Below are 56,112 nucleotides of genomic sequence, written 5' to 3'. Positions count from 1 at the left end.
GAAATATCGCTGTTTCTCGCATTCGCGTCGCCGCGAACCGTGATGCCGCCGATCCCTTCATTGCTGTTCGACGCATCGCCGTTGCCGTTAAGCGCGTTCCGCTCGATCGAACAGTCGAAGACGTTCGCCCCGATATAGATGCCTCCATTCGCTTCTTCGCCCGGATACGTCATTTCGATCATATTATCGGCAATGCGTATTTCCGAGATCGAAAAGCCCAGGTCTGCTCTGCCTGTGACGAAGATGCCGCATAACGTATTCGTCTTCACCATATTGCCCGATACGAGAATGTCGCGGCCGCTTTTCGTAAGCGGTTCGATTGCGATTCCTTTGCGGGCTTGCACGTAGTTCCCCGTAATGACGACTCGATCCGAGCCGGTCGCGCCGATCCCCCCTTCTTCGTAAATCGGTTCCAAACCGAAGTAGGATGCGCCGAGAAATATATTGTTTTCGATTACAATGTTTTGTCCTTCGATGCCGTCGCAGCCGCTGTCTCCCCATCGGCGGAACGTATTGCCTTTTACGACCAAGTTTTTGCAAAAATCGTAGCTGATCGCGTTTCCGCTATTGCTGTTCGCCCCGCCGCTTCCGCCGATATTGACCCCGCAATTTTGGAATATGCAATTCGTAACGACGATACCGTCGCAGTAGCGCATGTCCAACGCGCGAAATCCCGTATTATATAATTGCACGCCGTCAAAGACAACATTCCTGGAGCGGTCTAATCTTACGCCGACCTGGTAATGCGGGCTTTGCAGCGATTGGTTCGCTTCGTTGCCGTCCAATCCGATTCCGCTGACGATCAGTCCGGTTGCCCCGCCGTTAGAGTCTACCAATAGGCCGGTTCCCCCGAAATTTCCCGTTTTTTTCAGCGTTCCAACGCCTTGAATGATCGTTTTGCCTTGCGGCAAGATGATAGATTTGGATAAAAGATAAGTGCCGGGCGGGATGAAAACCGGAATTCCCTTCGCGCTGTCGACCGCTTGCTGAATGGCCGCCGCGTCGTCCGCGACCCCGTCCCCTTTCGCACCGAAATCTTTAATATCCACTATATTCGCCATGTTTGATTCACCACACTTTCCGTATGCTTATGCAGCAGATTTGATATAACATATGAAACTCGCAAATAAAAAGTGATAGGGAAAAGAATCAACTTTGTTTGGCATATCATAGAATAGAGAAGAATAAGATGTGAGGAGGCGCATAATTTTTGTGGACAAAGGAGGGCGCGGTTTGTGAGATGCGCTGTGCTCGGAGCCGGGGATGACGGATTGCGTTGCGCGATTCGCTTGGCGGCCCTCGGACACCGTGTCGTCGTCGCCGACCGCGATGCCGGGCGGATCGGCCGGCTGCGGGGAGACGCGCCGGACCGGACGGCGTTTGCGGCCGAACGGATGAAGGCGTGGAAACGATATGCCGACAATGATCTGCTCCTCTTTACCGTCAATGTTTCGTATGCCGTCCGGCATGCGGAAGCGGTCGTATACGCATTGCCTCTATCAAACGACGCTTCGGGTTCGGGAGAGGGAGCGGGGCTATCGTCCGCGGAGGGGCAGGCAGGGAGGATACTGGAAGAGCTTGGCCCGAATCTCGGCAAGGCGCGAATCGTTGCGGTTCATACGGCGGTGCGGGCGGGAACTTGCGGCAGATTGGCGCAAAGCTTGCAGGAACGATACGGCCCATCGGTCCAGCTATGGATGATCCCTTCGCTATCCGATCCGCTGCATCCCTACGATCCTTCTTCCCGCTTGACGCGGCGGATTGTCATCGGCGTTCCGGAAGCGGTGCGGGCGGAGGAACAATTATCCGCTTTATTTCCGCTCGGGAGACGGCGTCTGCGGATAACCGACGTACGAACGGCGGAATTGCTGCAGATCGCATTCGACCGGTGGATCCAAGCGCGCGGCGAATGGGCGGAAGCGATGTCCGAGCAGTGCCGGAACGAGGGAGTGGCGCTGTCGGATTTGCTGGGGGAACTGCGGTTTGTCGCGGAGCGGTTCAGAACTTGAACTTGACAACGTTAGTTTGTTGAGGTAAATTGTAAAAATGATACATATTGTAGCAAATTGTTGAAGACGTTTCTAGAAGGGAACGATAATATGAAACAAACGGACAATATTTACTGTTTGGCATGCGGTCAAATTGTGCCGTCGTTACGGGCTGTTTCCGTATTTCGCACCGGCTATTTCCGCATTGAAACGCCGCTAGGCTGTTGCGAAGCCTGTTACGTCCGTCCGGTCTCGGATATGTTCTCTTCCGTCTCCGGGTCCGATTTGTCCGATTATTCGAAATAAGCCTAGGAGGAATCAGGTTGGCAGACAAGACGGTTGTGCAGTTCAGGGACGTTACGAAAAGAATCGGTTCCCGCACGATTATCGATAACATGACATTGGATATTCCCGCCGGACAAGTTTACGGTTTTTTGGGACCGAACGGGGCCGGCAAAACGACGACCATTCGCATGATGGTCGGGTTAAGCTCCATTTCCGCGGGCGATATTTGGATTGAGGGCAAAAGCATCTCGAAATCGTTCGAGCAGGCGGTCCGCCATATCGGAGCGATTGTGGAAAATCCGGAAATGTACAAATTTATGACAGGATATCAAAATTTGACGTATTTTGCACGGATGATGCCGAATATTACGCGGGAGCGAATCGACGAAGTCGTCCGCTTGGTAGGGCTGGAACGTCGGATTGACGATAAGGTGAAGACGTATTCGCTTGGAATGCGGCAACGGTTAGGCGTGGCGCAAGCGATCATGCACCGTCCTTCCTTGCTCGTGCTGGACGAGCCCACGAACGGGCTTGATCCGGCCGGCATTCGCGAATTGCGCGATTACTTGCGCGCATTGGCCCGGGAGGAAGGGACCACCGTGTTCGTGTCGAGCCATATGCTATCGGAAATGGAGCTGATGTGCGATCGGGTCGCCATTATTCAGAACGGGCGTTTGATCGACGAACGCTCCGTTCACGATGCGGGCCGTTATTCCGGCATCGTTCAGGCGGAGTTTGAGGTGGATCGTCCCGATGCGGCGCTGGACGCATTATCAGGCAGCGGGACGGAAGCGTCCGTCTCGGCGGACGGGCAGAGGCTGATCGTCGAAGCGGACCGCGAACGAATTGCCGAAGCGAACGCGCAATTGGTGCAAGCCGGCATTAAAGTGTACGGCATTCGTACGCTGACGAAATCGCTCGAAGATCAATTTCTGGAAATGACGGGAAGTGAGCAGATTGTTTAGCTTTTGGAAATTAGTTCATAATGAAAACTTGAAAATATACCTTCGCTTGGGAACATGGGTCATGATCGGGATATTGGCGGGCTTGTCCTTGTTGATTCCGCTTTTGTCGTATACGGTCGACCGATCTGCGGCGATTACGCTTCAAGATATGGTGTTCAGCTTGCTGCCGATGCTGAACGTTTGCATTACCATTGTGACGATTGTGGTCGCCGCGGGCATCGTCTCCAGCGAATTTGCCTGGGGAACGATCAAGCTGCTGCTGATCCGCCCTTGGACCCGGGGCAAAATATTGCTCTCCAAATATATAGCGCTCGTTCTGTTCGCGTTGTTCATGAGCGTGCTTGTGTTTGCGCTCGTATTCGGCATATCGGCGCTTCTGTTCCCGAATATGCCCGGGCCCGGATTATGGTCGGATTTCCTCATGACGTCCGTTTATAAATTTATCGATTTGCTCGTGATTGCCACATTTACGTTCATGTTGTCCGCCGTTTTTCGCAGCAATGGGCTTTCGATCGGAATGGCGATGTTTGTATTCATGTTCGGCGATATGGTGCCGATGCTGCTCCATCCGGCCAAGTACGGCTGGGCCAAATATTTGCTTTTCCACAACATGCATTTGTACAACTATATGCACGGCAGCACGCCATATCCGGGAATGAGCTTCGGCTTCTCCTCAGCGGTGCTGGCCGTCTATTTTGCGGCGTTTCTCGCTATCTCCTGGATCGTGTTCGCGAGAAGAGATATTGCATGACTTTCCGCGAGCGGAACGGTTTTATCCCGCTTGCTTTTTATTTTTGGCCGATTTTTCGTTCGTCGTCTCCGGTTCTTTATGAAGCGGCGCCGCAGCCGGGCCTTTTTCCATCTGGCTCGATCCGTTGAAGTCGGCGCCTTCGTGAATGATCAGCGACGGCCCGGAATAATTGCCGCAGAGCTGGCCGGTTGTTAGCAAAATGAGCTTCCCTTTGGTCGCAACGTCGCCGATCACTTTCCCGGCGATAATGACGTTCTGGGCGGAAATGTTCGAATGGGCGACTCCTTTCTCGCCGATAATGACATCGCCCGCGGCCACGATTTCCCCCTTGAATTGCCCTTCGATCCGCAGGTTGGCCTGGCCTTCCATCCGCCCTTCGAATTCGGCTCCTTGTCCGATCAGCGTGTCGGTAGGGCGCTGGGACTTTTTCGATTCTTTCAACATGAAAGGTTCCTCCTAACCCTTTGAGTATAGTATTTGAGTATTTGAGTATTTCGGTATTTCGCAACAAAGCCGCTGTCGGTTGTTTATTTTTTCGAATTTTTCACATACGGGAGCGGATCGATCGGCTTGTCGCTTTGCACGATCTGGAAATGCAAGTGGGGCCCCGTGCTGCGTCCGGTATTGCCTAGCTGCGCGATTCGGTCTCCCTTGGACACGGTATCGTTCACTTCGACTTCGATTTTATGCAGATGCATATACCATGTTTTCAATCCGTTCGGGTGCTCGATGACGATGTATTTGCCGTGGGAGCCGTCTTTGTCCGCCGTAATGACTTTGCCGTCCGCGGCCGCAAACACCGGATCGCCGACTTTGCCGCCGATATCGATGCCGGCGTGAAAAGCCGCTCTGCCCGTCAAAGGATCTTTGCGGTAACCGAAGCTTGACGTCAGACGGGTGGAAACCGTCGGCCATTCGGTCGGCGTACCCGCGACGACCTGGGCTTTGTGCAGCGTCTGGGATACGTTATGCCGCATCGTGCCGAGCATTTCCTTGATTTGATTCAGATCGGATCGCGTATCCTGCGCCAGCTGCAAAATTTGTTCCTGGCTTGCTTCAATCAAATCTCCGCCGACGTTGTCCACCGCGTCCCAGGATAATGCCGATATTTCGCTCGTCTTCGTCGGTTCCGTCACGCCGTATGTATCGATGAGCTGCTGCAATTGCTGCTCCAGTTCCGTAATGTTCTGCATTTCGTTTTTCATGTCCTGCGTTTGCGAGGAGAGGCGAATGATTTCGTTTTGCAACGTTTGGATCGCAAGTTCCTTGTTTTTCACCGTGATTTCCATCTGCATCGTGCGTTCGGCCATCATGCTTTCCAAACTGCGAATATGGGCGGAAGATTTCATCTCGAGACCGACGATAAAACCGGATATGGACAGCACGGCGGCGAGCGGAACCGCGACAACGAGCATCTTCGACATATCGAGTTGTTTGACCGATTGATCGGCCTCGCGGATGACGAGCAATGTCATCTTCTGTTTGACCCATCGCTTCTTCATGGCTACTCTCCTAAAAAAGGGTTTATACTTGCTATTTATTCGACTGTCCCGCAAAACATGCTAAAAAATTGTAACCATTTGGATAAGGAGGGTGGATGGAGGGGATGGCTGGCCGCCTTTTTGCTCGTATTTATTTTTTCAAATTGCGACGATTCTCTTGCCGGAAATCCGGCATTCTTCGAAATCCTTGGCTTGACTGTTCGAATCTCACTTTAAATGTTCGAGAATGACGCTTAGCCGCTGCGGCCGCGTTTGGGCGATCAAGTCCCCCGTCCGGCGCAGCCGTTCGCCGATATTGAGCAAATGGAAGTCGGTGGGATGAACGTCCCGGCGCACCTCGTCCCATGTTAACGGCGTGGATACGGACGCGATTTTGCGGGCGCGCGGGGTGTAAGGGGCGGACAACGTTTTGCCGGCGTAATGCTGCAAATAATCGAAATAGATTTTGGTGCCGCGGTCTTTTTTGAGCCGTTCGATCGTGAACAAATCGGGCCTTTTCTCGACGACGTATGTCCCGATAAATTTGCCGATTTTGCGCAGCTGGTCGAAGGTGAGGCCGCGTTCGATCGGCACGAAAATTTGCACGCCCGTCGCGCCGGACGTTTTGGGAACCGATTCGATGCCAAGCGAATGCAGCACGTCGCCAACGAGCGCCGCAGCTTCCATGATGCGGGGCTCTTCCTCCCGGCTCGGGTCGAGATCGATCAGCCATTCGGCGGGGAGCGGGTCGCCAATATAATGGAATGAAGGATGGAATTCCAGGCATGCCAAATTGCCGAGCCAGAGCAGCGTCGGCAAGGAGTCGAGATGGACGTAATTGATTTGTTCGTGTTTGGCGGTTTTGACGAAATCCGGTTTCGGTTCCGGGCAGTTTTTTTGGTAAAAAAACGGTTTGTCGACACCGTCCGGATATCGGATGGTCGTTAAATACCGGTTGCGGCAATACGTCAGGAGAAAGGGAGCGAGTTCGGCCAGTTTTTGCAAGAAAATACCTTTCGTAATTCCTTGTTCCGGCCATAACATTTTATCGGGATTGGTGACCGTCAATTGTTCGCCGTCTATCGCGAGCGTTCCCTTCGCGCTTTTGCTCATGTGAGGCACTCCTTAAAAGTTTTGTGAGCGTATCTTCCGGGAGAAGCTTCGAACAAAACTCGCTTCGGAAGCGCACGCTAAGTTTTTTGTGAGCGGGCTCGTTGATCATTTCATGTGCAGTTTGACGATTTTCGGATGCCGCAAGAGCCCGTCCCCCGTAAACTCCAGCCCGGTTACCTCGCATTTCAATATATGATCCTCGTCGATCCACCTGATCTCTTCTTTCGCCAAATCCGCTGGCAAAGGGTGAAAAGCCGGGCGCCCGCGCGGATGCGATTCGGCGTAATCCTCCAGCCATTGGCGCGTTGCCGTAGTGAGTCCCAGCGAAACTTTGCCGATGTATCCCCCGTTCTCCGAACGCATGACAAGACTTGCCACCCGCCCTTCGTTTCGTTTGACGCCGACGATGTCGGGAACGAGCAGCAGCTTTGTTTTTTTCTTGAACCAATCCTGATGGTTCTTCCCTTCATGGTACGTCGACGAAAGCCGCTTGCTGACGATTCCTTCCCATTGGCGGGACTCGATCCATGCCCACAATGCATGCCCGTCTTGAAATTGGTCGGTGACGAACAACTGCGGCTTCGCCTCGGGAAACAGGCTTGCGAGCCTCCGGTGCCGCTCGGAATAAGGCAAGCCGCGCAAATCCTCGTTCCGGATCATCAGAATATCGAACAGAACATAGGCGATCGGCGTCGCCGCAGCGGGGTTCAAAGACACGCCTCGCATACGCTCGCGCTGCAGCACCTTCTGGAAATTGGGCCGTCCCAATTCCGGATCGAAATAAACGACCTCTCCGTCCAGCCAATAATGTCCTTGCAAAGGAGCAAGCTGTTGCACCACTTCCGGATATACCGCCGTTTTATTCAGCCGTTTGCGCGAGTACAGTTCGACCCGGCCATGGTCGACATGCGCCAACATGCGGACTCCGTCCCATTTCAACTGATACACCCAATCGTCCCCTTCGGGAATGCGATCCGATGAAATCGGCGCCATCGGTTCCGGCGGCCAGTTCATAAGCTACACCGATTCCTTCGTTTTCTTGCCGCGCGTTCGTTTCGGCGCTGTCACGGCCGGCGCTTCGGCTTCCGCTGTTTCCGCGGCTTTCTTCGCTGCCGGCGTTTTGCGGGCGCGTTTACGCGGCGTCGCCTCGCCAGGGTCCGGCGCGATCGGCTTGACGGCTTCGATGCTCGCTTGCAAAGCCGCCATCAAATCGACCACATTCGCTTGCTGCTTCTGCTCCGGCGCGATCTTCACTTCCTCGCCCGCCACTTTCTGCTGAATTGCCGCGAGTACCCGTTCGCGGTAATCGTCCGTATATTTCTGCGGCTCGAACGGCGTCGATAATTGCTCAATCAGCAGCTTAGCCATGCCGAGTTCCTTATCGTTGACGTTGATTTGTTCGGGAAGGTTGGGGACTTTCTCGATCGACCGGATTTCATCCGGATAAAATATCGTCTCGATCGCCAGACAACGGTCGATCACCCGGATCGCCGCCAGACTGCTCTTGGAACGGATCGAAATTTTGGCCACGCCGATTTTGCCCGTTTGGCGCATCGCTTCAAGCAGCAAGTTATAGGCGTTCGCTCCGGCGTGATCGGGCGATAAATAATATGTTTTCTGGAAATAAATCGGATCGATTTCCTTCAAGTCGACGAAATCCATAATCGTAATCGCTTTGTTGGCCTCGTCGTTCAATTGTTCGAGCTCTTCTTTTTCAAACAGGACAAACTTGCCCTTTTCGTATTCGTATCCTTTCGAAATGTCGTCCCATCCGACTTCCTGCTCGCAAACCGGACACGTTCGCACATACGACAACGGGCTGCCGCAAACTTTATGAATGTAGCGCATCGAAATATCTTTATCTTCCGTCGCTGCGAACATTTTGACAGGCACATGAACCAGCCCGAAGCTGATGGCTCCTTTCCAGACGGTAAGCATACATTAGAATCTCCTTTGCGTAAGTGGTGGATGTCTCAATTTGAACAACCGCTGTTAGTATATGTGTATCCGGGGCAAACTATTTAGCGGAGGTGCGATGAGATGGCAAGGCAGGACGAGGAAAAAGAACGGGATGAGATAAGCGAAGGCCGAAAATCGTATTTTATGGATATCGACCGTATGGTAAACGAAGGGCTCGGCGGCGGACAAGTGACGGGACAAAACGGATTTATCGGGGCGTCGACGACCGATACGATGGACGAGACGGACGAATCGGCGGATAAGTAACCGGCGACGATATAGTATGGCGAAACAATGTTTTATGCTCGAATATTGAGTTTATTGGAGGTGTAGCATGGACGTTAACCGCGCAAAGGAAATTTTGCATTCCAAAGATATGTTTCCCGTGCATCTTGACGGCAACTCGGTGTGGATCGAAAGCGTGGACGAAGCGAACCGGATGGCGACGGTGCAGGTCGGCACCAACCCCGGCAACACGCAAACCGTTTCCGTCGATCGTTTGCAGGAAGCACAATAAGCTGTTGCAACCGGCGTCTCGGCTATGAGCGCCGGTTTTTGCTGTTGTCGCTCGGATGAGAGGCGGGAGTGGCGGCTGGCGGACCGGCGGAGGATGGGCTGGCGGACTAGGGGACTAGCGGGATAGTGGACGGTGGATGATGGACTGGCGGAATAGCGGACGGTGGATGGTGGATGGTGGATGGTGGGCTGGCGGACTAGCGGGCGACGGACGATGGTGGAAATTTCGTACACAAATTGCGATTTGTGCCCTGATCCTGCAAATGTATGTGAAAAATCGTACACAATGAGCGGCGCACATATCGAAATGGCCGATTTTGTTCGAAATTTCGTACATAAACAGCGATTTGTGCCCTGATCCTGTATATGTATGTGAAAAATCATACACAAATTGCGTGCTAGTCCGCCAAAGTGCCGGAATGCGGCGTTTGAGCACAAACAGTCCGCATCTCGATCGGGCCCGGCCGCCCCGCCGGCAAGGTCGAGGATCGCATTCCCGCCGGCGGCTTGAAAGAACGATGCGCGAATCGTTGCTTGCGGCGCAGAAACGAGACCGATATAATAAGGTCAATATCACGTGGAAGGTGAACGGATGTCACAACTGGACGAGTTCGGGCTCATCAGGATGTTGACCGGCGGGCGCGCGAATGCGGAGCAAGCCCGCGAGCGCGGCGTTGTCGTCGGCATTGGGGACGATGCCGCGGTGGTGGAGGCGGCCCCCGGGACGGAATGGGTCGTTACGGCCGACATGATGGTGGAGGAAATCCACTTCAATTCGCGAACGATGAGCGCGGAAGATGTCGGCTATAAGGCGATCGCTTCCAATATAAGCGATCTGGCGGCGATGGGAGCCGTCCCATGCTACGCGCTCGTCTCGATCGCTGCGCCGCCCGCATACGATCCCGGTCGTTTAAGCAGCCTATACGACGGAATCTATCAATGCGCCGACGCTTACGGCTTTGAAATCATCGGAGGCGATACAACGGCGTCGCCGGCGCATATGATCGTAAGCGTGACGGCCATCGGACGAATCGAACGGGGCCGATCGCTGCTTCGCTCCGCCGCCCGGCCCGGCGACATCGTGTTCGTGGCCGGCGGACGATTCGGCTGCTCCGCCGCAGGGCTGCATTGGCTGCAGCGATCAGGCGGCACGGAAGCCATACCTGCTTCCGAGGCGCCGCCGGCCGTGCGGCCTTTGGTGCTTGCTCATCGCCGTCCCGAACCGCAGGTGCGGGCAGGGCGTCTGTTGGCGGAATGCGGATTCGGACATGCCTTGAACGATATTAGCGACGGGCTGGCGAGCGATGCCGCCGAAATCGCCGAAGCGTCGAACGTCGGCATCATACTCGACGCCGCCCGCATTCCGCTCGATCCGGCTTTGAACGAATATGCCCGGACACAAGGAGCGGATCCGCTGGATTGGGTATTGTTCGGCGGGGAGGATTATCAGTTGGTGGGCACATTGCCGGCCGATCGGGCCGATGAGGCCAGGGAACGATTTGCCCGCGAAGGAATCGGCTTTGCCGTCATCGGCGAGGCAAGCGGCGATTTTTCCGGGATGATGCTGCAGGACAGAAACGGAAAGCGCCATGTGCTTGAAAAGCGCGGTTATAATCATTTTGCATAATAATGTTCACTGATGAAGATGGGAGTTGAGCGGTATTGACGCAAACCGCAACATTTGCATACGAATCGCATAGCGAAGAAGAAACGGAGCGTTTTGCGGCAGCGTTGGCGGGCTGGATCGAACCGGGCGCCGTCATTGCTCTTGACGGGGATCTCGGCGCCGGGAAAACGAGATTTTCACAAGCGCTCGCGAAGGCGATCGGGGTGAAAGATATCGTGAGCAGTCCGACGTTTACGATTATTAAAGAATACGAAGGGGAGATCCCTTTATATCATATGGACGTCTACCGGATTTCGCTCGAGGAAGCGGACGAGCTTGGTTTGGATGAATACTTTTACGGGGAAGGCCTGACTTTGGTGGAATGGGCGAGCATCATCGCCGACCTGCTGCCCCCGCGGCATCTGCATATTTACATCGAAACGATCGGCGCTACCGAGCGCATTTTCCGCTGCGAGGCTTATGGAGAACCGTATGCTTCATGGTGCGACAACTTGAAACGGAATGGAGTATAGATTATGGGCTTAAACGACGATAAGGCGAATAAGCGGTTATTGGCGCTTGACACTTCTACCGCTGCGCTGACCGTTGCCGTGACGGACGAAGCGGGAACGAGAGCGTTCGGTGAAATATCCTCGCATTCGGAACGAAATCATTCGATGCATCTGGTGCCGACGGTAAAGCGGTTGTTGCCCGAGCTCGACATGACGCCGGGCGATATTGGCGGGATTATAGTCGGGCGGGGACCGGGATCGTACACGGGCGTGCGCATCGGCATTACGGTGGCCAAAACGTTGGCATGGGCCTGGAGCAAGCCGATTGTCGGCGTATCGAGCCTGGAGGCATTGGCGATCGGCGGTTTGCGGCAGGGCGATGCAGAACAGGGTCATGCAGAACATGGCGATGCGGACCAGAGCGCAAGCGAAGCGGCAGAAAGCAATATGCTCCGAAACGTACCGATGTTAGCGCCGGAGCAGCCTTTCTCATCTTGGAGCGGAGAAGGCAACGGGGTAGATTGGGTGATCCCGCTGATGGACGCTCGGCGCGGACAAGTGTATACGGCGTTGTTCGCCGGCGCCGGCGCGGGATTGCGTTGGCAGCGCTGCGCGCCGGACGGAATCCGCTTAATGCGGGACTGGGCGGATGCGGTGGCCGCACGATTGGAAGCATATATCGGGACCGACCGCTCGCTTAAGCTTGGCGGGAAAGCCGATTCGAACGGAGCGGACGGGAACAATCCGCGGCAGGATGGCGCCGGTTTCGGGTTGCCGCCCTTTCCCGGAAGCGTGCCGGATGTGAAGCCGGCGCGTGTTTGGTTTGTGGGCGATATCGAACTCCATCGCACGGAAGCGAATCGGCTGCAGGAGCGGTTCGGCGAGCTAATCCGAATCATGCCCGCTCATATGCAAGCGCGTTGGATCGGCAGAATCGGGGCGGGACCGTACGCTGCAGGCGATTTTGCCGATGTACACCGCTTGGAGCCGAATTATACGCAGCTTGCGGAAGCCGAGGCGAAGTTGCTGGCGAAGTCATGAGGAGGAGGCGGTACCATGGTCGGACATAGCGAATCGGGCGATCTTTGCTTTCGTATGATGCAATTGGAGGATATTCCGGCTATCGCTGCGCTGGAGCGGGAATCATTCGCCTTGCCGTGGACGGAGGAGGCATTCCGGAACGAATTGCTGCAAAATCATTTTGCGCGCTACATGGTGATGGAATGCGACGGCGTCATTATCGGATATGGAGGCATGTGGACGATCGTGGACGAAGCGCATATTACGAATATTGCCGTTCGGCCTGCGTACCGCGGCCGCAAGCTGGGAGAAAGGCTGCTGCGGGAGATGATGAAGACGGCGGCATTTCTCGGGATGCGGAGAATGACGCTCGAAGTCCGCGTTTCCAATACGATTGCGCAAAATCTATATGCCAAATTAGGCTTCGCCCCTTCCGGCGTTCGGAAACGCTATTATTCCGACAACAACGAAGATGCGTTAATTATGTGGGCGGATTTGCCGGGACAAAAAGTATAACGAAAGAGATGAACAACAGTTGAAATGGAATTATTGCAAGATAAGCATAGCGGGGTGGCGACGGTGACAGCAACGGCAGATACGAAGAAGTCATGCTACATTCTGGCGATCGAAACGAGCTGCGACGAGACGTCGGTCGCGATCGTCAAGGATGGGCGCGATATCGTCGCCAACATCGTTTCCAGCCAGATCGATACGCATCAAAAATTCGGCGGCGTCGTACCGGAGGTAGCGTCGCGGAAACATGTAGAAACGATTACGTTCATTATCGACGAAGCGGTGCGGAAGTCGGGGCTATCCCTTGCGGACTTGTCCGCGATTGCGGTCACGCAAGGGCCAGGGCTGGTCGGCTCGCTGCTGGTCGGCATCGTTGCGGCGAAAAGCTTGGCGCTGGCTCTAGATTTGCCGCTGATCGGCACGCATCATATCGCGGGACATATTTACGCGAACGCATTAGTCCATGAGATGGAATATCCCTGCATAGCGCTCGTCGCTTCCGGCGGACATACGGAACTGGTATATATCGAGCGCGAAGGCGTATTTCGCCTGATCGGGCGCACGCGCGACGACGCGGTAGGCGAAGCGTACGATAAAGTGGCCCGCGCGCTGCAGTTCCCGTATCCGGGCGGGCCGCATGTCGATCGGCTGGCGGGCGAAGCGGACGAAACGATCGAATTGCCGCGCGCTTGGTTGGAACCGGAATCGTACGATTTCAGCTTCAGCGGGCTGAAATCGGCGGTGCTGAACGTGATCAACCAAGCGAAAATGCGCGGCGAGCCGCCGATGCGGGCGGCGCTGGCCCGCGGCTTTCAAGAGTCGGTCATCGACGTTCTCGTCGAGAAGTCGATGCGGGCGGTGAAAGCCTACGAGGCCAAGCAGTTGTTGCTATGCGGCGGCGTAGCCGCCAACAAAGGCTTGCGCGCGGCGCTCTCGGCCCGTTGCGAGGCGGAGCGGGTGCCGCTGCTTGTGCCGCCGCACGAGCTATGCGGAGACAATGCGGCGATGATCGCCGCCGCCGCTTACCTCAAATGGCAGCGCGGCCAGTTTACGCCGCTGGACATGAAAGCCGAGCCCCTGTTTTCGCTAGAGGGCTGGTCGGTAGAATGATAACGGATGTAAGGATCGGGTAGAGTATGCCTTATTCGCGGGTTTCCTCTTCGCGAATAAGGCATATTTGCTATCGCGCATTTTTTACCCGCTTGCAATTACTACGAAAACGTAGTAAAATGAGCGCAAATCAAAAAACTTCACTTTCGTAGTAATGGAGGAACATCGTTTCGATGGAGCGGATACTCGAATTTTATGTGAAAACCGGCCTTCGCCCTTTGAGCTTGTTGCCTGAAACGGCTGAATGGGAGCAGAAGGTGAATCGTTCCGAACTGACCGCACTGATTTTGCTGCATTTATACGGCGAACAGACGATGTCCCAGTTGGCGGCCGACTTGGGAGCGCCGCTCAGCACGGTAACGAGCCTGACGAAACGGATGGCGCGCAAAGGGTTGATCGAACGCGTCCAATCGGATAAGGATCAAAGAATGATTTTTGCGCGGATTACCGGGCAGGGCGAGCAGGTTGCGCAGCAAGCGCGTTCGTTCATGGAAAGCGTCATCGCCAGGGTCGAATCGGCGTTAACCAAAGAGGAACTGCAGCAGTTCATGAGCATCGCCGTCAAAATAGGCAAAGCGCTGCAAGGCGACGGTCCGTGCAATCGAACGGCGGGGCGTTCGTCCGGCAACATTCGCAACATTCGGATCGACGATTAACCTTGGTCGGACGACTCGCGCGTCTCGTTCGCCGGATCGGCATCGAAATTTTTTTACTCAATTACTACGAAATCGTACTATTTTGCAGGGGGGATGCCTTTGATTTGAATGGGAGAGATGCGCCTTTGAATTGAATGGGATGATGTTATCGTTTGCAGGTCATACGTTAGCTAAAAAATAGATCCGATAGGAGGAGATGGAATGAGAATTATCGTGTATACGGGAAAGGGCGGAGTCGGCAAAACGAGCGTCGCCGCGGCGACGGCGGCAAGACTTGCGAAGGAAGGACGGCGTACGCTCATCATGAGTACGGATGCGGCCCACAGTTTGTCGGATTCGGTCGGCGCGCAGCTCGGCGGCGATCCCGTGTCGATCGCTCCGCGGTTATGGGGCCAGGAGATCGATAGCCTGAAAGAAACGGAAAAGCACTGGGGAGAAGTGCGGCAATGGCTCACGAGCTTGATGAATTGGGCGGAGTTGAACGATGTGACGAACGAGGAAATGCTCGTATTTCCGGGGCTGGAGGAATTATTCAGTCTCATGCAATTGAAGCGACATGCGATGAGCGGGGATTACGATTGCATTGTCGTCGACTGCGCCCCGACCGGCGAAACGTTGCGGCTGCTCAGTTATCCGAACGTGCTGCATTGGTGGATCGAGAAAATATTCCCGTATCAGCGCCGCCTCGCCAAAGTGGCGCGCCCTGTCGCCAAAATGGTGAGCGGTTTGGAACTTCCGAACGATAACGTCATGAACAAAATCGAAACATTCGTGCGCGAGTTGGAAGATATGCAGAAGCTTATGCTTGACCCGGATATGACTTCGATCCGTCTGGTCGTCAATGCGGAAAAGATGGTGATCGCGGAGGCGCGTAGAGCGTTCACTTATTTATGTTTATTCGGCTTCAATACGGATGCCGTCGTTATCAACCGCATTCTTCCGAAAGAGGCCGCCACCGGATACTGGACGGAATGGCATAGCATCCAGGAGAAATATGAGCGGGAGATCGAAGCGTCCTTCCTGCCGCTGCCGATTCTGCGCATACCGATGATGCAGACGGAAGTCGCCGGCCTCACGATGCTCGAACGAATGGGCGAGGCCGCTTTCGCGGAGCGAATAGCGTCAGACGTCCTGCATCGAGGGAAAATACAAGATATTCGCAAAGAGGAAGACGGGTATGTACTTGACTTGAGCATTCCGTTCGTGAACAAAGACGATCTGCAATTAAGCCAAAAAGGAGACGAGTTAACCGTGCAAGCGGGGCCGTATAAAAGGAAGGTTCTGCTGCCGCGCGTATTAATGGGCCGCGATATCGAAGGCGCCCGCTTTACCGAGCGCAAACTATCGATTCGATTTGGAGGGAAATCCGATGAATAACCGCTCCGTTCGAGAATTGCTGGCAGGCAGATTAATGGACTGTTTCATAGAGGCGGCGGCCGAATGCAGGACGGAACTTCTTCCTGCGGAAGCGCGGAAACATTTTCGGGCGTCGCGCAAAGAAATGCTGCTCGGCGTACGCGCTATATTGGACGAGGCGATCGAGAAATGCGATACATCCGGCCAAGCGGGTCAGTCGGGGCCGGGACGGTCTTCCGTACGCGCAATTCCGATTACGGATGAATCCTGAACGGAGACAAATGGCTATTGTTTCCGGTCTTGGAACGATAGCGGATCATGCCACGTTGGATTTTTTCCAATGTTTTGCCTACCAGGTCCCTTATTGATCTCTCCCATTGGAAAAAGTACATTGGAATCTGCAAAAACAACGATAAAAAGCAAAAAACGAGCGAATCTACTGGATCGATTCCAATAGAACCCCGTTCCGTCCAACATATTTGCAAATTTTTATTGGGTGTTTTCCAATGGGCAATCATTTGAATACGATGTGGACAAAGTTATCCACATATCCTGTGTCTTTTGTGTATAAGTACTAGAAAACGGCGAAAATTAAAGTGTGCGCAATTTTTGAAAAATGAGGACAGTATTTTCACTATTATGCTGTGGATATTGTGGATAATGTGGATGAATTAGTGGATAATGTTGGGTTGTCTCCAAATTCACCTGAAAACCGGGCGAAAATGTGTGCGTTTCACCCTGGATTCATCAACAATATTCACGGTTTTTGTGGATAAATCTGTGGATATGCCCAAACGCAAAAAAGCCTCGACCCGGCTGCCGCATCATTCGCGGCAATATCGCCTCCGGATCGAGGTTCTTCTATCGTTATCCCATGAGTTCGCCCCATGCGTCGTATGCTTCTTCCAATTGCTGCTTTTTCTCGTGAATCTCCTCTTGTTTTTCCTGAACAAGCACATAATCGTTATAGACTTCGGGAAGCGTCAATTGCTCTTCCAGCTCAGCCACTTCCGCCTCCAGGCGGGCGATGTCCTGCTCAAGCTGCTCGAGTTTGCGTTGACGGCTTCGTTCCTCGCGCTTCAATTGTTTATCCGCTTCGTACGAGGCGGCGCCGGACTTCTCCGTCTGATTCGCTGCCGAAGCGCCGCTTGTTTTGCCGGAAGATTCCGCCGGTTTGCCGCGTTCCGCCGACTCCCGCGCGATTTCTTCCAATTCTTGTTTTTTGGCCACATAGTCGTCGTAATTCCCTAAATATTGCTCCGTGCCGTTAGGGGTTAGCTCAATCATGCGTTCCGCCATTTTGTTCAAGAAATAACGGTCATGCGAGATGAATAAGAGCGTTCCTTCATATTCCATTAACGCCGATTCCAACACTTCTTTGCTGAAAATATCCAAATGGTTCGTCGGCTCGTCCAAAATTAATACGTTCGCATGCTGCAGCATCAATTTGGCCAACGACACGCGCGCCTTTTCGCCGCCGCTTAATGCGGCCACTTTCTTCAAAACGTCTTCGCCGCTGAAGAGAAAGTTGCCCAGCACGGTACGGATCCGCGCTTCGTCGATATGGGGGTACGCGCTCCACACTTCTTCCAGCACCGTATTGTTCGCGTTCAGGCCGGTCTGCTCTTGATCGTAGTATCCGAGCTTTACGTTCGTTCCCCAACGAATCGAACCGCCATCCGTCGTTTGCCGGCCGATCAACGCTTTCAGCAACGTCGATTTGCCGATTCCGTTCGGTCCGATCAGCGCAACCGTTTCTCCCCGGCGCAGCTCGAAGGAAACCCGTTCGAACAACCGCTTGCCGGAGAACGAGACGGACAGATCGGCGGCATGAAGAACTTCCTTACCCGATTGCCTGTCGATTTCAAACGAGAAATAGGCCTTTTTCAAGTCGCCCAGCGGTTTGTCCAGCTTCTCCATCCGCTCGAGCGCTTTGCGGCGGCTTTGCGCCCGTTTGGTCGTTGTCGCGCGGACGATATTGCGCTGGATGAAATCTTCCATTCTCGCGATTTCCTCTTGCTGTTTCTCGTAATGCTTCATTTGAATTTCATACTCGGCGGCTTTCAATTCGATATATCGACTGTAGTTGCCGGTATAGCGCTTCGATTGATGCCGTTCGATTTCGACGATGGCCGTAACGAGCCGGTCCAAAAAATAGCGGTCATGCGATACGACGAGAATCGCGCCCGGATAAGTGCGCAAATAATCTTCCAGCCAGGTGAGCGTGGCGATGTCCAAATAATTCGTCGGTTCGTCCAACATTAACAAGTCGGGGGCTTGCAGCAAAATGCGCGCGAGCGCAAGACGCGTTTTCTGCCCGCCGCTAAGCGTACGGATCGGGGTATCCGGCGGAAAATGACCGAATCCCATTCCGTGCAGCACGCTGCGGATACGGGTTTCCATTTCGTAGCCGCCTTGCTCGCGAAACCAATCCGAGCGGAGCGCATAACGGTTTAACGTGTCCTCGTACCGTTTGGCATCCTCCATAATCGCCGGATCGGCGATTTGTTGTTCCAGCAATCGCAATTCCCGTTCCGCTTCTATTAAATGAGAGAACACATGAAGCATTTCGTCCCATATCGTGCGTTCCGAGTTCAGCCCGCTATTTTGGGCCAGATAGCCGAGGCGCGTTTCCTTCGCTTTATAGATTTGCCCGCCGTCCGCGCTCATTTCACCGGCGATGATTTTCAATAACGTCGATTTTCCGGCTCCATTGACCCCTACGAGCCCGATTCGTTCCCGTTCGAGAATTTGCAAATGAATATTGGAAAGGACGCTGGTCGTCCCATAACTTTTGGATATGCCCGATGCTTGCAGCAACATTGCCGATGTAACCTCCTAAAAGTTTTGTAAAGCAATTCTTCTCAGTTATAACGCCGCAACAAAACTTGCTTCGAAAGCATGTGCTCTGTTTTGTGAAGTTTGCAGATGATAATAATTGTACATGAATTTGCGGGATTGTGCGACGATAGGGCAGGAAAAGCCCGAATATTGGCGAAAGTAACATAACAATGATAAACTGGGGATAGGCTTGATCGCTGAAACCGTGTAAGGATGTGGTCTACGACATGAGCCGGCAACAGCGCAAACGACAGATCCGTTTGCAAATCGGCAGCGAGCGCTCGTCCTTGCCGCCAACGGAGCATGCGCGTAAGTCGCAACTGATTTGCGCGAAAGCTATACAATCTTGTGTAAGGCCGATGCTGGAGCAGCGAAACGGGCTTGCCGTCTTTACATATATACCGTTTCGCGGGGAATTGGATACGATGCCTCTCGTCCGCTATTGCTGGGAACATGGCATCGCCGTGTACGCCCCCCGTACCGACCGGGATAATCTATCGTTCGATCTGTATCGAATCGAGTCCGAGAACGATTTGGAGGCGGGCGCATGGGGAATACGCGAGCCAAGAACAACGTTGCCCTGCTTGCCGGAAGAGGAATGGCCGGGGATCGATATCGTCGTCGTTCCGGGAATCGCTTTCGCCCCCGGATGCGGCAGAGTCGGATACGGCGGAGGATATTACGACCGTTTTATTTCGACGCTTCGGCGGCTGCAAGGGAACGCAGAACGAAACGACAAATCAACGTCTCTATTGCTTGCGCTCGCTTTCGATTTGCAGGTAATTGACGAAGTGCCGATGGAGGAACATGATTTTTATATAGATAGGTTGATAACGGAAACAAAGATGTACGATCGAAATTTTCATGGGAGGGAGAGTCCGAAATGATCTGGAAAGTGGCTGTTCTAACTGCGAGCGATAAAGGTTCGAGAGGTGAGCGGGAGGATACCAGCGCTCAAGTCATTCGCGAATTGGTCGAGGAGGAGTTGGGCGGGGAAATTGTAGATTACCGGATCGTTCCCGACGAGCAAGACGAGATTATGGCGGCGTTAATCGAAATGGCCGATTATTATGAAGCGGATCTGTTGCTTACGACAGGGGGAACGGGCTTGGCCGAGCGCGACGTAACGCCGGAGGCTACGATGGGGGTCATCGATCGGCTCGTTCCGGGAATGGCGGAGGCGATGAGGCTTCACCAATTTCAGAAAAATAAAAGAGCCGCTATGACTTCGCGCGGCATATGCGGCATTCGCGGCAAAACGCTGATCGTCAATTTGCCCGGCAGTCCGAAAGGCGTGCATGAAAACTTGGCGGCGATTATGGATGACCTTCCCTATGCGCTGCGGATGATTACGGGACTCGAACGGGAGCAGAGCGTGTGAACATGCGAATTTCAAACTTCAAACAATTGTCAATGTATTTATCTATTTTATGGAATCAAGTTGTGCTATGATAAAGGTCACAGTGGACAAAAGCGTAAATCGCTTCCCGGGAAGCGATGGCATGAAATTAAGGAACGAATAGGAGGAAAATGGAATGGGTGGTAGCGGTATCGGTGTAACCGGGTTCATTTTATTGATTGTAGTAGCTCTGTTGTTATTCGGACCGAATAAGCTGCCGGAGCTGGGCCGTGCATTCGGCCGTACGTTGCGGGAATTTAAAGCGGGCGCGCGCGACATCATCTCGGACGATGACGATTTGGACCGCAGAGACAGACGCAGAGAGGTGCGCACGATTGACGAAACACCGCCGCAATCGTCCTCTACGGAAGACAAACGGGAGAATGACAGACGGTTGCCGGATTAAATCGAACAGCATTTGATTTCATAGAACAATCCCTTCTTCACGGGAGGGGTTCTTTTATGCCCGTCTCAGGGCAAAAGTTAACGGATTAGGTTGGTGGTTGCATGTCCAAAAAGCGCGAAGACGCAATGTCTTTGTTCGAACATCTGGGCGAATTGCGGCGGCGGATTATATATATCTTAGTTGTGCTCGTTGTGATGATGGTTGGCGGCTTGCTCGTCGCCGAACCGATCTTCTCATACATTATTTCAACGAAGGAAGCGAGTCAAATTACGCTGCACGCGTTTTCACTGTGGGACGCAATCGGTTATTACATGAAAATCGCATTCGTCGTAGCGCTGGTCGTCACGCTGCCATTCACCCTATATCAGCTTTGGGCTTTCGTCAGCCCCGGCTTGCGGGAAGTGGAGCGGAAGGCGACGCTTCGTTATATTCCGTTCGTGTTTGTCATGTTTGTTATCGGACTGGCATTCGCTTATTTCGTGGTGTTTCCGCTTGCTTTTAATTTCACCACTAATATGACGAGGCATCTCGGATTGCAGGAAACGTACGGAATTTCGCAATATTTTTCGTTTCTGTTAAATATATTGATCCCGATCTCGCTATTATTCGAATTGCCGATCGTGATTATGTTTTTGACGCGGATTCGCATTTTAAATCCGAAGCGCTTGCGCAAAATGCGCCGTGTCGCTTATTTTGTCTTGATTTTCATCGGCGTAACAATCACGCCCCCGGATTTGGTCTCCGACTCGCTCGTGGCGATTCCGCTCATTTTGCTGTACGAATTCAGCGTATTTTTATCCACAGCGGTGTACCGCAAGCAGTTGGAGGAAGATAGAGCCTGGGAAGAGGAATTCGATAAAGGCGCTTTGGAACGATAAACGCTTGTCTTGTAGCACAGGACAGGCGTTTTGTGTCATAAGCCTTCATAGTTGGCATATTTTTCTTGCATATGGATACAATGAGGAAGGCGCGCGATTGTTCGGGAGCATCGTCGCTCCTGTAAAATGTTTATAAAAATAATTCAAAACCACTTGAAAAATGAATTCAAAATGAGTATCATAAAAATTGTTATTAGCACTAAACGACAACGAGTGCTAATACATATGAAACATATTGAATAACGATCCGATTTATTGGTCCGATCGATAAATGGGATCGTTCCATCAAACATAATTTAAAGGAGGCTATTTTTCATGATCAAACCTTTAGGTGAACGCGTATTGGTTGAACCAATCGAGAAAGAAGAAACAACGGCATTCGGTATCGTATTGCCGGATACGGCGAAAGAGAAGCCGCAAGAGGGGAAAATCATCGCCGTAGGCAGCGGCACGTTGAAAGACGGCGTTCGCATTCCGCTTGAGGTGAAAGAAGGAGACCGCGTTATTTTCTCCAAATACGCAGGCACGGAAATCAAGTACGAAGGCAAAGAATATTTGATTATGAAAGAAAGCGACATTCACGCGATTATCGGCTAATTGGCCGACGATCATGAATCAAACTATTAGGGAGGGCTTTATACAATGGCAAAAGAAATTATTTTTAGCGAAGACGCGCGCCGCGCAATGCTTCGTGGGGTAGATGCTTTAGCGAATGCTGTAAAAGTAACGCTCGGACCGAAAGGCCGCAACGTCGTGCTTGAGAAAAAATTCGGCAGCCCGTTGATTACGAACGACGGTGTGACGATTGCGAAAGAAATCGAATTGGAAGACGCATTTGAAAATATGGGTGCGCAATTGGTGAAAGAAGTAGCTACGAAAACGAACGACGTTGCCGGCGACGGAACGACGACAGCTACGGTTCTCGCGCAAGCGATGATCCGCGAAGGTTTGAAAAACGTAACGGCCGGCGCTAACCCGATGGTAGTCCGCAAAGGGATCGAAAAAGCGGTTCGTGCGGCTGTTGAAGAATTGAAAAAAATTGCAAAACCGATCGAAGGCAAACAATCGATCGCACAAGTGGCTTCCATCTCCGCCGCCGACGAAGAAGTTGGCGCCCTGATCGCGGAAGCGATGGAGAAAGTCGGCAAAGACGGCGTTATTACGGTGGAAGAATCCAAAGGCTTCAACACGGAGCTTGATGTAGTTGAAGGTATGCAATTCGACCGCGGATACGTTTCCCCTTACATGATCACAGATACGGATAAAATGGAAGCCGTTCTGGATAATCCGTACATCTTGATTACAGACAAGAAAATCTCCAACATTCAAGAGGTTCTTCCTGTACTCGAGAAAGTGGTGCAACAAGGCAAGCAATTGCTGATCATTGCCGAAGACGTGGAAGGCGAAGCGCAAGCGACATTGATCGTGAACAAACTTCGCGGAACGTTCACTTGCGTAGCGGTTAAAGCTCCGGGCTTCGGCGATCGCCGCGAAGCGATGCTGCAAGATATCGCCGCATTGACAGGCGGTCAAGTGATTACGGAAAAATTAGGTTTGGAATTGAAATCGACTTCGATCGAGCAATTGGGTAGCGCGCGTCAAATCCGCGTCACGAAAGAAAATACGATCATCGTTGACGGCAACGGCGCGAAAGAAGATATCCAAGCGCGCATCAACCAAATTCGCGCCGCTTTGGAAGAAACAACTTCCGAATTCGACAAAGAGAAACTGCAAGAGCGTTTGGCGAAATTGGCCGGCGGCGTAGCGGTAATCAAAGTCGGCGCAGCTACGGAAACGGAATTGAAAGAGCGCAAACTTCGCATCGAAGACGCTTTGAACGCGACTCGCGCCGGGGTTGAAGAAGGCATCGTTGCCGGCGGCGGTACGGCGCTTGTGAATGTATATTCCGCGGTGCAAGCCGTTCAAGCGAGCGGAGACGAGCAAACGGGCGTTAACATCGTGCTTCGCGCTCTGGAAGAACCGGTTCGCACGATCGCATCGAACGCGGGCCAAGAAGGTTCCGTCATCGTTGAGCGTCTGAAAAAAGAAGCGGTAGGCATCGGCTACAACGCAGCTACCGGCGAATGGGTCAACATGATGGATGCAGGTATTCTGGATCCGGTGAAAGTAACGCGTTCCGCATTGCAAAACGCGGCATCCGTTGCGGCAATGTTCCTGACAACCGAAGCGGTTGTTGCCGACAAACCGGAAAAAGACAAACCGGCTATGCCGGATATGGGCGGAATGGGCGGAATGGGCGGCATGATGTAAGCCACCCACAAGCTTATCATATATCAGGCTCCCGAGAGGGAGCCTTTTTACACATAAATCACATTTTCTGCGAATGACTAACCTGGGCGGGTATCATACACATTATCATCTCACTCATATATTTTCGTCCATCGTTTATTGCTCGCATAGCGTAGTCATGATATCATAATAATAAAGAAGGAGCCGGTTGCCGCCGACTCCCTATACAACAGCCGCTTCAAGAGCGGTCGGCTTTGGGTTAAACGATCAAGAAATAGACCGGTTACCTTTGCAGAGGGCGGTCTATTTCTTTGTGTTATGGATAAGTGCGATGACGATGGTTATGACCAGCGTCAGCACTGCAATAAGCAAAGAACCGAAATCGATCATAAGCGTCAAGGCATCCTTAACCTCCACGGCATCACCTCCCTTCCGGGAGATTAGCCGACCGCCCTTGTAAGCCGTTCAGTTGTACAAGCCGATTATAGCATAGGAGTCTGCATATTTGCAGGCTCTTTTCTTTTTCTCTGAGAGGGGTGAGATTTTACGAATGAATGATGAGAAGGTATGAGAAGCTTTGGCGGAGTTGGAATAATGCGGAATATGGATGGTCGCTGTAGCTTCTTGGATTATCGGATTCATATTAAACAAAGGTCTTTCATCAATTCATTGAAATGTTGAGAGTTCTTTTTTCTAATTCCGAGTAAGGTGCATTTTCTACGCCGATAAATTACGGGCGAATCGTTACGCGTGTTCCAACGGGTATCATTTTCGCCAGTTCGAGGACATCTTGATTGTACATGCGAATGCAGCCATGCGAGACCTCTTTACCAATCGACGACGGGTTATTCGTGCCGTGAATCCCGTAATGCGGTTTGGATAATCCCATCCAATAAGCACCGAATGGCCCGCCTGGATTAGGACTTTTATTTACAATTGTAAATTCGCCAGACGGAGTTTGTGTAAGCATCTTGCCAATGCCCACAGGATAGCCTCTGACAACAATATCGTCGTTAAGCAAATATAACATTCGATCAGATAAATCAACAATGATTCTATACACCATGATCATCCCCTTGCGCTATTGTATGCCAGAGCGGTTATTGGTGACCATCGACATCTTCGGCCTGTTGAGAACGGGACCGGCTATTCCAGTTGTACATTTTGTTACCGGCCAAACGACATTAAACGATCGATTGAATAATTCAGACACGATTCACTATAATAAATATGTAAGCGAAAACGCATTCATTTTGATAGGGGGATTGCCATGAGACTTCAAAACAAGGTTGCGGTCATAACGGGGGCGGCTTCTGGCATGGGGAAAGCGATAGCGATTTTGTATGCCAAAGAAGGAGCGAAAGTCGTTGTATCGGATTTGAATGCAGACGCGGCCAATGCAACGGTCGAAGAAATTAAAGCAAACGGCGGGGAAGCGATCGGTATCGCAGCGAATGTAGCCAAAGAAGAAGATATTCAAAATCTTATCGACACAGCGGTTGGTACATACGGTACGTTAGACATCCTCGTGAATAATGCCGGCATTATGGATAATTTCGTTCCTGCAGCCGATGTAACGGATGAGTTATGGGACAGAGTGTTCGCCGTCAATGCGACCGGACCGATGCGGGCCATCAGAAAAGCGCTGCCGATTTTCCTGGAGAAAGGCAACGGGGTCATCGTCAATATCGCTTCCATTGGCGGCTTAAAAGGTTCGAGAGCGGGTGCCGCATATACGGCCGCGAAACACGCGCTTATCGGGCTGACGAAGAATGTCGGGTTTCAATATGCGACATCGGGAATTCGTTGCAATGCCATCGCTCCGGGCGGCGTGAACACAAATATCGGCACAACCATGAACAACCCGAATGCGTTCGGCATGGAAAAAGCAATGTCCGGGTCGGGCAATAACCCGAGATCCGGCGAACCGGAAGAGATTGCGAAAGTCGCCTTATTCCTCGCTTCCGACGACTCCGGATTTGTGAACGGCACCGTCGTTACCGCGGATGCAGGCTGGACCGCTTATTAAGAAGCAGGATAGCTCATCAATGCCGGTGTCGTGCTGCAATGCCTGCGGGAATGCAGTTTTTTCCATGCGAGGCGATTGATTTGACGAGAAAACCTGCCAAGGGAGTCCATTTCATAAAACCACAACGGCTGACGACCCGTCGGGCGGGACGAAACGTAAACACGCTAATCGCCTTGTAAATTACCTTGTTGCTGGTGTAACGAAACGAAAAATAGAACGGCGATCGAATTGCAATTCTTGTTTGACATTTAGTAAACTGGTCTAAAAGCTAGGGCAGGTGCAGCAGATGAAGATTGAAATTCGGACAGGACGCATAGAGGAACTTCAAGAAATCATGGAAATGATCGCCCGTTGCGTAGCGGCGATGCAGGCCGGGGGCAGCGATCAGTGGGATGAGCATTACCCTAACCGGGACGTGATCGGGGAGGACTTGCAGCGTGGGACGCTCTTCGTCGCGCAAGGCGATGGCCGGATACTTGGCATAATCGTGCTCGATGAGAATCAGGCCGAGCAGTACCGGACTATTGATTGGAAGCAGGCGGAGGGAGCGCCTTTGATGATGCATCGGATTGCCGTTGATCCTGAAGCGCAGGGCCAAGGGATTGCCCGCAAATTGATCGCCTTTTCCGAAGAATATGCGGTGCGCGAAGGATACAGCAGCATCCGGTTGGATACTTACGCCAAGAATACGGCAGCATTGAAGCTGTATCGCGGATTGGGCTACGATCAACGTGGCGAAGTGAATTTCCCGGGCAGAACGGCTAACTCTCCTGTATTTGAGAAGGTGCTGTCATAACGAGTTTAAAAGCGAAGGCTCCCGCAAGGGGGCCGATTTTCGTTGCCGGTTAACCAAAGATTCACATGACAAATGAACTTTTATACGTTATGATGAGCATGGAAAATCGAATAATCGAAACAGGTGCCGATTATGTTTGGCCAAACTAGGCATGAATCGGTTAAAAGGGAAGCGGGTGTAAATCCCGCGCGGTCCCGCCGCTGTGAAAGAAGAGTCCTTGCAAGATGCCACTGGGAAACCGGGAAGGTTGCAAGGGCGATGACGCTTGAGCCAGAAGACCTGCCTGTTTTGTTGCACCAATCAACTCTACGAGCGATAGGGGGTGTTTATTAGTGAATGCTATAGCTGCTATGGCCGTTATGGCTGTTATTTCTATTAAACCTCTTAACGATTCTAGTTAAGAGGTTTTATTATTGTACAAGAAAACCCCCAGTTCGACTGGGGGTTCAGGAAAGCTTATAGCTATGAGTAAAAATCCCTTGACCTTCATGATAAAATGGTAGCCGGTCTGCCAACCGCTACAAAGAGATCAAGGAGGACAAGGGAATGGATAAGAGCAGTCTAGCACATACACGATGGAACTGCAAATACCATATTGTATTTGCACCGAAATATCGTAGGCAAGTCATTTATGGAAAACTAAAAAGAGAAGTTGGAAAAATCATACGGGAGTTGTGTGAACGAAAAGGTGTAGAGATTCTGGAAGCAGAGGCATGTACGGATCATATCCATATGCTGGTGAGTATTCCCCCAAAGCTGAGCGTGTCGGAGTTTATGGGATATCTAAAAGGAAAAAGCTCATTGATGATATTCGATAAATTTGCAAATTTGAAGTATCGATATGGGAATCGACAGTTTTGGTGCAGAGGATACTACGTGGACACGGTAGGGCGAAACAAGAAAGTGATCGCCGAATACATTCGCAATCAGCTGGCAGAGGATAAGAATTACGAACAACTCACAATGAAAGAACTGTTCGACCCGTTTACGGGTGAGTCGGTAGGAAAGGGCAAATAAAAAAGCCCCTTTGAGGGGCAAGCCCGAGACCGCTCGCGGTTGGCAGACTTTCAGTGCGCCTTCTTAGGCGCTTGCTAGTACCATGCCCTTATAGGGCTGATGGAAGCCACCGGCTAAGCCGGTGGTTATGACTGTTCGCGGGAACATCATTGCAATTTCCATAGGAAAGGAAGAAACGATTCGATGAAAAAGAATAGATTTATGGCTTGGCTTCTTATTCTGAGCCTTATTTTATCCGTGAATTCACCCGGCCTATCCATCATATCCTATGCCGAAGAAACGGAAGCGTCGGTCGACGGAGGCGATGCGGAAGCGGTTAAGGAATTGCCGAAAGAGATACCGGATGTACATTCTATTACCGATCACGTCTATGAGGAAACCCCTCAAGAATCGGCGATCAAGCTGTATGAGTCCGTAAATTCGGTACGGGAACAACTGGACAAAAACCTTGCTTATATTTTGGATACTGTCCCCAATCCGGAATTCGGAACGTTAGGAGGGGAATGGTCCGTTTTATCGTTAGCCCGGGGAAACTATCCGGTTCCTGACGACTATTACGACCGGTACTACGATAATGTAGTCGGCATCGTGAAGGAGAAAGGGAACAAGCTGGACCGCAGCAAATGGACAGAGCATTCGAGACTGATATTGGCGTTTACCTCGATCGGCAAGGACGTTAAAGATGTGGGCGGCTATAATCAGCTTGATAAGCTTGCCGATTACCAAATGGTTATTAGGCAGGGAATAAACGGTCCGATTTTTGCTTTATTGGCATTGGACAGCAAAAACTATGAACTACCGTTCCTGTACGATCCTCCTGTTCAAGACGGCAAAATAGCCCAAACGACCAGGGAAGCGCTTATCCAGTACATATTAGACCGCGAAATCAATACAAATACGGCGGCTGCGGGCGGATGGGCATTGGGCGAAAAAGCAGCCAATCCGGATCCCGATATCACAGCTATGGCCATTCAAGGGCTTGCCGCTTATATCGATACGAATCCGGCCGTAAAAGCGGCAGTTGATCGGGGAATTCAGTGGTTGTCGGATAACCAGACGCCGGACGGCGGCTTTGCCAGCTGGGGCACCGTTAATGTTGAAAGCATCGCCCAGGTTGTTGTCGCTTTAACAGCGGTCGGCATCGATCCGCATACGGATCCGAGATTTGTGAAGAACGGGCATTCGGCTATAGATGCCTTGCTGACCTTCGCTGCGCCGGACGGCGGCTTTATGCATGTGAAACCGGGAGATACGGGTAACGGCGGCGCGGAAGCGGGGAAAATCGACGGCATGGCCACCGACCAGGGGACATATGCGCTTGTCGCGTACGACCGTTTTGTGAACGGAAAGAACCGCCTCTACGATATGACGGATACGGAGTCCGATAGTCCCGTCGAAATCAAGCCGGATGGGGATCGGCCCCGAATTGTTATTCCTGACGATCATCGCGATTATATTATTCCGATATCCTCAACCGACCGCGATAAAATCATAACGATTGAAATTCCCAGCGACTATAAGGCTAAAGTTTCGACCAACCTGCCTTTCGCTACCCCTCTTCCCGAAATTAAAGCCGCAAAAGGCAGCCTGTTTGCGCTGATTCCGGCAGGGGCCAAGGTGGTTCAGGGAGATGCTTCGTCGCTTGAGCTGTTGACTGAGGTAACCGTAACGGAGGCGATGACCGAGCAAGTTGCCGCAGCCGTTCCGCAAGGGAAGAAACTGGACGGCATCGCGCGCGCTTTCTCCATGGGCGGCCCGGCGAGCGTCGAATTCAGCGATTATGTCGTTTTGACGTTCCAAGGTTTGAAGGGGAAGGAAGCCGCCTATATCCAAGAGGAAGCGGCGAAACTGATCCCGAAGTATGCGGGGGACGCTGAGGGGCTTAGAAGCGGCAAACCGGAATATGCGTACGACAATGGTAACGATCTTGTCGTGAAAACGAAGCATTTCACCGACTTTGTCGCCTATTCGTCCAGTAGGGCGGAAACGCCGGGCGGGGGCGAGAACGGCAACGGCGGCAATGGCGGCGGAGGGAACGGCGGCAGCGATGGCGGCGGAGCCACTCCGCAACCGAAAAAGTATGCAACGATCTCGGTCGATAAACGGACGATCAATAAAGGATACGTCGTGCCTGCGACCAAGGTAGAGCTGCAATCCGGCGACACGGCTTGGTCGTTATTGAAGAGAATGCTTGACGAGCGCGGGATTAGCTACGAATATGAGTGGAATTCCAAATATGAAAGCGTCTATGTGCAATCTATCGCCGGGGACGGCGAATTCGACCACGGCAGCGGCAGCGGCTGGATGTACAACGTCAACGGATGGTATCCCAACTACGGGGCGAGCAAATACGTTCTGAACGACGGGGATACTCTCCAGTGGCGCTACACAACCGATCTCGGCGGCGATCTGGGGGAAGACCTAAGCAAGTGGGAACCCCTGCCGGGAATGCCGGCATCCGGCGGCGCGGGAGCGGCGATCGATCCGAACGACAGAACGCCGGTCATCGAAGTGCCCAAACATATTCAACGAGACTATATCGTCAAGATTACGAAAGAATTGGCCAAGGCCGAATCGATTACGATCAACATACCCGAAGACGTAAAAGCGAAAGTCATCGTAAACGTGGAAGATGTCAAAGACGATATCCCGATGATAAAGGCGAATAAAGGCGATATCTCGGTGGTCTTCGCCAAGGGTACGCGACTTACGGCCGGCGACGGCCACATCGAACTGTTCGCATGGATCGACCCCGGTCAGTCTGCGCTGCAAAAGCTTGTGAAAACCGCCGTAACCGGGAACGAAACATTCGATAAGATCGTTCGCGCCTTTATGATGGGCAATGCCAAGCAAACGGCGGAATTCGATAAACCGCTCGTCTTCGCGGTGAACAACGGCAAGGGGCTGCTCCCCGGATTGATTGAACAAAACGAGTTTACGCCTATTGCCATATACGAATCGGAGGAGCAAGGGGCGCAAGCAACCAAAGACGGGGATCACGCGCCTTACGCCTTCGCGAAAGGCAATGATCTGTATGTGAAGGCGTACCGGATGGCGACCTTTGTCCTCTATACGACTGGCGAGAAAGCGGCAAACCAAGGCGATTCGGCACAACAGGATTTGCGGGAACGCTATGCGGATGCCGATGCCATCTCGGCTTGGGCGTATGAAGCGGCCCGCAAGGCGACGCAACAGGGATGGATCCAGGGCAACGACGGAACATTCAAGCCGAAATCGAATGTGACCAGAGCGGAATTCGCCACAATATTGGCTAATACTCTAGGGCTTCGCCCGCAGACGTACCAGGCAGCCGACTTTGGGGATGTGGCTCAAGACGATTGGTATTATCCTTATGTCAATGCCGCTGTTGAAGCCGGCTGGATGACGGGATATAACGATCGATTTCATCCGAACGAACCGATCACTCGCGAGCAGATGGCCGCAACGTTGGCAAGAGCTCTCGATCTGAAACCGGCCCAACCCTCCGCCGTCCCGAAAGATCTGGATTCGGTGTCGGCATGGGCGAGAACGGATGTGGAAACCGTCGCGGCGCTGCAGTTGATGACGGGGCATGACGATAGATTCCATCCGCAAGATGCGGTGACCAGGGAAATGGCGACCGTTGCCGCCGTAAGAGCTTATGAATCGCAGACCGGGAACCGTCCGAAAGAAAAGGCCGAGGTAAAGATCCAGGCGGTGCAAAAAAAAGAACGTCCGGAGATTCGAAAGCGGATCGACGAAACGGCGAAGTTTCTGCAAGAAACGATTGCCGATCCGGCGATTTCCACGATTGGCGGAGATTGGACCGTATTCGGCCTTGCCCGTTCGGGCGTCAAGGTGCCGGATGGATACTATGACAAATATTATGCGAACGTAGAAAAGACATTAAAGGAAAAGTCCGGGAAACTGCATCGTGTGAAATATACGGAGTACGATCGGGTCATCCTTGCGCTCACGTCCATCGGCAAAAGCGTGGACGACGTCGCCGGGTATAACTTAAGGGAACCGCTTGCCGATTTCGATACATTGGTGAAACAAGGCATTAACGGTCCCATCTTCGCCCTGATCGCGCTGGACAGCAAGCGTTACGATATCCCTGTCGTGAAGGAAGTGAAAACGCAAACGACAAGGGAAAAATTGATCGAATTGATATTGAATAGAGAAATAGCCGGCGGCGGATGGGCGTTAGGGGAAAAGCCCGAAGCGCCCGACCCGGATATTACGGCCATGGCCATCCAAGGGCTTACGCCGTATTATCAATCCGATTCCCGCGTGAAGGCGGCAGTTAATCGCGGCGTCGCCTGGCTGTCGAAGGCGCAGAAAGCGGACGGCGGTTATGCCAGTTGGGACTCCGACAATTCGGAGAGCGTCGCCCAGGTGATCGTCGCTTTGACCGGACTCGGCATCGACCCGCACACGGACAAACGATTTGTCAAAAATAAAAAATCGGCCGTCGACGCCTTGCTGAGCTTTGCCGCTCCGGGCGGCGGGTTCTACCATATCAAAGCGGGCGGAACGGATAACGGCGGGGCGGGGCCGGGCGAAGTCGATCTGATGGCCACGGATCAAGCGATGTATGCATTGGTCGCTTACGACCGTTTTACGAAAGGGCTCCATCGTCTCTATGATATGACGGATGTGAAATAGCAAGGTGGGCGAATCCGATGAAACATAAACGATGGTTGACGGCGTTGCTTATTTTGGCCGTATTAGCGATCGCGTACTTCTCAACCGGGGGCGGCGGCGCAAGGACGGATGAGGCCGGCCCCGGCCTTGCCGTTCAGGCGAACGATGTTAGCGGGCAAGACGGCGAACCGGGCAAGGACGAAGGGAAGACGGCGGTCGCGGAGGAAACGGAACCGACGAAAGATCAATATCTAACCGACCCCGTTCCGGAGGGAAAACCGAAACCGGTGGAATGGCAGGATGTCACTTTAAACAAGGACAAAAAATTAACCGCCACGTTGTCGGTAACCTGCTACACGATATTGGACAATATGGATCTGTTCAATAAAGACAAGCTTGAGGTGCTGCCGGAAGACGGTGTCATTTATCCTGCTCAAGCCGTGACGTTCTACGAGGGCGAGTCCGTGTTCGACGTATTGCACAGAGAGATGAAGGAACATCAAATTCATATGGAATTTTCCATGACGCCGATCTACAACAGCAACTATATCGAGGGCATCAACAATATTTACGAATTCGACTGCGGCGAATTAAGCGGTTGGATGTATAAGGTGAACGGATGGTTTCCCAACTACGGCAGCAGCCGCTACATGCTGAAGGACGGGGATGTCGTCGAATGGGTATATACATGCGATTTAGGCCGCGATGTCGGAGGAGGATGGGCGGCTGCGGGAGGAGAGAACGGTGAGGGATAGTTTTTCTTCTTTTCATCCGCTTGTCAATTTTGTTTATTTTGCCGCGGTATTGGCTTGCAGCATGCTATTTATGCATCCCGTTCTGCAAATCATATCGCTCGCAAGCGCTGCAATCTATTCGGTCACGTTACAGGGTATGAAGGCAATCCGATTTCAATTGCTATATATGCTGCCGCTGTTATTGTTCATGGCGGTTCTCAATCCGGCCTTTCATCACGCGGGCGTTACGATTCTGTTCTATCTGAAAAGCGGGAATCCCGTTACGCTGGAGTCCGTTCTGTTCGGCGCGGCGGCAGCCTGCATGTTTATCACGGTTATCTTATGGTTCTCCTGTTACAATGCCGTGATGACGTCGGATAAGTTCATTTATCTTTTCGGAAAAATACTGCCTTCGCTGTCGCTTGTTTTTTCGATGACGCTTCGTTTCGTACCCAGATATACGGCGCAAATCAGGGCGATTTCCCGCGCGCAGCGATGTATCGGAAGGGACGCGACGCAAGGAAGCTTGGCCATGCGGGCGCGGAATGGGTTGACCGTCCTGTCTGTCATGGCGACCTGGGCGTTGGAAAATGCGATCGAAACGGCAGATTCGATGAAATCCAGAGGATACGGCTTGCCGAACCGTACCAGTTTTTCCATCTATCGATTCGACAACCGGGATAAGGCCGTCTTGTCAATCATGACGGGATTCATCGCCATTGTGGCTATTGGCGCCGTTATGGGGCAAGCTGCGATGCGTTTCTTTCCTTCCTTGAAAATGGTAGAGATGTCGCCGTTCAGTATCGTCGTGTACGCCGCTTATTTCGTTCTATGCATGCTGCCCGTGATCATCAATTTGGCGGAGGGTCTGAAATGGAAATTTATCGAATCCAGAATGTAAGCTTTACGTTTCCCGGCCAAGATCGCAAGACGCTCTCCCATCTTAAACTATCGGTGCAAAGCGGAGAGTTTGTGACGATTTGCGGCAAGTCGGGCTGCGGCAAAAGCACGCTGCTTCGGCAGTTAAAGCCCGTTCTTGCACCGCACGGCAAGCGAAGCGGGGACATTTATTATCGCGGCCGGCCGATCGAAGAAATGGACCGCCGCACACAGGCGGCGGAAATCGGATTCGTGCTCCAAAGTTCGGACAATCAAATCGTAACGGATAAAGTATGGCATGAGCTTGCTTTCGGGCTGGAGAGTCTAGGTTTCGACAATCGCACGATACGTTTGCGCGTGGCGGAGATGGCCAGTTTTTTCGGAATTCAGACATGGTTTCATCACCGGGTGACCGACCTTTCCGGGGGCCAGAAGCAGCTTCTCAATTTGGCTTCCGTGATGGCGATGCATCCTTCCGTCTTACTTCTGGATGAGCCAACCTCTCAGCTGGATCCGATTGCGGCGGCGGATTTTTTGGAAACGGTGAAAAAAATAAACCGCGAACTTGGCACAACCGTCATTATGACAGAGCATCGTCTGGAAGACGTCCTTCCGATATCGGATCGTCTGGTCGTCCTGGATCGGGGAACGATCGTTGCGGACGCCGCTCCGCGAAAGGCCGGAGAAGCGCTGCGCGCCATGCGGCATCCGATGTTCGTGTCGATGCCGGCGCCGATGCGGATTTATGCGGCAGTCGACAATGATTTGCCTTGTCCCGTGACGGTGAAGGAAGGCCGCACATGGCTTCAAGCTTACCTAGACGGCAAAACGGCCAGGCATGCGGCCACCGAGCGGGAAAGCCCGGCGGATGCCCCGCGGCCCGTCGCCGTGAAGTTCAAAGACGTGTGGTTCAAGCATGACAAGCAGGGTCCCGACATTATTAAAGATTTGTCGTTCGAAGTGAAGGAAGGGCAATTCTACTGCATCGTCGGGGGAAACGGAACGGGAAAGACGACGGCGCTCTCCCTGATTAGCGGGATCTATCGCCCTTATAGGGGGAAAGTGCTCGTCGGGGGCAAGGACCCTGCCAAGATGAGCGCCAGAGAGCTTTTTACGAGAAATATAGGCGTGCTGCCGCAAAATCCGCAAATGCTGTTTGTGAAAAAAACGGTAGAGCAAGATTTATATGAAATGCTCGCGCAAACCGACCTGACGCGGGAAGAAAAGGCGGATAAAGTGAAAGCGGCCGCTTCGTTTGCGGAACTCGAACATTTGCTGGACATGCATCCGTACGACTTGAGCGGAGGGGAGCAGCAGCGGGCGGCGCTCGCCAAGGTGCTTTTATCGGAACCGGCAATCCTGCTGCTCGACGAACCGACCAAAGGGTTGGACGGATTTTTCAAGGAAAAGCTTGCGCTCTTTCTAAAGAAGCTGAACGCGGACGGAGTGACGATCATGATGGTTTCGCATGATATCGAGTTTTGCGCCAAGCATGGAGACGTTTGCGCCATGTTCTTCGACGGGAGCATAGTCACGTCGAATGAGACAAAGCGATTTTTTGCGGGCAACAGCTTTTATACGACCGCGGCCAACCGTATGGCGCGCCATATATGGAGCGAGGCGGTAACCGCAGAGGATGTGATCGAACGATGCCAACGCAGCGGAGCGAAGATCGTCGGTTAAGACGAAGAACGATACTGGCGTCGGCGCTTATTCTTATTGTCATTCCCGCTACGATCATGGCGGGTGTGTTCCTGTTAAACGACCGGAAATATTATTTTATCAGTTTGTTGATTGTGCTGTACACGATGATTCCTTTCGCCTTCGTATTCGAGCATCGAAAGCCGCAGGCGCGGGAGCTCATCGTTATCGCGGTATTGGCAGCCATCGCCGTTGCGGGACGGGCGGCGTTTTTCATGCTGCCGCAGTTCAAACCTGTGGTGGCGATCGTTATGATTGCCGGTGTAAGCCTGGGGGCGGAAGCGGGTTTTCTGGTCGGCGCGATGGCGGGATTCGCCTCCAATTTTTTCTTTGGGCAAGGGCCATGGACGCCGTGGCAAATGTTCTGTTTCGGCATCATCGGTTTTTTGGCGGGCATTTTGTTTCGAAAAGGGCTGCTCAAGAAAACGAAGCTTTCTTTATGCGTATTTGGCGGATGTTCGACTTTCATCGTTTACGGCGGCATTATTAATATCGGCTCAGTGCTGATGTATACGCCGCAATTTTCATGGGAGGCGTTGCTGGCCGCTTATATTTCGGGTTTTTGGTTCGATATGGTGCATGCGGTCGCGACGGTATTTTTTCTTTTCATTCTTTCGCGGCCGATGCTCGAAAAATTGGATCGAATCAAAACGAAGTACGGACTTATCGAACCGTAATTCGCTACGAGACTCATCAATTATGGAAATTCGATGAAAAACGGGAGGAGGGCAACTCGTTGGAGAAGGTTACCGTGACTGCTCATCGATAATACGACGTACGTGCCGGTGCGATCGGTTGCAGAGGCGTTAGGCGCAACCGTTCGGTGGGACGGCAAGGAAAGAAAAGTGGAAATTACGAAATAAATGGTCTTGGGCCTACCGGGCAAACGGCCATGCTTCGATTGGACAATTGACATAGGATACAGTAAAGAGTCCGATCGCGGAGGTGTTCATGCATTGGCCTGTTCCGGTACGAGCAGAAGAAAAAAGAGGAGAAGCATCAAACGGCGGTTTACCGTAACGAAAAAGAGAAAGAAATCAACTTGTTTCAGGATTGGGACAACATCAAAAAAGGCGTCGAAGATTAAGAAGCGAAAGAAATGGCTAATTCGAAAACGATGCCGGCAACGGAAAAAGTATAGGATCGGCCGATTAAAACGCTATCGCTTCCGGTATCGCTTCGCCAGAGCGGCATATCCCCGCGCATGGAGAGCGCCGCTGAGAGCGGGCAGTCCGCCGCAAGGCGATCCGAGCCCCCAAGCCGGTCCTCAAGGAGTGCCGGGAGCGCAAGGCATGCGAGGAGAGTCCGGACCCCAGGGTCCGCCGGGTCCGGAAGGGAAGCAGGGATTGCGGGGGGAAGCTGGAGCCCGCGGGCCGGCGGGAGAGTCCGGCGCGAAGGGAGAGCCGGGCCGCGATGGGTCGCCGGGGGAAGCTGGAGCGACGGGCCCTCAAGGCGAGCGGGGCTTGCCGGGGCTGCCTGGCCCGCCGGGAGAGCCCGGTCCCCAAGGAGCGCCAGGTCCGTCGGGTCCGCCCGGCCCCCAAGGCGAGCGGGGGCCTGCCGGATCGCCCGGACCCGAAGGAATGCCGGGCGCGCAAGGCGAAACGGGCCCTCCCGGCCCGCAGGGTCTCCCGGGGCCCCAAGGTCCGCAGGGCCCTCAAGGGCCGCAAGGACCTCCCGGCGGCCCGGTCACCGGCATCAACATTATCCCGACCGTGAACCGATATTATTATATTCCCGAATCGAATATTGAATTGTCGGACCCGGAGACGATTCCGGCTGAAGATTTTACTGACGATAACGGAAATCAAGCGGCGGAATTTGCAGGATTGGGAACGAACGGATACAGCAACTTATCGATTAACGGGATTCTTCAGGAAGGCCGAATGTACAACGTCGCGCCGAACGCGCTTACGTTGAACGCTACGGGGGATACCATCTACGCCGGTTCCCCGATCATATTGGAAACCGTTCAATTCATAGGGGAGCTAGTCTTTTAAAAAATGATATAAAAGAATGAATAGAATGGCCGTCTCCCAACCTCTATTTATCGCATTAAATAGAGGGAGAGGAGGTGAACCTGATGGCAGTGACAAAACCGTTTCTTCTGTCTTTGCGATATGCTTCCACCATCGGAGACGGAACGGGGACGGGCGCTACCTTTGCGATTGCCGCTACAGCCTTCACGGATGATACCGGTGCGGCTGTGACGGCATTTCCAGCGACATACGCATTCTACAATCTTTATGTTAACGGCGTGATCCAGCAAGGTGACGCTTCGACGCTCAGCACGACGGCCATTACGATTCCGGACGGCAATTTGCTTAATCCCGGAAATCCGGTAACCGTTGAGATCGTTGTAAACTGACAGAAGATGTCGACAATGCAGCTTGCTTGTCGGCATACATATGATAACTATTAAAAATTGATATAAATGCTGCGGTTGCCTTGTCCATACGTTTTCTACCACTCCGGCATAGAATGAAGTATCTTCCAAAAGGAGTTGAATGCTAAATGGCTGTGCAGTTCATTGATTACAACGCGAGCGTGCCGACGCCGGTTTCCGGCGGCGTGGCAATCCCGGTACCTATCACTCCGGCAGGCGTAGGGATTGCGTCTTTCAGATTAACGGTTCCGGGCGTCCCCAATTTCGTAGATTTGAAGGCGGTTGTAGGCGTACGCGGAGATACAGGCGTTTCAGACGTCTTGTTGCGCATTTTCCGCGACACGAATGTCATCTATTATGTGCGTCAAGGGATCGAATCCGGTTTTGAAAAGTATTATTCAGTTCCTGTCCAGTTCACCGATGCAAATGTTGCGCCAGGCGTTCACGATTACACGCTCTCCATCGAAAATTTATCGGCGGGTACGAGCGCGACGGTGATCGGTCCGATCGCTTTCAGCGGTATTTTAACCACGTAATTCAATTCCGGATACGAAATTTGCGTAAAGAGGCCGGCTCCCAAAACCTTGGGGGGGCGGTCTCTTTGTTGCTGCGGCCTTCATTCCTGCACGGGGAAAAATGATAAAAAGAGATGTGGTGCGTGGAATGATTCTGTTATAATGTGGGGTGGGAATGATTTCCTGAAAGTGACTATGCAAGCGAAAGAGAGAGCCGATTCAAAGATAAATACGGATAGGAGCCACATACATATGCATAGCAGATCGATGGTGTATCTGGGGTTAATCGTCAGTTCGGTCATTTGGGGATTCAATTTTGGCATTTCACGTTTGATCATGGAATCATTGCACCCGGCTACGCTTGCTTTTCTGCGGTTTGCCGGAGCGGTGCCGCTCTTTTTTATCGTCTTAAAGCTTAAGGAAGGAAGCGTACTTGTCGGATGGAAAGATATGATCAAGCTGCTGTTCCTGGGATTGTTTGGCGTCGCGGTTTTGGAAATCGGCGTGCTCTATTCGATTCAGTTAACGACGTTGGCCAACGCATCATTGCTTAACGTTGGGCCCTGGCCTATCTTTACGATGCTGCTTGCTCCGTTGTTCACGAACGAGAAAATAACGGCGCGCCTCATGATCGGCGGAGGATTGGCATTTATCGGCGTCGTGCTGATCATCCTCGGCGGGGGACAAGGATTGGATTTCGGATCCGAGCATTTATGGGGCGACCTGATATCGCTTGCGATCAGCTTGCTCGGGGCATTGTTTAATTTGGCCTGCATGCCTTTAATGAAGCGTTACTCCGCGCTGCGCGTCAGCACCTGGTATATCTTGTTCGGCGTATTGTTTATGTTCCCGTTCACATGGGGGACGTGGACGGCAATCGATTGGGCCGCGCTAGACGCGGTGAAATGGATAGCGATCTTCTATAATATTGTGCCCGCCACATTTTTCGCGTTTTTCGTATGGAATTACGGCATGCTCAAAGCCGGCGCCAGCCGGGCCAATTTTTTTCGTTATGCCGTGCCCGCCACCGCCGTTGCGGCAGGTTATTTGATGTACGGTGAGGTTGTCAAAGGTTGGCAAATCGCCGGCGGCGTGCTGATTGCGGCCGGATTGGTCTGGGTCACGCTGGAGAAAACGGGCAAGGCGGCTCCGGAGCAAGCAATCGTACAGAAACAGGCTTAGAATTGTTCTTCGATATATTCGCGCATATGCTCGACCGGAACCGCCAGACCGACGTTGATCGATTCTTCTTCGCGTTCGATTTTGGATGTGGCGAACACGACGGCGATCACTTTGCCGTTCCCGTTTATGACTGGGCTTCCGCTATTTCCTTTGTAGATCGGGGCATCGATCATCATAACCGGCAAATCCCAACCGGTAAGCGAGGTTAGCCCGAGAATCACGCCTTCATTGGCGATTTGATAGAAGGATAAAGGGTTGCCGACCACATAAACGGAGTCTCCGGCTTGCCATTGCGATTCCGTCTCCAATTCCAGCGTAGGAAGATCGTCATGATCGCCGCGAATTTTCAAGATCGCGGTGTCAATCGCCGGATCGCTAAAGACAACGTCTGCGGCATAGATATCCCCTCGAAGAAAACTGACGGTGCCGACCTGCATCCGGTCGATCACGTGCTGGTTCGTAATAATGAGGCCGGTTTCGTCGATATTGAATCCGGTGCCTTTGCTGCCGTCGGTATTTACGCCGACAACGGCTTGCTTATATTGCCGAATCTGTTCCTTCTGCGACAGCTCATTGTTTTTTTGCAAAAAACGGATCGCCGGGAGGCTGTATATTTGCGGCAGGAAGGCGATCAAATTGCCGAACAGCATCACGGCAAGCAAGCCCGCCAACGTTCTTCTAATCCATTTTCTTCGCTTCTCGGCTTGCCGTTCTCTCTCTTCTTCATCTTCGTCTTCCTCCTCCCAGAAACCTTCCTCCTCCCATTCGTAAATCGGTTGTTCCGCATCGTCTGTTGGTTTTAGCGCGTCTTTATCATCGTTCGCCGCATGATTTTTAATAGCATTCTCCCCCTCTCCGAATGGCTCCATACCCTATTATATCAAACCTCAATCAAGCGATCTCTCTTTTTGCCGCGGCAAAAATTCCGCCCGCAAACCGAATTTTATTCCGCCTGCGGACCGATTATTTTCCTTTATAACCATGATAAGGTTTGGTAAGAGCGTGAAATAAGGAAAAGAAGACTAGAGGCGGTGAAATCTATGGAAAAGAAAAGTACGCTTGGAGTGTTTAAAAACGACAATTACCGCAAATTGTTTTCGGCGACGGTGACATCGCAAATGGGCAGGGAGATCGGCATGAGCGCCTTCGCCTTTTATTTGCTCGAACGTTTCGGAGAGCAGCCGGTTTATACGACGTTAACGCAAATGATGTATTCGTTGCCGACGTTGGTCGTTTTTTTTATTGTCGGCGTAGTGGCCGACCGGATGGACCGGCAGAAGATCGCCGCGAACAGCGATTGGATCAGCGCCGGGCTGTCGATCATGTTTCTCGGCGCGGTAACGCTGGGCTGGATGCCGCTCATCTTTGCGATTTTATTTCTGCGCAGCGCGGTCGCCAATTTCTTCGCTCCGGCGGAGGCGGCGATGGTGCAAGGGGTATTGCATAAGGACGAGTATACGACCGCGGCGGGATTAAATCAGATGGTCATGAGCGTCTTTATGCTGTTCGGCACGGCGCTTGGCCTGTTTTTCTACCGTTTTATCGGCATCCAAGGAGCGATCCTGGTCGACGCGGCGGCTTTCCTCTTGTTGGGCTGGTTTATCCGCACATGCCGCATGAGCGACAAGGTACGCCTTCCCAACGGGAGAACGACATGGCGGCAACTCCAATTCGGCAATGTCGTTCGCGATTTTAAAGACGGAATGATCTATATTTTGAAAAACAAATTGCTTCTCGCAATTATATCGGGTTTCTTCTTGTTTGGCATTGTGAATGGCGGGTTTTCCGTGCTGTTCATGTACGTAACGAAATACAAGCTGGACCCGGTCCGTTATGAAACGAGCATGGTGGCGTTGTCCATGTTATTCGGCGTTGCCATTATGGCGGGAAGCATATTTGCCACGTTCATGGCGAAGAAGGTGAAGCTGTATCAAATGTTGATCGGCGGAATTCTCATGGCCGGCATTCTCGTTACGCTCAGCGGATTTGCTTCGTCGAAAGCGGTATTTTACGGCCTCGCGTTTTTTACCGGATTAACGCTAGGTCCGATCAACGTAGCGATCGGCGGCTGGATGCCGCAAATCGTAGATCCGAAAATGATGGGGCGGGTGCAGGGCTGGATCAATCCGCTCATGATGCTGGCGCAAACGGCGACATTGGGCGTGATCGCGGTGGCGTTCCCGCGGTTTATTAATGTAGATATGCTCTTCTACGGCATCGGAACCGTAATCCTGATCGTCGCTGTTTATTATATTGCCACTTTGCCGAGATTGGCGGCGAAGCATCAGCAACAGACGGAGCAGGCGCAGGTTGTTACCGGCTGATTTGAACATTTCGAAGGAGAGGGTACGGTGTTTAAACGGATGACGGTCGGGCATACCCCGGCCATTAGAAACCGTCAGGGCGACGGAGTTTCATCGGGCGTCGCCCTGATGGAACAAATGAATGCCGGCGGGTTAAAGCAATGGGTCGTTATCCGCGGCCATCATACCGGCAATCCGCTTTTGTTGTTTCTGCACGGCGGTCCGGGAGCTTCGATGACGGGGGCGTTGCGAAAGTATAATGCGGAACTGGAACAGGCTTATACGGTCGTCAGTTGGGACTATCGCGGGGCCGGCAAAAATTACGATCCATCGATAGCGCCGGAAACGATGAATATCGGTCAGCTTGTTTCGGATGCACGCGACATCGTCATGCAGCTTCTCGATCGATTCGATCAACAAAAATGCTTTGTTGCGGGCGCATCTTTCGGCGCCGTCGTCGGAATGCGTTTTGTTCAAGCTTTTCCGGATTTGGTTCACGCCTATATAGGCGTGAACCAGCCACCTGCCCCGCGGAGGAGGAACGGCTTTCCTATGAGTTTGCATTGGAAAAGGCCCGCCAAACAGCGAATGGCAAAGCCGTCCGGGAATTGGAGCGGATTGGCGCCCCCGAACAAGGCTTTTACCGCAACAAGGAAAACTTTGTTAAGCAGCGGAAATGGTTGACGAAGTTGGGAGGGGCGACCTATGAAAAAAGCACCTTCCGAATCAATATCATGAGCAATTTGTTTACCCCGGAAATATCGTGGAAGGATCGATTCCGGTTTGTGAAAGGATTTTCGTTCTCGAATCGATATCTATGGCAGGAGTTTCTGCGCTGCAATCTGTTCGCGCAAATTCCCGAAGTACACACGCCTGTTTATTTTATTACGGGCCGGCACGATCGGATCTGTTTCTTGCTGGAACGATACGCTTCTCTGCTTGAAGCGCCGCAAATCGAGCTTGTCGTTTTCGAACGTTCCGGCCATCTCGCTTGTTTCGAAGAACCGGACAAATTTAACGAGTTCCTGATTCGCCGCGTACGGAAGGAAATTGTGCCGTGACGACTTCTACAAATGCTTGAAGGGGACGCCTCGGAGCCCGCGATTTCGGGTCAGGCGTCCTCCGTAGATCGCAAAATTACTTGCATATACAAATAATATATGTTACATTTTAAATATCGGTTATGAAAAAGTCTCGACGCTTGGTATACTGAGTACGTATGAAGTTACCGAAACTAACGCTAAAGAGGGATAACGATGGACCGGAAACAACAGGTTTGGAAGATGCTGGGGTTCCAAATCGGCCAGACGACCAAATTGTTGCAGAACAAGATGCAGATCAACTTCAAGAATGCAGGTTATGATATTACTTTTGAACAATGGACAGTATTGCTTTCGTTGTGGATTAAGGACGGCCGCAGCCAGCAAGATCTGTCTATGGAGACCAAGCGCGATCAAACGAGCCTGTCCAGGCTGCTTGATAATATGGTCCGCAAAAATCTGATCGTTAGAGTGCAGAACCCGACAGACCGTCGAACCAACTTGATCTACTTGACGCACAAAGGCAGGGAGTTGGAACGACCGTTGATTGAACAGGCCGAACAACTTAATCATCAAGCTGTAGAAGGGATCGATGAAAGCGACTTGGTTCTGTTTCATAAGATGCTGGGCAAAATTATCGACAATCTAAAATAATGTAATGTCAATTACTTGTATATACATATATTGTATATACATATATTCCAACAAGGGAGGAATTTTTATGAATATTGATCGTTATTTTAATCGGTTGAATGTCGCCGGACAACAAGCAGCGGATCGATTATCGTTTCTGGAATTGCTGCAAATGCGGCATGTACAAACGATTTCTTTTGAAAATTTGGATATTATGGAGAAGCAAACACTGTCCATGCAATTCGGCGATTTGGAGCGGAAAATCATTGAGCGGAGCCGCGGTGGGGTTTGTTATGAATTAAACGGACTATTCCGCCATTTGTTATGTCATTTGGAATATGATGCCCGTTTAGCGGCTGCAACGACTTATATTGGCGACCGCTGGAATCCTTACGAGGATACGCATATGATGATTCTGGCCCATGTGGACAATCAATCTTATGTGGTGGAAGTTGGGTTAGGGGGGAATTCGCCTTCCAAACCTGTCCCGCTGAATGGAAAGGAAGTTCGCGATGTGGACGGCGTGTATCGAGTTGTCCGCGAAGAAGATATGTATTATTTGCAAAAAAATGAGAATCAAGACTGGAACAATCTATATCGCTTCCGAATGGATGAAAAACAGACGGAGGATTTCGTACCGTGGTGCGACTTTGTGCAAACCTCGCCAGAATCACCTTTTAACAAAAAAAGGTTTATTTCCAGAGTAACGCAACAGGGGAGAGTGACATTGTCCGGCGATTCTCTGACGAAGGTGGAAAATGGGGTGAAAGACAAACGCGTCCTGCAAGCGGATGAGATTGCGGAAGCGTTGAAGCGATGGTTTTATTTAGACGAGAGACAATGAGACAGTGCGGTCGCCGAAATTGAAAACTTGTCATGCTCGTCAAACCCGTCCGCATATTTGGCCAAGGTCCCTCATAGACATGTATCAGTGAAAAATTCATTTGTGCAGAGGGGATGATTTCATGCGTCGGATCACATGGATAGCAGCCATCGTGATGTGTGCAGCCATTATGCTCGCGGGATGCGGGAAAAAAGACGCGGCAGCAGTGTTGAAAGATTTGGATCATGTGGTCAGCAAACTGGAAAGTTATCAAGGGACGGGAACGATGATGCTGCATACCGGCCAGCAGCCTCAAGAATATCAAGTTGATGTCTGGTACCAGAATCCGTCGTATTATCGAATCGCCTTGAAAAATGCGAAAAAAGATATTACCCAAATCGTCCTGCGAAACGACGAAGGGGTATTCGTGCTGACGCCGAGTCTGAATAAAAGCTTCCGCTTCCAAAGCGATTGGCCGGAGAAGCAAGGACAGGTATACTTGTACCAAACGTTGATACACAGCATATTGGCCGATAGCAGCCGCCAGTTTGCGACCGAGAAAGACTCGTATGTGTTCGATGTGGCGGCGAATTACCAAACCGCTTCGTTAGTCCGGCAAAAAATTTGGCTGAGCAAGGAAAATTACGCGCCGCAGCAAGTGCAAGTATCGGATGCCAATGCAAACGTCGTCGTCGAGGTGAAATTTAATCAATTCGAATTCGACAAAAAATTCGATAAAGATTCTTTCGAAATGCAGCGGAATATGACCAGCATGAATGTAACGACATTGCCGACCGTCAGCCAAGTCGACGAGAACGGCAATCCGATTGACGACGGTTCCGTCCCGATTCCGCAAGATCAACTGGCCGGCAAAACGCAGGAGCTCGGATCGTTCGGCATTATCGAACCGGCTTACACGCCGGAAGGCGTGAAGCTGCATGATACGCAGCAAATTAAAAATGCCGCCGATCATTCCGTATTGCTGCGCTATAGCGGCACATACAATTACACGCTGCGCGAGTCGAGACCGCAGGACATGGAAGTGTCCATGACGCCGGGAACGCTGTTGTTCCTCGGGCATACGGTCGGTCATTTAAGCGGGGAAGACCTGAAGACGCTCGCCTGGACGTATGACGGCATCGAATACCGGTTGACGAGCGCGGATTTGCCGCAGGACGAAATGATTAACATTGCGGCGTCTTTGCAAGACCAGCCCGGCAAATAAAATAATCGTATCCTTCTTGTGGCGGCTCCCGCCCGGGAGCGAGCGGACGACGGTCTGCCCATTCCCGGGAAGCCGCCTTTTTACAATTTAGGTGGACTAAGGAAGAAATGCCGTTTTTCATTGACAGCCAGACAGCTTAACGATTAACATAATCATATTGGTTATGGAGACCGTTTTGCGACAGATAAGAAGAAGGTGGCTTGTGTGAACTCATTTTATCGTTCGACGAGAGTGGAGGTATCCTTTGACGCGCTGCGTCATAATGTGGAGGAATTTCGGAGGGCGCTTCCGCGGTCGATGAAGCTGCTCGCATGCGTCAAGGCGAATGCGTACGGACACGGAGCCGTCGAAATGACGAAAGAATTGGAACGGTTAGGCATCGACTACGTGAGTGTCGCATTTTTAGATGAAGCGATTCAATTGCGCCGGGCCGGCATAACAACCCCGATCCTTGTGTTAGGGTATACGCCTCCCGAAGGCGTGGCTGCGGCTTGGGCGAACAACATTACAATAAACGTATTCAGCGAGGAAGTGCTGCGCGAGATTGAAGCTTTAGCGTCCGGACCGCTCGATTTCGCCGGCGGATCGGGTACGGCGGTTTACGGGGAAGAACCGCGCCGGTTAAAGGTGCATGTCAAAATCGATACCGGGATGGGACGGCTCGGTTTATTGCCGGGCGAGGAGGCCGTCCGGTTCGTCGAACGAATCAACAGGCTGCCGCAGGTGAACTTGGAAGGGATGTTTACGCATTGCGCGCGTGCGGATGAGGCGGATCCGAGCTACACGATCGAGCAGCACCGGAAATTTCGGCAAATGGCCGAAGCGGTGAAGGAGCGCGGAATCGATATTCCGATATTGCATACGGGGAACAGCGCCGTCAGCATCGAGCGCCCCGAATGGTCCTACGACATGGTGCGCATCGGAGTCAGCCTGTACGGGCTATACCCATCGGCCGAAGTGAACCGCGAACGCGTAGCGCTGCAGCCGGTGCTTGCATTGAAGTCGCAGCTTTCATACGTCAAATCGCTTCCGCCTCATTCCGGAATCAGCTATGGGACGATTTATTTTACGGAAGGGGAGGAACGGATCGGAACGGTGCCGATCGGTTACGCGGACGGATATTCGCGATTGCTCAGCGGCAAGGCGGAAATGCTCATCCGGGGCCAACGCGTGCCGGTGGTCGGGACCATCTGTATGGACCAATGCATGGTTCGGCTTGACGCGGTTTCGTCCGATGCGGACGAATCGCCGCTTGCGGCGGGCGAAGAAGTCGTTCTTATCGGGCAGCAAGGCGAGGAACGGATCGGAGCCGAGGAATTGGCCTCCCATGTTGGGACCATCAATTATGAAGTGATCTGCGCGCTGGCCCACCGTATTCCGCGCGTCTATATGCGCGAAGGGGAAACCGTTCACGTGTCGAACCCGTTGCTCGGATAGCGAGGTTACATTTACCAGGCAAATATTTTGTTGGAATTAGAGGGATTTCTGTTATCATTAGCGAATACATTTATGTAGGGTTGCAGCAGCTGTGCTAACATACCTTATATACATTCGGCATATACATTCTTTTGTATAAATTTTCTTAGTTATCGACATACTGGTATTAAAGGTTGGAAAGTTTTTGGGGGGCGAGAGCTGGTGTCCAATGTTCAAAACACGAAACGAATTATGATTAGTTTGCCGGATCATTTGCTGCAAGAGGTCGACGGCATTGTGGCAAAGGAAAATTCCAATCGGAGCGAGTTTATTAGGCAAGCGATGAAATTGTATTTGGTAGAGCGTAAGAAGCGCCATATCCGGGAATCGATGCAGCGGGGCTATTTGGAGATGGCCAAAATCAATTTGACCATGGCATCGGAAGCATTTTACGCGGAGGAAGATGCAGAGGGCACTCTTGGTCGTTTAGTGAGCGGGGTGTAAACATTGATCGTAAAGCGCGGCGACGTTTTTTTTGCTGATCTCTCGCCTGTGGTCGGTTCGGAACAAGGCGGAGTGCGGCCCGTTTTGATCATTCAAAATGATATCGGCAATCGCTTCAGCCCGACGGTGATTGTTGCCGCGATTACGGCGCAGATCCAAAAAGCGAAATTGCCGACTCATGTGGAAATCGATGCGGAAACCCACGGATTCGATCGCGATTCCGTTATTTTACTCGAACAAATTCGGACGATCGACAAACAAAGGCTCACCGACAAAATTACGCATTTGGATGAGGAAACGATGCGGAAAGTGGACGATGGGCTGCAAATCAGTATCGGATTGATCGATTTTTAAGATGAAGCAAAGGCGAGGGTGGCGCAAGCCCTTGTTTTTTTTTGCCGTTTTCGCGAGAATAGTGGGTAGACGATCTAGGGAATAGAGGAAGGGGAGTTTGACGCGTATGGAAAAAGGAACGGACATGCCGGTTCGTACAGCGAACGGACAGGAGGACCAGAACGCAGGATCGGACGAGTTGGCCGTTCAATTGGAACGGTTGAAGGCGGAGGAGCCGGAAAGAATAACGAAACAAATTGCGAAAGAACTTCAATTGTCCGTCAAACAGATTCGCACGACGATGGGATTGTTGGACGAAGGCAATACGATTCCGTTCATTGCGCGCTATCGCAAAGAGATGACCGGAGAGCTCGACGAGAACGAGCTTCGGTCCGTCGAAGAGCGCTTGCAATATTTGCGCAATTTGGAGGAGCGCAAACGAGAAGTCATTCGCCTCATTGCCGAGCAAGGGAAACTGACGGTGGAATTGCAAACCGGAATTATTGCCGCCGAGAAGCTGCAGGAGGTTGAAGATTTATACCGTCCATATAGGCAAAAGCGGAAAACGCGGGCAAGCGTCGCCAAGGAACGCGGACTGGAACCGCTCGCTGCGTGGATTTGGGCGCAGCCGCAGCAAGGGGATCTTCAAGCCGAAGCGGCTCGTTATATCGATGCCGACAAAGGCGTGGCAACGGCGGAAGAAGCGATCCAAGGCGCGATGGATATACTGGCCGAGACGATCGCCGACGATGCGGCTATTCGCGCCTGGGTGCGCAAATATACGTTCGACCACGGGCTCGTTCGAACGGAAGCGAAGGATGCGGAGCAAGAATCGGTGTACGAGATGTATTATTCGTATCAAGAACCGGTTAAGAAGCTGCCCCCGCACCGGATTTTGGCCATTAACCGCGGCGAGCGGGAGGATATATTGAAGGTTGCCATTGAAGTGCATGCGGAGCAAGTGCATGCGTATATTGCGAAGCGGGTCGTTCGCGGCGGGGGCCGGTCGGCGGTGCATGATACGATCGTCGCGGTGATCGAAGACGCTTATAAGCGATTGATTTCCCCATCGATCGAGCGCGAGGTGCGGGGCGAATTAACGGAGAAGGCGGAAGAGCAGGCCATTCAAATCTTTGCCGGCAATTTGCGCAATCTGCTGCTGCAGCCGCCCGTCAAAGGGAAGCGCGTGCTTGGCGTCGACCCGGCGTACCGCACCGGTTGCAAGCTGGCCGTTGTAGACGATACCGGCAAATTGCTGGAGGTGGCGGTGACGTATCCGACCCCGCCGAACAACAAGATCGCGGAAGCCGAAGCGAAATTTACGCAATTGATCGAGACATACGATATTGAATTGATCGTGATCGGCAACGGTACCGCGTCGCGCGAAACGGAGCAGTTCGTCGCCAATCTGATCGGCAAACTGAAAGGCAGGGAGCTCTCGTACTTAATCGTCAGCGAGGCGGGAGCAAGCGTCTATTCTGCGTCCAAGCTGGCGCAGGAGGAGTTTCCGAAGCTCGATGTGGCGGAACGGAGCGCGGCGTCGATTGCCCGCCGTCTGCAAGATCCGCTTGCCGAACTGGTCAAAATCGATCCGAAGGCGATCGGAGTCGGGCAGTATCAGCATGACGTATCGCAGAAGCGGCTGGCGGAAAGCTTGAGCGCCGTCGTAGAGTCGGCGGTAAACCACGTCGGCGTCGACGTGAACACGGCATCGCCCTCCTTGCTCGCTTACGTTGCCGGGATCAACGCGACCGTAGCCAAAAACATTGTGAAATATCGCGAAGACAACGGCAAATTTACCGACCGTTCGCAATTGCAAAAGGTTCCGCGCCTTGGAGCGAAGGCGTTCGAGCAATGCGTCGGGTTTATGCGAATTACGGACGGCGGCAATCCGCTTGACCGGACGCCGATTCATCCGGAATCTTACGCTGTGGTCGACCGGCTGTTTCAGGAGCTGAAATTGGAATTGAGCCGGCTCGGATCGAAGGAGCTTGCCGCGGCGCTGGCCCAAGTCGATCCGGAGGCGCTTGCGCCTCAGCTTGGCGTAGGCGTGCCGACGCTGCGCGACATCTTGGACAGCCTGCAACGCCCGGGACGCGATCCGCGGGAGGAGCTGCCGCCGCCGATTTTCCGCACCGACGTGTTGAAGATCGAAGACCTCGCGCCAGGCATGGAGCTGCAAGGAACGGTGCGGAATGTCATCGACTTCGGAGCTTTTGTCGACATCGGGATTAAGAATGACGGCCTTGTCCATATTTCGCAGCTTAGCGATAGATTTGTAAAACATCCGATGGATGTCGTTTCCGTAGGCGACAATGTTACCGTCTGGGTATTGAACGTCGATCTGAAAAAAGGCCGCGTCGGCCTGACGATGCGCAAGCCTTCCTAAAAAAACAGGGTAACGGCAGCATGACAAAAGGTCATGGCGCGTTACCCTGTTCCATTTGGGCCGCGGATTCCGGCGGCAACGGCTTCGTACGGTAGAAAAACCAGCATTCGTTCAAAAGTTTGATTTGGCGGCGGTCCTTTTTTTGAAATGCTTTCATCAATTGGCTGCTTAACCACTGCGGCAACGTTCTTCCTCCCCCACGTTTCATTTATGTAGTTATACCATATGGGCGAAAGGTGGAAAGTGTGCAGGTCCTACAAAAAGGTTCCGCCGCCGGATCATTCATGAATGCGATTCCGCTTCTTCCTCGTACCATTGCTCAAGCTGCGCTTGCAGGGCGCGAATTTCGGTAAGCAAAGAAATGAGCGGATAGCTCTTTTCTTCGATCGCGGCGAAGTCGCGCTCCAACTCGTTGATGTAGGCTAACCCGCCGACGATCTCGTCCTGTTCCGTCAATAGCTCCAAATCGTTGCATTCCGCAACCGCCCGCGGCAGCGCGGGAACGTTCGCAGCGGTCAATTTATCGATTTCCTTGTTCAGGCGCAAGTTCAGCGCGCTTAGTTGATAGGCGTAATCCGCAGGCATTTCCACCAAAACCATTCCGCCCGGGCCGTGCATAATAATGTATCTCATTTTCGCGTTCGACATTGGTTGACAAAATCTCCCCTCACATCTTACTACTTGACAGTGTAGCCTAACTTAGGCTTACAATTCAAGTAGCGCATCGGTTGGTTGGACAACCGGGCCGATCAAGGAAGGGCGGGATGAACGCGATGGACGATAAGGAACTGCAGTCTTGGGTGGAGCGCATATCCATCCATTCGTTCGGCCTTCCGTTCAAGCATAAGGCGACGTTTAACAAGCGACTGAGAGCGACCGGCGGACGTTATTTTATGAAAACCCATAATATAGAGATCAATCCGCATCAATTGGAGGCTTACGGAGCCGAGGAAGTCGAGAAAATCATTAAGCACGAGCTATGCCATTATCATCTGCATTTGCAGCGGAAAGGATACCGGCACCGCGATCCCGACTTCAAGGCGCTGCTTGCCCGCGTCGGCGGCAGCCGCTATTGCCGGTCGTTGCCGTCGGCTCAAGGGAGAAGGCGTCCGGAGCCTTACCGTTATAAACTGGTATGCGCCCGCTGCGGGACGGAATACCCGCGCAAACGGAAGGTCGATCCGCGCCGTTTCGCGTGCGGCAAATGCCGCGGACCGCTGCGTATCTATCAAATTTTGCCGCTTGACTTCCACCCAAAACCGTGATAAATTAATAATTGTCACTTTAACGTTCCCTGATAGCTCAGTCGGTAGAGCACTCGGCTGTTAACCGAGTTGTCACAGGTTCGAGTCCTGTTCGGGGAGCCATTTTCTTTGGAGAGATACCCAAGTGGCTATAAGGGGACCCTCTGCTAAGGGGTTAGACTGCGCAAGCGGTGCGAGGGTTCGAATCCCTCTCTCTCCGCCATACATAACGAATAGAGAAGAGCGAGGCTTGCGGATAGATTTTCCGCGAATACTCGCTCTTTTTGGTGTCATATCGAATTTAGCCGCTATGTGATATATATCGTTTGACTTATTGATGACGACAGTGATACAATAGGGGCAGTTTGCGGGGGGACTGTTCGCAGTTGAGAAGGTTAAAACCTGACCCTTTGAACCTGTTGGTTAATACCAGCGCAGGGAAGCGACAACTTTACTTTGTCATGCGTATGCGCGTACAACGAGAGTGCTTTCCGCCTATAGGAAAGCGCTCTATTTTTTTATGCGAAATATGGATGCGCATGTTTACAATCGAATACGATTTCATCGTTTGCGGGGGGACTGTTCGCAGTTGAGAAGGTAAAACCTGACCCTTTGAACCTGTTAGTTAAGACTAGCGTAGGGAAGCAATCCATGTTCCAGCATGGTTTTTTTCCCTTGCCGTTTTTCGGACAAGGGATTTTTTTTATAAATGATCAATAGAAATGGAGATGATGTACCGATGAAAACAGCGCTAACCATTGCCGGCTCGGATTGCAGCGGGGGAGCGGGCATCCAGGCCGATCTGAAAACTTTCTCTGCTCACGGCGTATTCGGCATGAGCGTGATCGTATCGGTGGTGGCCGAGAACACCAGCCGCGTGATCGATATACAGGATATGCGGCCGGATATGATCGAAAAGCAAATCGAAGCCGTGTTCGAGGATATAGAGGTGGACGCGGTGAAAATCGGCATGCTGTCGCAGCCCGAATGTATGGAGGCGGTGGCAGGAAAGCTGAAACAGTACGCTCCCCGGCATGTCGTCATCGATCCGGTCATGTACGCCAAGAACGGCTGCCCGCTCATGAACCCCAATGCGATCGATACGTTGATCCGGAAAGTGCTTCCGCTGGCGAGCGTCTTGACCCCCAATATTCCCGAAGCGGAAAAGATCACAGGCCTCAAGATCGGCAGCGTCGACGATATGAAAAAAGCGGCGGCGGCGATTTATCGAATGGGTTGCAAACATGTCGTCGTGAAAGGCGGCCATGCCGCAGGGAACGCGCTGGATATATTGTTTGACGGGGAAGCGTTCCATTCGTTCGACGCGCAGCGTATCGAGACCAAGAATACGCACGGGACAGGCTGTACTTATTCGTCTGCCATAGCCTCCAATCTTGCGCTTGGATACGGATTGCAAGAAGCAGTGCGCAGAGCGAAGGAATACGTTACCACGGCCATTCGGCATTCTTTGCCGATCGGCAAGGGGAACGGGCCTACTCATCATTTTTATTCGCTATATAAAAACGGATTAGAGAAAGGAATGGGGACGGATGAATAACGGAATGCTGACGGATGCCGCCGGATTGATAAACCGCGTCCGGCAATCGAAGCCTTTGATTCATCAAATTACAAACTACGTTACGGTAAACGATTGCGCGAACGTCACCTTGGCCATCGGCGCTTCTCCGGTCATGGCCGACGATGCCGATGAAGTCGCGGAAATCGTCGCCATGTCTTCCGCACTGGTGCTGAATATGGGAACATTGAACAACAGGATCGTCGAATCCATGATCGCCGCCGGGCGGCAAGCGAACGAATCGGGCGTTCCCGTTGTGCTGGATCCGGTGGGAGCGGGGGCGTCGCAGCTTCGAAACCGTACTGCCCGGACATTGTTGGAACGAATTCAATTCAGCGTCATCAGAGGGAATATATCCGAAGCGAAATGTTTAGCGGGCGCAAGCGCGAATACGAGAGGCGTCGACGCCTCGGAGACGGATGCGGCGGCCGGCACGGAGGGGAGCGTTGAAGTAGCGCGATTATTGGCGCGTCAATACAACTGTGTTGTTGCCGTTACAGGCGAAACCGATATCGTGTCCGACGGCGCCCGGACGCTCTGTATCCGGAACGGGCATAAAGCGCTCGGTTCCATTACCGGTACGGGATGCATGTGCTCTGCCCTCATCGGTTCGTTCTGCGGCGCCGGTTCCAATTATTTGGCAGCGGCCGCGGCGGGCGTGATGACGATGGGGATTGCCGGCGAAATTGCGTTTGAACAAGAGGGGCATAAGGGGCTCGGCAGTTACCGTGTCGCTTTGATCGATCAAATCGGCCATTTAGGCGGAGAAACGATCCACGCGAGGGGGAAAATATATGAATCGGAACATTGATTACAGCCTCTATCTCGTTACGGATCGCGGCCTGATGAGTACGAATACGGTGGAACGCTCGGTAGAGCTGGCGATTCAAGGAGGGTGTACGCTCGTTCAATTACGGGAGAAAACGTTGTCCACATTGGATTTTTATCGCACCGCCGTACGGGTGAAGGCCGTTTGCGACCGCTATAAGGTGCCGCTTCTGATCAATGACCGTGTGGATATCGCCTTGGCGGTAGACGCTGCCGGGGTGCATGTCGGACAAAACGATTTGCCGGCCGGAATCGTGCGCGGCATGATCGGAGAAGGCAAACTCCTTGGCGTCTCCGCCTCCAACCTTGCCGAAGCCTTGCAAGCGGAAAGGGACGGCGCCGATTATATCGGCGTCGGCGCGATGTTCGCCACGGGAACCAAAGCCGATGCCCAATCGGTGTCCATGAACGAATTACAGGAGATCAGGACAGCGATTCGTTTGCCCATTGTGGCGATCGGCGGCATCAACCCGGACACGATCCCGTTATTCCAAGGGATGGGGATCGACGGAATTGCGGTCGTTTCCGCGATCGTTTCCGAAGACGATATTGCGCTCGCGGCCAAGAAAATAAAAGATTTGTTTCTTAGTATTTAGTATAAAAATAAAATGGTATAGGAGAATGTGAAGATGTCATTTTCAAGAACGCTCAAGGAAAAGTCGGGTGCCGTCTGGGAAGAAGGTTACAATCATCCTTTTCTGCATGAAATGGGGCGGGGAACGCTGGATAAGGAATCGTTTAGGTTTTATCTGATTCAAGATTACAAGTATTTGATCGAATATGCGAAAATTTTCGCTATGGGCGCGGTAAAAGCCAAAGAGGAAAAGCTGATGGCCAGGTTTACCTTGATTCAGCACAATATCCTGAACCGGGAAATGGATTTGCATAGAAACTATATGAAAGAATACGGGATCGCGCCGGATGAAGCGGCAACGTCACAACCATCCCTTTGGAACAAAGCCTACACGTCCAATATGATGGCCGTCGCGCAAACGGGCGGGGTTGCTGAGATTTTAGCGGTCATATTCCCCTGTGCGTGGACTTATTACGACTATGCCGCAAGGTTAAAAGAACAATACCGGGGATCGTTGGAAAACAATTTTTACAAGACATGGATAGAAAGCTATGCAAGCGACGAATTCGGAAAATCCTTCGAATGGTTTTACGACACGCTCGATGAGTTATGCCAATATAAATCGCAAGAGGAATTGCGTGCCATTGAAGATATTTTCAGAACAAGCGTGGAGTTTGAATATTTATTTTGGGATATGGCGTACAAACGGCAAATGTCGTATTGACGGTATTGGCGAACGGTTCAGGCCGGTCGTGAATGCGCGAAAAGAGCCTGGCAGCAGGCTCTTTTCGTTGTTAGGAATTCGCTTCGTCTTTGATTTCCTCGCGCATGCCGCGCAAACTTTGGCGGCGGTTTTCGTTTTTGTTGCGAATTTGTTCCGCTTCTTCGCCGCTAATTTCGTCGGCATGCTCATCCAGATAGTCGCGGGCTTCTCTCATGTTTTCAATCGTATTTTGCACAGCGTCTTGCAGGTGTTCCACATTATCGGAACGGTCGTCCGGCTTGGCCATGTTACACTCCTCCTAAACAGTTTGGTAAACATATTTCCAATTCACGTCCGTTACAATAATCGGGACATGAAGTCAATGTATAAGATGGCAAGGTTGGGGCGCTATTATTCACCGCTCGCTTGTATATTTGTGGGAAAACGCGGCGTTTTGAACAACGATGCAACAGTAAATAATTGGATGAAAAATTACTGTATAAAAAGACTTGCCATCGGTCGTATTTTCTTGTATAATCAATTTTGTTGTCACGAAAGTGAAGGAAACAATTACTTCATACGGCCCGTTGGTCAAGGGGTTAAGACACCTCCCTTTCACGGAGGTAACAGGGGTTCGAATCCCCTACGGGTCACCATCTCTTTTTCAACTATTTGAAAAATGTGGCGAGCAACTTGCGTAGACAACGAGAGCCATTAGCTCAGTCGGTAGAGCACCTGACTTTTAATCAGGGTGTCGGAGGTTCGAGTCCTCCATGGCTCACCAGTTTTTATTTTTCCCCAATGTGCGGTAGTGGTGGAATGGCAGACACGCTATCTTGAGGGGGTAGTGGGCGTATGCCCGTGGAGGTTCGAGTCCTCTCTACCGCACCATACATAACAAGCTCAGATCCCTTGCGGCGCAAGGGATTTTTTAAACATTATAGAATTTATAAAATTTTGGGGTGGGCAGGGCTTCCGCCTCGTTTTTGTTTTTGGTAAGGTTAGGATATGGAGACGAACGTGCTAAAACGAATCTTCTTTGATGAACATGGAC

61 protein-coding genes, 5 tRNA genes and 3 riboswitches (1 of these 69 only partly in view) are annotated in these 56,112 nt (G+C 52.2%); of the genes, 53 read left to right on the top strand and 13 right to left on the bottom strand.

The annotated features are described in order from the left end of the window. A protein-coding gene (locus KQI79_RS15685; RefSeq protein ID WP_216539175.1) for a glycosyl hydrolase family 28-related protein crosses the window boundary here: on the bottom strand, window positions 1-1,061 show its 5' portion. Its footprint begins 664 nt before the window's first position; only the first 1,061 of its 1,725 coding nucleotides appear in the window; it begins with the start codon at window positions 1,059-1,061; its stop codon lies off the left edge, out of view. Between the two features lie 174 nt (window positions 1,062-1,235). Here KQI79_RS15685 and KQI79_RS15680 point away from each other — a divergent pair, with 174 nt between their 5' ends. The 4 genes from KQI79_RS15680 to KQI79_RS15665 all read left to right on the top strand — a co-directional run bounded on the left by KQI79_RS15680 (window position 1,236) and on the right by KQI79_RS15665 (window position 3,989). Continuing rightward, the gene (locus KQI79_RS15680; protein ID WP_216539174.1) at window positions 1,236-2,009 is read left to right on the top strand and encodes a Rossmann-fold NAD(P)-binding domain-containing protein; all 774 of its coding nucleotides are present in this window, start codon (window positions 1,236-1,238) and stop codon (window positions 2,007-2,009) included. 90 nt (window positions 2,010-2,099) lie between these two features. Further along, the gene (locus KQI79_RS15675) at window positions 2,100-2,294 is read left to right on the top strand and encodes a hypothetical protein (protein ID WP_216539173.1); all 195 of its coding nucleotides are present in this window, start codon (window positions 2,100-2,102) and stop codon (window positions 2,292-2,294) included. Between the two features lie 17 nt (window positions 2,295-2,311). Then, the gene (locus KQI79_RS15670) at window positions 2,312-3,238 is read left to right on the top strand and encodes an ABC transporter ATP-binding protein (RefSeq protein ID WP_253298182.1); all 927 of its coding nucleotides are present in this window, start codon (window positions 2,312-2,314) and stop codon (window positions 3,236-3,238) included. Further along, the gene (locus KQI79_RS15665) at window positions 3,222-3,989 is read left to right on the top strand and encodes an ABC transporter permease (protein WP_216539172.1); all 768 of its coding nucleotides are present in this window, start codon (window positions 3,222-3,224) and stop codon (window positions 3,987-3,989) included. Before KQI79_RS15670 ends, KQI79_RS15665 begins: the two co-directional genes overlap by 17 nt. A gap of 21 nt (window positions 3,990-4,010) precedes the next feature. Here the strand turns inward: KQI79_RS15665 and KQI79_RS15660 are convergent, their stop codons facing one another. The 5 genes from KQI79_RS15660 to ku all read right to left on the bottom strand — a co-directional run bounded on the left by KQI79_RS15660 (window position 4,011) and on the right by ku (window position 8,521). Next, the gene (locus KQI79_RS15660) at window positions 4,011-4,433 is read right to left on the bottom strand and encodes a bactofilin family protein (RefSeq protein WP_216539171.1); all 423 of its coding nucleotides are present in this window, start codon (window positions 4,431-4,433) and stop codon (window positions 4,011-4,013) included. An 83-nt stretch (window positions 4,434-4,516) separates the two neighbouring features. Next, window positions 4,517-5,491: a M23 family metallopeptidase gene (locus tag KQI79_RS15655; RefSeq protein ID WP_216539170.1), complete on the bottom strand. Its 975-nt coding sequence runs from the start codon at window positions 5,489-5,491 to the stop codon at window positions 4,517-4,519. 207 nt (window positions 5,492-5,698) lie between these two features. Next, complete coding sequence (gene ligD / locus KQI79_RS15650; protein WP_216539169.1) at window positions 5,699-6,583, bottom strand: non-homologous end-joining DNA ligase; 885 nt, start codon at window positions 6,581-6,583, stop codon at window positions 5,699-5,701. 105 nt (window positions 6,584-6,688) lie between these two features. Then, window positions 6,689-7,597 (bottom strand): ATP-dependent DNA ligase, encoded by a 909-nt coding sequence (locus tag KQI79_RS15645; RefSeq protein WP_216539168.1) that lies wholly within the window; start codon window positions 7,595-7,597, stop codon window positions 6,689-6,691. A gap of 3 nt (window positions 7,598-7,600) precedes the next feature. Further along, window positions 7,601-8,521: a non-homologous end joining protein Ku gene (ku, locus tag KQI79_RS15640; protein ID WP_216539167.1), complete on the bottom strand. Its 921-nt coding sequence runs from the start codon at window positions 8,519-8,521 to the stop codon at window positions 7,601-7,603. 102 nt (window positions 8,522-8,623) lie between these two features. Between ku and KQI79_RS15635 the strand changes: the two genes are divergently transcribed. From KQI79_RS15635 to KQI79_RS15590, 10 genes are all read left to right on the top strand, one after another. Continuing rightward, window positions 8,624-8,809: a hypothetical protein gene (locus KQI79_RS15635; protein ID WP_216539166.1), complete on the top strand. Its 186-nt coding sequence runs from the start codon at window positions 8,624-8,626 to the stop codon at window positions 8,807-8,809. A gap of 67 nt (window positions 8,810-8,876) precedes the next feature. Next, entirely contained in the window at window positions 8,877-9,059 is a 183-nt protein-coding gene (locus KQI79_RS15630) for an H-type small acid-soluble spore protein (RefSeq protein ID WP_216539165.1), read from the top strand. Window positions 9,060-9,650: 591 nt separating this feature from the next. After that, complete coding sequence (gene thiL, locus KQI79_RS15625) at window positions 9,651-10,685, top strand: thiamine-phosphate kinase (protein WP_216539164.1); 1,035 nt, start codon at window positions 9,651-9,653, stop codon at window positions 10,683-10,685. A gap of 35 nt (window positions 10,686-10,720) precedes the next feature. Beyond that, window positions 10,721-11,197, top strand: a complete 477-nt coding sequence (tsaE, locus tag KQI79_RS15620; RefSeq protein ID WP_216539163.1) for a tRNA (adenosine(37)-N6)-threonylcarbamoyltransferase complex ATPase subunit type 1 TsaE — start codon at window positions 10,721-10,723, stop codon at window positions 11,195-11,197. 3 nt (window positions 11,198-11,200) lie between these two features. Further along, entirely contained in the window at window positions 11,201-12,217 is a 1,017-nt protein-coding gene (gene tsaB, locus KQI79_RS15615; protein WP_216539162.1) for a tRNA (adenosine(37)-N6)-threonylcarbamoyltransferase complex dimerization subunit type 1 TsaB, read from the top strand. Window positions 12,218-12,232: 15 nt separating this feature from the next. Then, window positions 12,233-12,712, top strand: coding sequence for a ribosomal protein S18-alanine N-acetyltransferase (rimI, locus tag KQI79_RS15610; protein WP_216539161.1), 480 nt, complete (start codon window positions 12,233-12,235; stop codon window positions 12,710-12,712). A gap of 24 nt (window positions 12,713-12,736) precedes the next feature. Beyond that, entirely contained in the window at window positions 12,737-13,819 is a 1,083-nt protein-coding gene (gene tsaD, locus KQI79_RS15605; RefSeq protein WP_216539160.1) for a tRNA (adenosine(37)-N6)-threonylcarbamoyltransferase complex transferase subunit TsaD, read from the top strand. A 173-nt stretch (window positions 13,820-13,992) separates the two neighbouring features. Then, window positions 13,993-14,475 (top strand): MarR family winged helix-turn-helix transcriptional regulator, encoded by a 483-nt coding sequence (locus tag KQI79_RS15600; protein ID WP_216539159.1) that lies wholly within the window; start codon window positions 13,993-13,995, stop codon window positions 14,473-14,475. A 201-nt stretch (window positions 14,476-14,676) separates the two neighbouring features. After that, window positions 14,677-15,852, top strand: coding sequence for an ArsA family ATPase (locus tag KQI79_RS15595; RefSeq protein ID WP_216539158.1), 1,176 nt, complete (start codon window positions 14,677-14,679; stop codon window positions 15,850-15,852). Next, window positions 15,845-16,102 carry a hypothetical protein gene (locus KQI79_RS15590; protein ID WP_216539157.1) on the top strand — a complete coding sequence of 86 codons (258 nt, stop codon included), beginning with the start codon at window positions 15,845-15,847 and terminating at the stop codon, window positions 16,100-16,102. Before KQI79_RS15595 ends, KQI79_RS15590 begins: the two co-directional genes overlap by 8 nt. A gap of 596 nt (window positions 16,103-16,698) precedes the next feature. Here the strand turns inward: KQI79_RS15590 and abc-f are convergent. Beyond that, window positions 16,699-18,654 (bottom strand): ribosomal protection-like ABC-F family protein, encoded by a 1,956-nt coding sequence (abc-f, locus tag KQI79_RS15585; protein ID WP_216539156.1) that lies wholly within the window; start codon window positions 18,652-18,654, stop codon window positions 16,699-16,701. 245 nt (window positions 18,655-18,899) lie between these two features. Between abc-f and KQI79_RS15580 the strand changes: the two genes are divergently transcribed. The 6 genes from KQI79_RS15580 to groL all read left to right on the top strand — a co-directional run bounded on the left by KQI79_RS15580 (window position 18,900) and on the right by groL (window position 23,626). Next, window positions 18,900-19,559 carry a 5-formyltetrahydrofolate cyclo-ligase gene (locus KQI79_RS15580; protein ID WP_216539155.1) on the top strand — a complete coding sequence of 220 codons (660 nt, stop codon included), beginning with the start codon at window positions 18,900-18,902 and terminating at the stop codon, window positions 19,557-19,559. Then, complete coding sequence (locus KQI79_RS15575) at window positions 19,556-20,053, top strand: MogA/MoaB family molybdenum cofactor biosynthesis protein (protein ID WP_216539154.1); 498 nt, start codon at window positions 19,556-19,558, stop codon at window positions 20,051-20,053. Before KQI79_RS15580 ends, KQI79_RS15575 begins: the two co-directional genes overlap by 4 nt. Before the next feature lie 154 nt (window positions 20,054-20,207). After that, window positions 20,208-20,477 (top strand): twin-arginine translocase TatA/TatE family subunit, encoded by a 270-nt coding sequence (gene tatA, locus KQI79_RS15570; protein ID WP_216539153.1) that lies wholly within the window; start codon window positions 20,208-20,210, stop codon window positions 20,475-20,477. Between the two features lie 101 nt (window positions 20,478-20,578). Then, window positions 20,579-21,355 (top strand): twin-arginine translocase subunit TatC, encoded by a 777-nt coding sequence (gene tatC, locus KQI79_RS15565; RefSeq protein ID WP_216539152.1) that lies wholly within the window; start codon window positions 20,579-20,581, stop codon window positions 21,353-21,355. Window positions 21,356-21,670: 315 nt separating this feature from the next. After that, window positions 21,671-21,952 (top strand): co-chaperone GroES, encoded by a 282-nt coding sequence (groES, locus tag KQI79_RS15560; RefSeq protein ID WP_216539151.1) that lies wholly within the window; start codon window positions 21,671-21,673, stop codon window positions 21,950-21,952. 45 nt (window positions 21,953-21,997) lie between these two features. Further along, window positions 21,998-23,626, top strand: a complete 1,629-nt coding sequence (gene groL, locus KQI79_RS15555) for a chaperonin GroEL (RefSeq protein WP_216539150.1) — start codon at window positions 21,998-22,000, stop codon at window positions 23,624-23,626. Between the two features lie 282 nt (window positions 23,627-23,908). Here the strand turns inward: groL and KQI79_RS27650 are convergent, their stop codons facing one another. Continuing rightward, a complete protein-coding gene (locus KQI79_RS27650) occupies window positions 23,909-24,022 on the bottom strand; it encodes a putative holin-like toxin (RefSeq protein ID WP_367398206.1) in 114 nt (37 codons plus the stop codon). 313 nt (window positions 24,023-24,335) lie between these two features. Continuing rightward, window positions 24,336-24,674, bottom strand: coding sequence for a L,D-transpeptidase (locus KQI79_RS15550; RefSeq protein WP_216539208.1), 339 nt, complete (start codon window positions 24,672-24,674; stop codon window positions 24,336-24,338). A 201-nt stretch (window positions 24,675-24,875) separates the two neighbouring features. On the opposite strand from KQI79_RS15550, the gene KQI79_RS15545 reads away from it, so the two are divergent. The 13 genes from KQI79_RS15545 (at window position 24,876) to KQI79_RS15485 (ending at window position 39,467) form a co-directional block, all read left to right on the top strand. After that, window positions 24,876-25,634 carry an SDR family oxidoreductase gene (locus KQI79_RS15545; protein WP_216539149.1) on the top strand — a complete coding sequence of 253 codons (759 nt, stop codon included), beginning with the start codon at window positions 24,876-24,878 and terminating at the stop codon, window positions 25,632-25,634. Window positions 25,635-25,920: 286 nt separating this feature from the next. Continuing rightward, the gene (locus KQI79_RS15540; RefSeq protein ID WP_216539148.1) at window positions 25,921-26,430 is read left to right on the top strand and encodes a GNAT family N-acetyltransferase; all 510 of its coding nucleotides are present in this window, start codon (window positions 25,921-25,923) and stop codon (window positions 26,428-26,430) included. Window positions 26,431-26,534: 104 nt separating this feature from the next. Then, window positions 26,535-26,731, top strand: a riboswitch (cobalamin riboswitch). Window positions 26,732-26,976: 245 nt separating this feature from the next. Continuing rightward, entirely contained in the window at window positions 26,977-27,447 is a 471-nt protein-coding gene (gene tnpA, locus KQI79_RS15535) for an IS200/IS605 family transposase (protein ID WP_216539147.1), read from the top strand. Between the two features lie 183 nt (window positions 27,448-27,630). Next, window positions 27,631-32,094: an S-layer homology domain-containing protein gene (locus tag KQI79_RS15530; RefSeq protein ID WP_216539146.1), complete on the top strand. Its 4,464-nt coding sequence runs from the start codon at window positions 27,631-27,633 to the stop codon at window positions 32,092-32,094. A 17-nt stretch (window positions 32,095-32,111) separates the two neighbouring features. Further along, window positions 32,112-32,828, top strand: a complete 717-nt coding sequence (locus tag KQI79_RS15525) for a DUF4430 domain-containing protein (protein ID WP_253298180.1) — start codon at window positions 32,112-32,114, stop codon at window positions 32,826-32,828. After that, a complete protein-coding gene (locus KQI79_RS15520) occupies window positions 32,818-33,708 on the top strand; it encodes an energy-coupling factor transporter transmembrane component T (RefSeq protein WP_216539145.1) in 891 nt (296 codons plus the stop codon). The genes KQI79_RS15525 and KQI79_RS15520 overlap by 11 nt, the downstream gene beginning before the upstream one ends. After that, on the top strand, window positions 33,681-35,369 hold the full coding sequence (locus tag KQI79_RS15515) for an ABC transporter ATP-binding protein (protein ID WP_216539144.1): 1,689 nt from the start codon (window positions 33,681-33,683) through the stop codon (window positions 35,367-35,369). The genes KQI79_RS15520 and KQI79_RS15515 overlap by 28 nt, the downstream gene beginning before the upstream one ends. Further along, entirely contained in the window at window positions 35,336-36,064 is a 729-nt protein-coding gene (locus tag KQI79_RS15510) for an ECF transporter S component (protein ID WP_216539143.1), read from the top strand. Before KQI79_RS15515 ends, KQI79_RS15510 begins: the two co-directional genes overlap by 34 nt. A gap of 78 nt (window positions 36,065-36,142) precedes the next feature. After that, on the top strand, window positions 36,143-36,250 hold the full coding sequence (locus KQI79_RS15505) for a stalk domain-containing protein (protein WP_216539207.1): 108 nt from the start codon (window positions 36,143-36,145) through the stop codon (window positions 36,248-36,250). Window positions 36,251-36,679: 429 nt separating this feature from the next. After that, window positions 36,680-37,384 (top strand): DUF4183 domain-containing protein, encoded by a 705-nt coding sequence (locus KQI79_RS28030; RefSeq protein ID WP_216539142.1) that lies wholly within the window; start codon window positions 36,680-36,682, stop codon window positions 37,382-37,384. A gap of 83 nt (window positions 37,385-37,467) precedes the next feature. Continuing rightward, a complete protein-coding gene (locus tag KQI79_RS15495) occupies window positions 37,468-37,752 on the top strand; it encodes a DUF4183 domain-containing protein (RefSeq protein ID WP_216539141.1) in 285 nt (94 codons plus the stop codon). A 146-nt stretch (window positions 37,753-37,898) separates the two neighbouring features. Next, window positions 37,899-38,306: an exosporium protein C gene (locus KQI79_RS15490; RefSeq protein ID WP_216539140.1), complete on the top strand. Its 408-nt coding sequence runs from the start codon at window positions 37,899-37,901 to the stop codon at window positions 38,304-38,306. A gap of 231 nt (window positions 38,307-38,537) precedes the next feature. Next, window positions 38,538-39,467, top strand: coding sequence for a DMT family transporter (locus KQI79_RS15485; protein WP_216539139.1), 930 nt, complete (start codon window positions 38,538-38,540; stop codon window positions 39,465-39,467). On the opposite strand, the gene KQI79_RS15480 is transcribed toward KQI79_RS15485, so the two are convergent. Continuing rightward, entirely contained in the window at window positions 39,464-40,336 is an 873-nt protein-coding gene (locus KQI79_RS15480) for a S1C family serine protease (protein ID WP_216539138.1), read from the bottom strand. The genes KQI79_RS15485 and KQI79_RS15480 overlap by 4 nt on opposite strands. A gap of 171 nt (window positions 40,337-40,507) precedes the next feature. Between KQI79_RS15480 and KQI79_RS15475 the strand changes: the two genes are divergently transcribed. From KQI79_RS15475 to KQI79_RS15430, 10 genes are all read left to right on the top strand, one after another. After that, window positions 40,508-41,791, top strand: coding sequence for an MFS transporter (locus tag KQI79_RS15475; RefSeq protein ID WP_216539137.1), 1,284 nt, complete (start codon window positions 40,508-40,510; stop codon window positions 41,789-41,791). Window positions 41,792-41,818: 27 nt separating this feature from the next. Then, the gene (locus tag KQI79_RS15470) at window positions 41,819-42,454 is read left to right on the top strand and encodes an alpha/beta fold hydrolase (RefSeq protein WP_216539136.1); all 636 of its coding nucleotides are present in this window, start codon (window positions 41,819-41,821) and stop codon (window positions 42,452-42,454) included. Then, window positions 42,451-42,831 (top strand): alpha/beta fold hydrolase, encoded by a 381-nt coding sequence (locus KQI79_RS15465; RefSeq protein ID WP_216539135.1) that lies wholly within the window; start codon window positions 42,451-42,453, stop codon window positions 42,829-42,831. Before KQI79_RS15470 ends, KQI79_RS15465 begins: the two co-directional genes overlap by 4 nt. 195 nt (window positions 42,832-43,026) lie before the next feature. Further along, window positions 43,027-43,464, top strand: a complete 438-nt coding sequence (locus KQI79_RS15460; RefSeq protein WP_216539134.1) for a MarR family winged helix-turn-helix transcriptional regulator — start codon at window positions 43,027-43,029, stop codon at window positions 43,462-43,464. A gap of 67 nt (window positions 43,465-43,531) precedes the next feature. Further along, window positions 43,532-44,287, top strand: coding sequence for an arylamine N-acetyltransferase family protein (locus KQI79_RS15455; protein WP_216539133.1), 756 nt, complete (start codon window positions 43,532-43,534; stop codon window positions 44,285-44,287). A gap of 121 nt (window positions 44,288-44,408) precedes the next feature. After that, window positions 44,409-45,491, top strand: a complete 1,083-nt coding sequence (locus KQI79_RS15450) for an outer membrane lipoprotein-sorting protein (protein ID WP_216539132.1) — start codon at window positions 44,409-44,411, stop codon at window positions 45,489-45,491. A 204-nt stretch (window positions 45,492-45,695) separates the two neighbouring features. After that, window positions 45,696-46,928, top strand: coding sequence for an alanine racemase (gene alr / locus KQI79_RS15445; RefSeq protein ID WP_216539131.1), 1,233 nt, complete (start codon window positions 45,696-45,698; stop codon window positions 46,926-46,928). 201 nt (window positions 46,929-47,129) lie between these two features. Further along, window positions 47,130-47,411 carry a CopG family ribbon-helix-helix protein gene (locus KQI79_RS15440; RefSeq protein ID WP_216539130.1) on the top strand — a complete coding sequence of 94 codons (282 nt, stop codon included), beginning with the start codon at window positions 47,130-47,132 and terminating at the stop codon, window positions 47,409-47,411. 3 nt (window positions 47,412-47,414) lie between these two features. Continuing rightward, the gene (locus KQI79_RS15435; RefSeq protein ID WP_216539129.1) at window positions 47,415-47,765 is read left to right on the top strand and encodes a type II toxin-antitoxin system PemK/MazF family toxin; all 351 of its coding nucleotides are present in this window, start codon (window positions 47,415-47,417) and stop codon (window positions 47,763-47,765) included. 106 nt (window positions 47,766-47,871) lie between these two features. Continuing rightward, window positions 47,872-50,133 carry a Tex family protein gene (locus KQI79_RS15430; RefSeq protein WP_253298179.1) on the top strand — a complete coding sequence of 754 codons (2,262 nt, stop codon included), beginning with the start codon at window positions 47,872-47,874 and terminating at the stop codon, window positions 50,131-50,133. Between the two features lie 31 nt (window positions 50,134-50,164). On the opposite strand, the gene cmpA is transcribed toward KQI79_RS15430, so the two are convergent. Beyond that, the gene (gene cmpA / locus KQI79_RS15425) at window positions 50,165-50,317 is read right to left on the bottom strand and encodes a cortex morphogenetic protein CmpA (RefSeq protein ID WP_216539128.1); all 153 of its coding nucleotides are present in this window, start codon (window positions 50,315-50,317) and stop codon (window positions 50,165-50,167) included. A 98-nt stretch (window positions 50,318-50,415) separates the two neighbouring features. After that, complete coding sequence (locus tag KQI79_RS15420; protein ID WP_216539127.1) at window positions 50,416-50,781, bottom strand: hydrolase/acyltransferase; 366 nt, start codon at window positions 50,779-50,781, stop codon at window positions 50,416-50,418. Window positions 50,782-50,906: 125 nt separating this feature from the next. On the opposite strand from KQI79_RS15420, the gene KQI79_RS15415 reads away from it, so the two are divergent. The 7 genes from KQI79_RS15415 to tenA all read left to right on the top strand — a co-directional run bounded on the left by KQI79_RS15415 (window position 50,907) and on the right by tenA (window position 55,079). After that, entirely contained in the window at window positions 50,907-51,398 is a 492-nt protein-coding gene (locus KQI79_RS15415) for a SprT family protein (protein WP_216539205.1), read from the top strand. Between the two features lie 26 nt (window positions 51,399-51,424). Next, a tRNA-Asn gene (locus KQI79_RS15410) sits at window positions 51,425-51,500 on the top strand. 8 nt (window positions 51,501-51,508) lie between these two features. After that, window positions 51,509-51,600, top strand: a tRNA-Ser gene (locus KQI79_RS15405). A gap of 136 nt (window positions 51,601-51,736) precedes the next feature. Next, a riboswitch (TPP riboswitch) is annotated at window positions 51,737-51,836 on the top strand. Window positions 51,837-51,939: 103 nt separating this feature from the next. Continuing rightward, a riboswitch (TPP riboswitch) is annotated at window positions 51,940-52,038 on the top strand. A 78-nt stretch (window positions 52,039-52,116) separates the two neighbouring features. Beyond that, window positions 52,117-52,935, top strand: a complete 819-nt coding sequence (thiD, locus tag KQI79_RS15400; protein ID WP_216539126.1) for a bifunctional hydroxymethylpyrimidine kinase/phosphomethylpyrimidine kinase — start codon at window positions 52,117-52,119, stop codon at window positions 52,933-52,935. Continuing rightward, window positions 52,928-53,764 carry a hydroxyethylthiazole kinase gene (gene thiM, locus KQI79_RS15395; protein WP_216539125.1) on the top strand — a complete coding sequence of 279 codons (837 nt, stop codon included), beginning with the start codon at window positions 52,928-52,930 and terminating at the stop codon, window positions 53,762-53,764. The genes thiD and thiM overlap by 8 nt, the downstream gene beginning before the upstream one ends. Further along, complete coding sequence (gene thiE, locus KQI79_RS15390) at window positions 53,748-54,377, top strand: thiamine phosphate synthase (protein ID WP_216539124.1); 630 nt, start codon at window positions 53,748-53,750, stop codon at window positions 54,375-54,377. The genes thiM and thiE overlap by 17 nt, the downstream gene beginning before the upstream one ends. Window positions 54,378-54,410: 33 nt before the next feature. Then, window positions 54,411-55,079: a thiaminase II gene (tenA, locus tag KQI79_RS15385; protein ID WP_216539123.1), complete on the top strand. Its 669-nt coding sequence runs from the start codon at window positions 54,411-54,413 to the stop codon at window positions 55,077-55,079. 70 nt (window positions 55,080-55,149) lie between these two features. Here tenA and tlp read toward each other — a convergent pair whose 3' ends face one another. Continuing rightward, window positions 55,150-55,365: a small acid-soluble spore protein Tlp gene (tlp, locus tag KQI79_RS15380; protein ID WP_216539122.1), complete on the bottom strand. Its 216-nt coding sequence runs from the start codon at window positions 55,363-55,365 to the stop codon at window positions 55,150-55,152. A 274-nt stretch (window positions 55,366-55,639) separates the two neighbouring features. Here tlp and KQI79_RS15375 point away from each other — a divergent pair. The 3 genes from KQI79_RS15375 (at window position 55,640) to KQI79_RS15365 (ending at window position 55,949) form a co-directional block, all read left to right on the top strand. Further along, window positions 55,640-55,714: transfer RNA gene (locus KQI79_RS15375), tRNA-Glu, on the top strand. Between the two features lie 52 nt (window positions 55,715-55,766). Further along, window positions 55,767-55,842, top strand: a tRNA-Lys gene (locus tag KQI79_RS15370). 21 nt (window positions 55,843-55,863) lie between these two features. Then, window positions 55,864-55,949, top strand: a tRNA-Leu gene (locus KQI79_RS15365). Window positions 55,950-56,112: the final 163 nt, after the last annotated feature.

This window comes from Paenibacillus sp. MSJ-34 (genome assembly GCF_018918005.1).
GTDB lineage: Bacteria > Bacillota > Bacilli > Paenibacillales > Paenibacillaceae > MSJ-34.
Note: the sequence above shows the minus strand (reverse complement) of the source record. Positions and strands in the feature narration are given on the sequence as shown.

What these genes read in the sequence shown, in the direction of transcription:
- KQI79_RS15495 (WP_216539141.1), top strand. Translation starts at nt 37,468, where the DNA reads ATGGCAGTGACAAAACCGTTTCTTCTGTCTTTGCGATATGCTTCCACC.
- KQI79_RS15540 (WP_216539148.1), top strand. Translation starts at nt 25,921, where the DNA reads ATGAAGATTGAAATTCGGACAGGACGCATAGAGGAACTTCAAGAAATC.
- KQI79_RS15655 (WP_216539170.1), bottom strand. Translation starts at nt 5,491, where the DNA reads ATGAAGAAGCGATGGGTCAAACAGAAGATGACATTGCTCGTCATCCGC.
- KQI79_RS15580 (WP_216539155.1), top strand. Translation starts at nt 18,900, where the DNA reads ATGAGCCGGCAACAGCGCAAACGACAGATCCGTTTGCAAATCGGCAGC.
- KQI79_RS15430 (WP_253298179.1), top strand. Translation starts at nt 47,872, where the DNA reads ATGGAAAAAGGAACGGACATGCCGGTTCGTACAGCGAACGGACAGGAG.
- KQI79_RS15455 (WP_216539133.1), top strand. Translation starts at nt 43,532, where the DNA reads ATGAATATTGATCGTTATTTTAATCGGTTGAATGTCGCCGGACAACAA.
- KQI79_RS15600 (WP_216539159.1), top strand. Translation starts at nt 13,993, where the DNA reads ATGGAGCGGATACTCGAATTTTATGTGAAAACCGGCCTTCGCCCTTTG.
- KQI79_RS15630 (WP_216539165.1), top strand. Translation starts at nt 8,877, where the DNA reads ATGGACGTTAACCGCGCAAAGGAAATTTTGCATTCCAAAGATATGTTT.
- KQI79_RS15675 (WP_216539173.1), top strand. Translation starts at nt 2,100, where the DNA reads ATGAAACAAACGGACAATATTTACTGTTTGGCATGCGGTCAAATTGTG.
- ligD (WP_216539169.1), bottom strand. Translation starts at nt 6,583, where the DNA reads ATGAGCAAAAGCGCGAAGGGAACGCTCGCGATAGACGGCGAACAATTG.
- tenA (WP_216539123.1), top strand. Translation starts at nt 54,411, where the DNA reads ATGTCATTTTCAAGAACGCTCAAGGAAAAGTCGGGTGCCGTCTGGGAA.
- KQI79_RS15420 (WP_216539127.1), bottom strand. Translation starts at nt 50,781, where the DNA reads ATGTCGAACGCGAAAATGAGATACATTATTATGCACGGCCCGGGCGGA.
- KQI79_RS28030 (WP_216539142.1), top strand. Translation starts at nt 36,680, where the DNA reads ATGCGAGGAGAGTCCGGACCCCAGGGTCCGCCGGGTCCGGAAGGGAAG.
- KQI79_RS15490 (WP_216539140.1), top strand. Translation starts at nt 37,899, where the DNA reads ATGGCTGTGCAGTTCATTGATTACAACGCGAGCGTGCCGACGCCGGTT.
- KQI79_RS15635 (WP_216539166.1), top strand. Translation starts at nt 8,624, where the DNA reads ATGGCAAGGCAGGACGAGGAAAAAGAACGGGATGAGATAAGCGAAGGC.
- thiD (WP_216539126.1), top strand. Translation starts at nt 52,117, where the DNA reads ATGAAAACAGCGCTAACCATTGCCGGCTCGGATTGCAGCGGGGGAGCG.
- ku (WP_216539167.1), bottom strand. Translation starts at nt 8,521, where the DNA reads ATGCTTACCGTCTGGAAAGGAGCCATCAGCTTCGGGCTGGTTCATGTG.
- KQI79_RS15545 (WP_216539149.1), top strand. Translation starts at nt 24,876, where the DNA reads ATGAGACTTCAAAACAAGGTTGCGGTCATAACGGGGGCGGCTTCTGGC.
- tsaD (WP_216539160.1), top strand. Translation starts at nt 12,737, where the DNA reads ATGGAATTATTGCAAGATAAGCATAGCGGGGTGGCGACGGTGACAGCA.
- thiE (WP_216539124.1), top strand. Translation starts at nt 53,748, where the DNA reads ATGAATCGGAACATTGATTACAGCCTCTATCTCGTTACGGATCGCGGC.
- KQI79_RS15415 (WP_216539205.1), top strand. Translation starts at nt 50,907, where the DNA reads ATGGACGATAAGGAACTGCAGTCTTGGGTGGAGCGCATATCCATCCAT.
- KQI79_RS15645 (WP_216539168.1), bottom strand. Translation starts at nt 7,597, where the DNA reads ATGAACTGGCCGCCGGAACCGATGGCGCCGATTTCATCGGATCGCATT.
- rimI (WP_216539161.1), top strand. Translation starts at nt 12,233, where the DNA reads ATGGTCGGACATAGCGAATCGGGCGATCTTTGCTTTCGTATGATGCAA.
- tatA (WP_216539153.1), top strand. Translation starts at nt 20,208, where the DNA reads ATGGGTGGTAGCGGTATCGGTGTAACCGGGTTCATTTTATTGATTGTA.
- KQI79_RS15530 (WP_216539146.1), top strand. Translation starts at nt 27,631, where the DNA reads ATGAAAAAGAATAGATTTATGGCTTGGCTTCTTATTCTGAGCCTTATT.
- tnpA (WP_216539147.1), top strand. Translation starts at nt 26,977, where the DNA reads ATGGATAAGAGCAGTCTAGCACATACACGATGGAACTGCAAATACCAT.
- KQI79_RS15515 (WP_216539144.1), top strand. Translation starts at nt 33,681, where the DNA reads ATGGAAATTTATCGAATCCAGAATGTAAGCTTTACGTTTCCCGGCCAA.
- tatC (WP_216539152.1), top strand. Translation starts at nt 20,579, where the DNA reads ATGTCCAAAAAGCGCGAAGACGCAATGTCTTTGTTCGAACATCTGGGC.
- groL (WP_216539150.1), top strand. Translation starts at nt 21,998, where the DNA reads ATGGCAAAAGAAATTATTTTTAGCGAAGACGCGCGCCGCGCAATGCTT.
- KQI79_RS15485 (WP_216539139.1), top strand. Translation starts at nt 38,538, where the DNA reads ATGCATAGCAGATCGATGGTGTATCTGGGGTTAATCGTCAGTTCGGTC.
- KQI79_RS15480 (WP_216539138.1), bottom strand. Translation starts at nt 40,336, where the DNA reads ATGGAGCCATTCGGAGAGGGGGAGAATGCTATTAAAAATCATGCGGCG.
- KQI79_RS15450 (WP_216539132.1), top strand. Translation starts at nt 44,409, where the DNA reads ATGCGTCGGATCACATGGATAGCAGCCATCGTGATGTGTGCAGCCATT.
- KQI79_RS15595 (WP_216539158.1), top strand. Translation starts at nt 14,677, where the DNA reads ATGAGAATTATCGTGTATACGGGAAAGGGCGGAGTCGGCAAAACGAGC.
- KQI79_RS15590 (WP_216539157.1), top strand. Translation starts at nt 15,845, where the DNA reads ATGAATAACCGCTCCGTTCGAGAATTGCTGGCAGGCAGATTAATGGAC.
- KQI79_RS15660 (WP_216539171.1), bottom strand. Translation starts at nt 4,433, where the DNA reads ATGTTGAAAGAATCGAAAAAGTCCCAGCGCCCTACCGACACGCTGATC.
- KQI79_RS15575 (WP_216539154.1), top strand. Translation starts at nt 19,556, where the DNA reads ATGATCTGGAAAGTGGCTGTTCTAACTGCGAGCGATAAAGGTTCGAGA.
- tsaB (WP_216539162.1), top strand. Translation starts at nt 11,201, where the DNA reads ATGGGCTTAAACGACGATAAGGCGAATAAGCGGTTATTGGCGCTTGAC.
- KQI79_RS15510 (WP_216539143.1), top strand. Translation starts at nt 35,336, where the DNA reads ATGCCAACGCAGCGGAGCGAAGATCGTCGGTTAAGACGAAGAACGATA.
- abc-f (WP_216539156.1), bottom strand. Translation starts at nt 18,654, where the DNA reads ATGTTGCTGCAAGCATCGGGCATATCCAAAAGTTATGGGACGACCAGC.
- KQI79_RS15475 (WP_216539137.1), top strand. Translation starts at nt 40,508, where the DNA reads ATGGAAAAGAAAAGTACGCTTGGAGTGTTTAAAAACGACAATTACCGC.
- thiL (WP_216539164.1), top strand. Translation starts at nt 9,651, where the DNA reads ATGTCACAACTGGACGAGTTCGGGCTCATCAGGATGTTGACCGGCGGG.
- tlp (WP_216539122.1), bottom strand. Translation starts at nt 55,365, where the DNA reads ATGGCCAAGCCGGACGACCGTTCCGATAATGTGGAACACCTGCAAGAC.
- KQI79_RS15525 (WP_253298180.1), top strand. Translation starts at nt 32,112, where the DNA reads ATGAAACATAAACGATGGTTGACGGCGTTGCTTATTTTGGCCGTATTA.
- groES (WP_216539151.1), top strand. Translation starts at nt 21,671, where the DNA reads ATGATCAAACCTTTAGGTGAACGCGTATTGGTTGAACCAATCGAGAAA.
- thiM (WP_216539125.1), top strand. Translation starts at nt 52,928, where the DNA reads ATGAATAACGGAATGCTGACGGATGCCGCCGGATTGATAAACCGCGTC.
- KQI79_RS15460 (WP_216539134.1), top strand. Translation starts at nt 43,027, where the DNA reads ATGGACCGGAAACAACAGGTTTGGAAGATGCTGGGGTTCCAAATCGGC.